Genomic DNA, 57,671 nt, shown 5'->3' with positions numbered 1-57,671 from the left:
ATGACTCTGGGTAAGGTTCGCGCCCCGCCGTGCAGCCTCCGGGTAAGGTTCCCACCAAGCACCCGGAGGACTGATGACTAAGGACTACGGACTAACAACTTCTGCATTGATTTTATCGACTACTCGGCGGAGGACTCCGTTGATGAAGCGATGTCCTTCGTCGCCGCTGTAGCGTTTTGCGAGTTGGACGGCTTCGTTGACGCTGACTTGTTCGGGTAAGCCGAGATATAGGATTTCGGCGGTCGCGATTCTCATGATATCTCGATCGATCCGGGGCAACCGTTCTATTTGCCAGTCTACAAGGGCTTCCGAGAGCAATTCATCAATTTGAACACGGTTGGCGCTGACTTTCGTCAGGATTTGCAAAGCATAGGTGCGGACATCTTGCTGGTTGGCTAGCTGGATCAGTTCTGGAAACTCCATTGCTGAACCGAGACGGTTGATTGCGGTTTGGGTGAGTTCGACTGCTTCCCGCACCATTGCTCTAGCACTTTGTATATCCGCAGCGCGTATTTCGCTAGCAAGCAGTTTGTCGCTACTCCGCTGCACTTCGGATGCTGCTGCTTCTAGGGCTTCTTGAACTTCTGTTGTCAGGGTACGGATGGCGGCGAGGAGAACATCTTGCAGTTTTTTGGCTTCTAAGAGTTCTGGATTCGCCGGCAGTTGGCTGATCCCGAGGAGTGCGAGTTCGCGTGCTGTTTCGCGGGCTTTTTTCATATTTTTTAGATAGGAATTGGGACTTTAGGAATTTCGGAATTTTTGAGATTGCTAGGTGCTGGTTCAGAGCATAGACTTGGACTTTAGCAGAAAAACTCGCAAAAAACCCGCCCTGAGTCACGATTGTTTCTGGGTAGGTTTTGGACAGATATTATCTGTTATTGGGAAAGTAAAGTTTAGAATTTGAAGCCCGCTAAACTTTGCGAGCATCTGAGTTTTGCTTTTACAGGAGTGCGAGCGGGACGCCCGCTACATATATATATAGCGGGCGTCCCGCTCGCACTCCTAAAAAACGCTTTTTACTCTCATTGAGATGCTCTCTAAACCTGACCTACAGATTGATGTCTTCGTTTACTCTTCTTCGACTGGGACAGCCTGGTATCTTGATTCGGATACCAAGGGTTCGAGTGTTTTGCCCTTGATTTTTTCGGGGGTTACTGGAACTGAGTTGCTGGGGTTGACGATGCCGCCAGAGATGATGACTTTAAAGGCATCTTCGATTGACATTGACAAATTGACTAAATCTGCCTCCGGGACTATAGCGTACCATCCGGTAGTGGGGTTCGGAGTGGTGGGGATGAAAATGCCGATCGGGGTTTCACCCGAAAGGTGAGGTGGGATATCGTTACTCTCGATCGTACCGGTCACAAATGCTAACGTCCAGATTCCCCGCCGGGGATATTCCACTAACACCACGCGGCGAAATTTGTCGTTTGAGTTGAGGATGGTTCCCAGCAGTTGTTTGAGGGTTTTGTACACCGAACCGGCTAGGGGAATTGCCTGCAACAGCCGTTCGCCAAAGTCTAGCAGCCACTTGCCGAAAATGTTGCGGGCCATTAAACCGATGACTAAGATGCTCAGCAGGGGTACAGCCAGACCTACTAAAAGATTTAGCAGATTCACCAAAATCGGGTTGAGTCCGTCAAAAGGGTTGATCTGCTTGGGAATTTTGGTGAGAAAATTGATGACCCAATTGGCGACGGTAATTGTCAGCCAGATGGTGGTAGCTAAGGGTATCACTACCAATAGTCCTGCGATCAGGTCGTTTTTTAAGTCTTGTTTGATGCGTTGGAGCACGGCGGGTCAAATCTCCTCGTAACTGGTTGCCAATAACCTGAATAAAGCTGAGACTAAAGCAACTGCACGGGCTTTACTGGAAGTCACCATAGACGATCGTGTTCAATTCTGCTAAACCCTACCCTTTCTGAGGGGGAAGAGTTAGGGATCGCCGGTGCTGTACCTCTATTTTAAAGAATTATTGCAAGTTGGCGCTTGGTTTTAATATATGCAGGCTGTGCAGCAGCTCACCGTATTGTATATTTTAAGACACTTTGGGTCGGTTCAATCAATAAGCCGATCGGTCAGAGGCAGCCTGGGAGTGCAAGTTTAGCGAGCCCAGAGAAAATTTTCTGTTATTTGTATAGGAAATTAATTGGTCGATCGAGCTTTCTCAGATTTTCGGCTGGGTGGCATTTCGTTGTACCGAATTCAGGGGAATCTATCCAGGTTGAGTGCAGTGTCTATCCAAAAATATATCTTTGGAGAGATGCACTATGACATTTATTGGTATAAGTTATTTTATTCTTGAAGACCTACAGCGCTCAACAAGGCAACAGTTGCCTACCCTGCAAGTGTTGCATCTTAGGCAAACCCGACAAAAAGTAAAGCAGACAGACCAGCAACTTTGACTTTTTTTGACACGATCGATCTATATTCAGGAAATAAGGGCAGAATTCAAGCGAATTCGAGTTTGAGAGCAGCGGCAAAGCAATATAGCATTAACTCGGGCATCACTACAAAAAAAAGAATCTGCCAAACGAGGTAGCAGTAGTTAGTAGCAAGCGAGATAAATTACTACATAGCTAGTTGTTTCTAGCCAGAAGCGCGGAACAATTGGTTCAACAGGGTATAGCTAAACTGCTGCATAGAAGCAAAACTCCAGCGGTGCCGATTCCTTGGAAGCAGACGAAACTTAAGGAAAAACAAGCGTACTAGCCAATTAAGTCAGAGCCGGGATTCACCTCGCGGCAAGCAGCAATAGACTTGATTAGAAGTTAGGATTGAGATATGAATGCTCAACTAATGAAACCAATTGATTTTTACATTTTTTTATGCGATTCAAAATGCAATAATTTTTTGGGCTTCACTTAAAGCCGCAGCCTGATAAAATTTTGTATCCGATAATTAATATTTAAGTAAAAGGAATTTTTGTGAAAACGCTTAGTATCCTCTTAGTAGAAGACAGTCCCCTAGATGCCGAACTGATTGAGGCATATCTAAAGGATGGTGGGCTAGAATTTTCTCTGGTGTGTGTGGAAACTCGAGAAGACTTTGCCGCGGCGCTGGAAAAACAACGTTTTGACATTATTTTGGCAGATTATATGCTGCCTGGTTTTAACGGGATAGCTGCACTGGAAATCGCCCACACTAATTGTCCGGGAGTGCCGTTTATTTTTGTTTCGGCTACTTTGGGCGAGGAAGTGGCGATCGAAACTTTGAAAAGCGGCGCTACTGATTATGTTCTCAAACGCCGTTTGATACGCCTAGTGCCGTCGATTCAGCGGGCCCTGCGGGAAGTTCAAGAACGGAACGAGCGCAAGCAAGCCGAAGCACAGCAGCAGGAGAGCGAAGCTCGATTTCGGATTATGGCAGATACGGCGCCGGTGATGATTTGGATGTCGGACACTGACCAACTTGGCGATTACTTTAACAAAGTTTGGCTGGAGTTTACGGGTAGAACTTTGGCGCAAGAAATGGGTACGGGTTGGATGGAAAACTTGCACCCAGATGACTTGCCAGAATCTCTGGATATTTACCAAAAAGCCTTCAAAGCTGGCAGCGAGTACCGACTCGAATGCCGCCTGAGACGCTATGACGGCGAATACCGCTGGGTTTTGGGTACAGGCGTACCCCGGTACAGGCCCGATCGCACTTTTGCAGGTTACATCGGTTCTTACATCGATATTAGCGAACGAAAACAGGCAGAACAAGAACGCGCTGCAGCTTTGTCCAGCGAAAAAGCAGCGAGGTTGCAAGCAGAAGAAACTGCTAAAGCGCTGCAATTGGCAAACGATCAAATTACTAACATTCTCGAAAGCATTACCGATGCTTTTATCGCTGTTGACTTAAATTGGAACTATACCTATGTCAACCACCAAGCTATTGAGCTGTTAGGCAGACCAAAAGCCGAACTGATTGGTAAAAATTTTTGGGATATATTTCCCTGGGCGGTCGATTTACAGTTTTACAAAATGGCTACCAAAGCATTAGCAGAAAAAGTAACAAACGAGTATGAGGGATTCGTACCGTTATGGAATAAGTGGTTGAAGATGCGTTTTTATCCTTCCGATTCTGGTTTGTCGGCTTACATCCAAGACGTTACCGATCGCAAGCAAACAGAAGCTGCACTCCAAGCTAGCGAAGAAAAGCTGAGAATGTTAGCCGAAGCTAATTTGATAGGAATTATCTTCGGGGATGTAAACGGCCGTATCATCGAGGCCAACGATGAATTTTTGCGGATAGTTGGTTACACGCGGGAACACTTGCAGCGCGGGGAATTAAACTCGATTGACATCACGCCGCCGGAGTACCAGTCTCTCGACAAGAAAGGGATGGCAGAAGCACAAGCAACGGGGGCTTGCACTCCCTACGAAAAGGAATTCTGGAGGATAGACGGCAGCCGGATTCCGGTGTTGATCGGATATGTTTTGCTGGCACAAAAGCGGCAAGAATCTGTGGCTTTTATTCTCGACTTGACGGTTGGCAAGCAGTTGGAAAGAGAACTGCAGGATCGAGCTCAGGAATTGGCGCGGGCGAACCGGATTAAAGACGAGTTTCTAGGAACTTTGTCCCACGAATTGCGGACGCCGCTGAATGCGATGCTGGGATGGGCACAACTGTTGCGAAACCGCAAGTTTGACGAAAAAACGACTGTTCGGGCTCTGGAAACGATCGACCGCAATACACGCTCGCTGGCAACTCTGATCGAGGATTTGCTAGACGTGTCCCAGATTATTAGCGGGAAACTGTCGCTGAATTTGCGGTGGGTGGATGTGATTTCGACTGTTGAGGCTGCGATCGATAATCTCGCGCCCGCGATTGCGGCCAAAAATATTGAAATTGTGACGGATTTCGACCCAACTACCGGGCGGATTTTTGCCGATTCAGGCCGGTTGCAGCAGGTAGCCTGGAATTTGCTGTCGAATGCGATTAAGTTTACTCCCGATGGCGGACAGGTGAAGGTGGGGGTGCGAAAGATGCAGGGGACTTTGGCCCCTGATGAATCCGCTTGCTGTAAAAAATTGTCGCCCGCTACTGTGGAAATTGAGGTTAGCGACACGGGAAAAGGGATTTCAGAAGAGTTTTTGCCGCACGTTTTCGAGCGGTTCAGCCAAGCTGACAGCTCTACAAGGCGATCGTACAACGGATTGGGTTTGGGTTTGGCTCTAGTGCGGCATTTTGTGGAAATGCACGGGGGGACGGTGCAAGCCGAATCCGCCGGGAAGGGAAAAGGGTCGAGGTTTTTAGTGAGATTGCCAATTCAACACCTTCCTGGCGACGGCGGATTTTCTGTGGCGGGACTCGGGGAGTTGGCGATTCCTCCCAGCAAGGCGCGAGCCCCTGTAAAGGAGTCTTTTGTCAACAGCAATCTTTCTGGAGTGCGGGTATTGGTGGTCGATATCGACGCGGATTCCCTGGATTTTGCCTCTACCGTGCTCGAAGATTGCGGGGCCCAGGTGGAGACTGCTAGCTCTGGAAAGGGTGCGTTGGAGGCGATTGAAAGGCTGAATCCGGATGTGTTGGCGATCGATATCGGGATACAGGCCCTTGACGGAGAGGCTCTGCTGCAACAAATGCGATCGCGGATGGTGGACAGGGAAATTCCGGCGTTGGCGTTCACGGTGGTTGGTAAGGTAGAGGAACGCATACGGGCACTGCAGCAAGGTTTTCAAATTTACGTGCCCAAGCCGATCGAGCCTGCTGAGTTGGTGGCGGTGGTGGCAAGTTTGGTGGGGCGATCGAACGATTTTAGATTTTAGATTTTAGATTGACTCGGCGAGGACGGAAATCCTAACTACAAACCAATTTTCTTGCATTCGAGCGATCGGATAATAATTCTTAGGACTAAGGCCAACTGGTAGATTAAACAAAAATATGTAGTGGCGCTTGTGGGCTATTAGCTTAGGAAAAAGCGTACAAGCGCCACTACATACTTAAAATTTAAGCTTTATTTGTGACCGTTGCCCTTAGTCCTAATCCTGCCGAAAAACTTTTTTATTATGAATTAGACTTAGAGATAATTTGTCAAGTCCCAAAAGTTATAAATTTAATTGGGATCGCAGTGTGTAGTTTTTGATACTGAGAACAGTTTCTAAAAAGAATGCAAATGTAGAAAAGTTCCAAACCCTGAGACTCATCAGTAGTCCGACTTCTAAAATGTAAAATGTAAAATCTAAAATCTAAAATCTAAAATTGTATGAGATTGAGGGACGATCGCCCTTAACAGTCTCTCCTCAAATATCAAGTTCAGCAATTAGCTGCTTAATTAAGCATGAATTTTAGTTACAGTTAACCTAATTTGTCATACCCCAAAAGTTAGAAATTTAATTTAAGCCAAAGTTTTTAGCTTTCGATCGGAGGCGCAGGGACGATCGCCCCTAACACTATTTCCTTAAATATCAAGTTCAGCAACGAGATGCTTCATTAGAGAAATATTCAGCCGGCATAAATGCTTCTCACACTCCTCTATTGCCCGCCGTGCAAGGATTTTTGGGTTCTTGGATGTGGACTGGTCGCCCGCTTCCCACTACCGACGGCTAGATACCAATTGCACCCGGCCGGCATCCATTTCATCCATTAATAACTCTAAAGCCTCATAATCAATATCCGAGATGTACCCCAACCGGGTAAGCTCGTAGTTGATTTCGTTTTCAATGTCAGGCGTCAACTGCTTAATGTAGAGGGCTTTTTCTACAAGTTGACGGATAGCATGAGTTGCTTGCATAGTAAGTCGGAGAACTCCGTACATTTTAATTTTCCTCTGAAGTGTCGAGCAAGCAGGTGATCCAGATCAGAACTAACAAGTGATTTTAATTACATTGTTCAGTTTTATTGAACAGCTAGGGCAAAGTCGATCGCAATTTTTAGAGTTAGCAAGACTAAAGCGGCTGGCCTAAATAAAAAATAGTATAGTAGCTTACGTTTCCTCCCCAAATCTTACGCAAAATTTCATAAAAAAGAGGCAATAAATAAAGATTCAGTAAAACTACTGACCAAAACTGGTCATTTTGCCTCAGATTAAGTTAGGCTCAGGGTACTCAAGTAGGTTTAGGCTTACATCCGTTTAGCACAGTAGTTGAAAATACGTAGCAATCATAGGTTTGACATATGCAGACACTTCTTGCCCATAAACCAATTACGGTGATTCGACCCCTAGACTACCTGAATGCAGCCACCTGCGGAGAATTCGGACGGCAACTAACGACAGCAATTTCAGCCCCCGGAGTGGTAGCGGTACTCGTAGATTTGGGCGCAGTAACATTTATTGACAGTGCCGGTTTGATGGCATTGGTTTCAGGCCTCAAGCAGGCGAAAAAAATGGGCCGCAGGTTTAGTCTGTGCTCGGTATCCCCCGGGATTAGGATGATTCTGGAACTCAGCCAACTCGATCGAGTTTTTGAAATATTTGAAAATGTCGATAGCTTTGATGCCGAAAACTCCTGCGTAAAACAACACTGATAGAGCCTCCTAGGCCAGGAGAACAGGCAACAAAACACAGCACATTCGGTTAAATGCCCGAAAAGACAGACGACTGTCGTTGGCGTGTTGGCAGATTTTAAGGTAGGCTGCTTAAGAGTCGCAAATATTTAGCGAGTCGAGCCGTGGCAGTAAAAGTCGAAGAATTACTTACAGCAGACATTAATCAGCCTGCTCGTTATCTGGGAAACGAATTGGGGGCTACGCACAAGCCTTGGGACGAAGCGTTGGTGCGCTGGGTTCTCACTTACCCAGAAGTTTATGAAGTTGGTGCTTCCAATCTGGGGCACATCATCCTTTACAACATTTTGAACGCAGGGCCAAGACAGTTGTGCGATCGGGCTTATTTGCCCGCCCCCGACTTGGCAGCCAAACTGCGATCAACCAAAACTCCGCTGTTTGCCGTAGAATCGAGGCGATCGCTCACAGAATTTGATATTCTGGGCTTCAGCCTCAGCTACGAACTCGGAGCCACAAACATTCTGGAAATGCTGGATTTAGCCGGCATTCCCCTAACTTGGCAAGAAAGAGCGACTAATCGCCAAAACGGTCCAATGCCGCTGATTTTTGCTGGCGGGCAAACGGCAACTTCCAATCCTGAACCCTACGCGGACTTTTTTGACTTCATCGCTTTGGGAGATGGAGAAGAATTGCTGCCAGAAATTGGCTTGATTTTGGCAGAAGGCAAAACAAATAATTTGAGCCGAGAAGCATTGCTGCTGGATTTAGCGCAAATTCCCGGCGTCTACGTCCCGCAATTCTACGATATGGCGGCCGACGGTTCTGTTCATCCCAACCGCCCCCAAGTTCCAGAACGAATTCTGCGCCGCGTGGCAACTCCCATACCAGCTTATTCGATCGGCCTGGTTCCCTACGTCCAGACAGTACACGACAGACTGACAGTAGAAATCCGCCGGGGATGCACCCGCGGGTGTCGCTTCTGTCAGCCGGGAATGCTGACTCGCCCCGCGCGCGATGTGGAACCGCAGCAAGTCGTAGAGGCGATCGAACAGGGGATGCAAGCCACCGGGCACAGCGAGTTTTCCCTGCTTTCCCTCAGTTGTTCCGACTATCTGGCACTCCCAGCAGTCGGGATGGAAATCAAAAATCGCCTGAAAGATAAAAATATTTCTCTGTCTCTACCCAGCCAGCGGGTTGACCGATTTGACGATAATATTGCCGACATTCTCGGCGGTACGCGACAAGGCGGTTTGACTTTTGCGCCGGAAGCTGGTACTCAGCGGATGCGCGACATCGTTAACAAAGGTTTGACCAACGAAGAATTGCTTCGGGGTGTCAAAACTGCGGTCGATCGCGGCTGGGATAAAATCAAGCTGTATTTTATGATCGGTTTGCCCGGAGAAACAGATTTTGATGTTCTCGGCATCGCCGAAACAGTCCGCTGGCTGCACAGGGAATGCAGGATCAATGGCAGGCGGGGACTGACTTTTAACTTGACAATTTCTAATTTTACGCCTAAGCCTCACACTCCTTTTCAGTGGCACTCGGTTTCTACTGCTGAGTTTTCCCGCAAGCAAAAACTCCTGAAGGGAGAATTTCGCGGAATGCGGGGCGTCAAGGTGAATTACACTGATGTGCGGATTTCGGCAATGGAGGATTTTGTCGGACGGGGCGATCGACGTTTGGCTGCTGTAGTCCGCCGCGCTTGGGAACTTGGGGCGGGTATGGATGCGTGGTGGGAAAGCTTGGATCAGGCTTACAAAGCTTGGACTCAGGCGATCGATGAATCGGGCCTTACCTGGAAATACCGCCAAGTCGAAAGCGGCGAGTGGAATCTTTTTGAGAAGGAAGAGGAGAAGGAAGAAGGAAGAAGGAAGAAGGAAGAAGGAAGAGAAATCAAGGAAGATTTTCCCAATTCTCCGGATCTCCCCCTCTCCCCCTCCCCAGGGCTGTTTCCTTCTCAGGAAAACCAGGCTTTTGTAGGGGCGGTGCCCCCGTGCCCGCCCCCACCCACAGATGATTTCCTGGGCATTTCAGGCATCGGGGCAACCACGGGGGGTTTGCCCCTACAAGAAAATGAAACCGCCCTGCTCTCCCCCTCCCCCTCTCTCCCCCTCTCTCTCGATCAGGCCCTGCCTTGGGATCACTTAGATACGGGGATCGACAAAAACTGGCTGAAAATTGATTTGCAAAAGGCTTTAGAAGCAGCGACGGTTCCCGACTGTTCCTTTGAAGGGTGTTCGCGCTGCGGGGTTTGCGGCACCGATTTCGGACACAATGTGGTTGTGGAGGCGCTGCCAATTCCTGAGTTTGCTGGGGAGTTCGTGCCGAATACGGAGCGGAAACAGCGTTTGCGGGTTTGGTTCGGGAAGGTGGGCGATATGGCTTTGGTTGGTCATTTGGATTTGATTCGATTGTTGGATCGAGTAGTCCGCAGAGCCGATTTGCCGATTTCGTTTACCGGCGGGTTTCACCCGAACCCTCGGATTTCTCTGGCAAATGCTCTGCCTCTGGGTGTTACCAGCACAGGGGAAATTGCCGACTTTGAGCTCACTGAGCCGATCGATATTGAGAGTTTTCGGGAAAAGTTGGCCGCTAAGCTGCCGGAAAATATTCCGATTTACAAGGTTGAGTCGATCGATCTCAAGGCTCCTTCTGCTAACCAGTTGTTAGAAGCCGCCGAGTACGTAATTACTGTGGCCTCTGCAGGCTCGTTGACAGAAAATGGCGAATTAGACCGGGAAAATGCTGCTCCTGTCTCCGTGGCTCCTGATGCCAACTGGGAAGCTTGGGTCAAGGCGATCGCCGAAACCGAGGCTTTTTGGCGGGTGCATACTACTAAGTCGGGAAAGACGCAGAATGTCAATTTGCGCGAAAGGCTGCACAAACTAGAACTTGTAGAGCAGAAACCAGACAGCAGCACAAGAGCCTCTGGTGCTACATCCGAAGGTAGAGCCGTCTTGCGCTTTACCGGGAGTTGTCGCAGCGATGGCAACTTGCTAAAGCCAGAACATATTGTTTTCATGCTCGAACAAGTCAGCCAGCAGGAAATTCAGCTTCTGCAGGTTGAGCGTAGTCAGCTAATCCTGGGTTATGGTTAAGATAGGGAAGCCGTGGTGGAATATTTCACCTTCGGCTCTCGATCGGGATGTGTCGTTTCACGCTATAATCGCTTGTTATGGAAGCCGCGGCGGCTCGAGCGCTTTAGTCGCTCGCCGCCCTCGTCAACCAGCAACGCGGGCTGGGTGCAAATTGCTTCTGTTCAAGACTTCAAGCCTTTTTGTTGTACATTCACGGGCTAAATCTAGCGCCAAACCCGCAAGAGCGGGGTCTGAACCAAATTTAGCGATTAATTTCGATCGATCGACTGGTTGTCGGTGGTCGGCTTATTCAAAAATCTCACGGTTCAAACCGCAGAGCGGGTATTCAACAATAGATGTTTTTGACGGGTCAAAAAACGGAGATAAGTCCCCGACTTAAGTCGTGGAGAACCAAAAGTTTGAGATTTTAGATTAAAGTTCCAGCTCCCAGATTCATCTGTGGAGTAAATCTAAAATCTCAAACCTAAAATCTAAAATCGACTGACCCGTCAAAAAACGGAGATAAGCCCCCGACTTAAGTCGTGCAGAACCAAAAATTTTAGATTTTATACTTTAGTTCAATCTCCCAGATTCATCTGTGGAGTAAATCTAAAATCTAAAATCTAAAATTTAAAATCTAAAATCGACTAACCCGTCAAAAAACGGAAATAAGCCCCCGACTTAATTCGTGCAGAACCAAAAATTTTAGATTTTAGACTCTAGTTCAATCTCCGAGATTCCTCTGTAGAGTAAATCTAAAATCTAAAATTTAAAATCTAAAATCGACTGACCCGTCAAAAAACGGAGATAAGCCCCCGACTTAATTCGTGGAGAACCAAAATTTTAGATTTTAGACTAAATTTCAATCTCCGAGATTCATCTGTGGAGTAAATCTAAAATCTAAAATCTAAAATCTAAAATCGACTGACGAGGTTTTAGGCTTGGCAGGGGCGGAGGTTGCAGTCGAATGCCAAGCTGGGGTATGTTGAGTGCGATGGCACAAGAATTCAACAAAAGTCTAGGCGCTTTCACTCCTACCTACTTTCGCTCAAAACCAGCCCTCTACCACCACGCAAGCGGAGTTATCAGTTCGTAGTGTTAAGTTGTGTGTTAAGAAATTGGTACGGTGTCAATGAATTTATTCGCTGAGTTCAAAGGAAGAGTTGTAAGTGTTGAATTTTGAGTATTGATTTCGCAATTCTCAACTCAAATCTCAATATTGCTAACTCGATAAAAGCCTCCTTATTTCAATCTCTCAGATTTATCTGCTGAGCATAACTCATAACTCTGTAAGGGCGGGTTTAACTACTTTATCTGTAACAGTTAACAGTGAACAGTCAACAGTTAACAGTGAACGGTCAACAGTTAAATTTTCTTCCACCCTGCACCAACTCACAGCTAATAACTCTTCAAGCCACTACTAATTACAGTGAAAGTCAGAGGCACTATGAGTGCGTAAGTGTCTCTAACTTGCTGCCAGTTTTGTGAGGAAATTGAATGACAAAGCAGATAGTTATAGCAGAGCAGCATCGCATTGCTGCCGTCTTTTCAGAAGATCAAATCCAAGAACTTGTGGTAGCCACAGGCAGCCACCAAGTCAGTGACATTTACTTGGGAATTGTTGAAAATGTACTCCCAGGGATAGATGCGGCATTCGTCAATATTGGCGACCCAGAACGTAACGGGTTTATGCACGTCACAGACCTCGGCCCGCTGCGCCTTAAACGCTCGGCAGGAGCAATTACAGAACTCCTGACCCCCCAGCAGAAAGTGGTGGTACAGGTAATGAAAGAACCGACGGGCAGCAAAGGCCCCCGGCTGACAGGTAACATTACCCTGCCGGGCCGCTATTTGGTACTGATGCCCTACGGCAGGGGAGTCAATCTCTCGCGGCGGATCAAGTCGGAAGCGGAGCGCAACCGCCTCAGAGCCCTGGCTATTTTGGTGAAACCGGCCGGGATGGGGCTGCTGGTACGCACTGAAGCTGAAGGGATGACGGAAGAAGCGATCATGGAAGATTTGGAAGTCCTCCAAAAACAGTGGGAAGCCGTTCAACTCGAAGGCGGTACTTCGCGGGCGCCGGCACTGCTCAACCGGGATGACGATTTTATCCAGCGGGTGCTGCGGGATATGTTCAGCGGTGACGTGAATCGGATTGTGGTGGACTCGCAAAATGGAATTAAGCGGGTGAAGCAGCAGTTGATGAGCTGGAATGGCGGTAAACTTCCTGCGGGAGTTTTGATCGACCACCACCGAGAGCGCGCCTCGATTTTAGAATTTTTCCGAGTTAACGCTGCGATTCGAGAAGCCCTCAGACCAAGGGTGGATTTGCCTTCGGGCGGTTATGTGATTATCGAGCCGACTGAGGCGCTGACGGTGATCGATGTCAACTCCGGCTCGTTTACTCGATCGGCGACGGCTCGGGAAACGGTACTCTGGACAAATTGCGAAGCAGCAACGGAAATTGCTAGACAACTGCGGTTACGCAATATTGCCGGGGTGATTATTGTTGACTTTATTGACATGGAATCCCGCCGCGATCAGTTGCAGGTGCTGGAACATTTCAATAAAGCTCTCAAAGCTGACAAAGCTCGGCCGCAAATCGCTCAACTGTCGGAATTGGGGCTGGTAGAACTGACCCGCAAGCGCCAAGGTCAAAATATTTACGAGTTGTTCGGCCACAGTTGTCCGACTTGCAGCGGATTGGGTCATCTGGTGCAACTCCCCGGAGAAGAAGACTTCGCCGCAGCGGTGCGGGAATCGGCCGATCGCACTGTTGCTACCTCGAACCGCGTTTTGTTGAATTTGCCAGAAGGATTGGAACGCCGCAGCTTGACGCCTGTGGCGGCTGCAACTCCTGCCCCGGTGCGGGAAGAACGCCCCCCCGAACCTGCTCGGGCTGCTTGGGAACCTCAGAGCGAAAGTGTGGATTTTGAGACCGGCAGCAATGCCTCGCCTTTGGACTTGCTCAACCATCCCAGCTATCAGGATTTGGGGAACGGAACCAGACGCCGCCGCCGCCGCCGGATTGGCGAAGAGCCTTTTGCTCTCCCGGCGGAGGAGGAACCGGTACGCAGCAAGTTGCGGCTGCCGAATACTTCGAGCGCGCCCGTCGCGGATACGCGCTCTGAGTATCTGGCACCCCCCGGCATCCGGGCGGCTTCGGAGGGCTTCGGGCTGGTGAATATGGCGACTGTTGGCAGGCGCGAGGATTTCGATCGCGTGCGTCCGGCTAAGTCTGAGTTGATGAAGCCGATGGTGGAGCCTCCAGAGGTGATTTCGGTGGAAATGACGGCGGAGGAGCAGGATGTTTATGCTCTGATGGGGGTTTCTCCTTTGGTGCTTACCGATCGCAGCGTGAAAAATCCTAAGAATGCGATCGTTTCGGTAACTCTCCCGGGAGCGGCCCCGAACAAGCCGCCTTTCGAGCAGCTCGAATTTGAATTTGAAGCGGCGGCGCCTGCTGAGAATGTTGAGGAACGGGATTATTATCCAGAAAGAGCGGTAGTTGAGCCTGTTTTTTCTGAGGATGATGATGATGATGAGGCCCAAATTTATGGCGAGAGTTCGATCGACGAAACTGATGATTTTGATCGGATTGAGGAACCCAGCGATGTGATGGGCCAATCCTATGAGCCGATCGAATCCCATGAGCCGATTGAATCCCATGAGCCGATCGAATCCCATGAGCCGATCGAATCTTATGAGCCGATCGAATCCCATGAGCCGATCGAATCCCATGAGCCGATCGAACCCAGCCAGCCCAGCGAACCCAGCGAACCCGAGGAGCCTGCTATCAACCGCCGCCGCCGCCGCCGCTCGTCAGCCGTTGTGGATGAGTGATATGAAGTCCGAGGGAAGAGGGAAGAAGTCAGAGGGAAGAGGGAAAAAGGAAGAAGTAGAAATTTTTACTCTCTTCCCATCTTTCCATCTTCCCCTTTCCCCCTCTCTCTCGAACACTCTAGTAATTGCAGGTGTGGATGAAGTCGGACGAGGGGCTTTGTTCGGGCCGGTGGTGGCTGCCGCCTGCATTTTGCCCGACGAAGTTCTCGATGAATTAGCAAGTTGCGGGGTGCGCGACAGCAAGCAGTTGAGTGCCGCCGCCCGGAGTCGGTTAGCCGTAAAAATCCGGGCTGTGGCGGTTGACTGTCAAATTGGTGTGGCTTCGGTGCGAGAGATCGATCGCCTCAATATTTTGCAGGCTTCTTTGTTGGCGATGAAACGGGCGATTTTGAAGTTGAAGGTGACGCCGGATTTGTGTTTGGTTGATGGGAATCAAAGAATTCCCAATTTGGCGATCGAGCAAGAGACGATGATTAAGGGTGATGCGCGATCGATTCAGATTGCTGCTGCTAGTATTGTGGCGAAAGTTTGGCGCGATGAATTAATAGTACGTTTGGCTGTTAAGTATCCTGAATATGACTTGACAAATAACAAAGGATATGGTACAGCTAAACATAAATTGGGGTTGGAACGTTGCGGGCGATCGGCTTTTCACCGACAATCTTTTAGTCCCTGTCGAAGATAGCTAGTTGTAGTCAATAATACAAGTCAGGTTAAATAGACATAATTCCGCTCAAAAAAAACGACTGTTCAAGAGGGTGCAGGTTACCATACCTTACATAAAAATTAACATTCTCAAAATCACCCAAAATGTTAAAAATTGAAGGCTACGAGATTCTAGATCGAATTTACGAAAGCCAAAATTCAACGGTTTATCGAGGCATTCGCGAACAGGACAATCAACTTGTTATCTTCAAAATGCTCGAGCAAGATTATCCAGATCCTGCTGAACTTACCCGCTACAAGCAGGAATACGAAATTACTTGCAATCTCCAAAATCTAGAAGGATTCCTCAAAGTTTATAGCCTACATGAGTATAAAAGAACCCTAGTCATTATCTTTGAAGATTATGGCGGCACTTCTTTAGAAATGTTGAAGGATAACCCTGTAGAAACGCCAAATATTTCATCTTTACAGCACTTCCTCCGCATCGCTATTCAAACAGCAGAGATTTTGGCTCAAATTCATGGTGCCAAAATTATCCACAAAGACATTAACCCCGCCAATATCCTGCTCAATCCAGAAACCGGGCAGGTCAAAATTATCGATTTTGGCATTGCTACCGTCTTCACCCGTGAAAATCCTACCCTAAAAAATCCCAATATTTTAGAAGGTACATTAGCCTATATTTCTCCAGAACAAACTGGAAGGATGAACCGTTCTCTCGATTATCGAACCGACTTTTACTCTTTGGGCGTTACCTTCTACGAACTCCTCACCGGACAACTTCCATTTGCCGCTGACGATGCTTTGGAGTTGGTACATTGCCACATCGCAAAACAACCAGTACCGCCGCATCAGGTTAATCCAGAAATTCCCCAAATTCTTTCTGATATCGCACTAAAACTGATGGCAAAAACAGCCGAAGAGCGATACCAAAGTGCCTGCGGAATCAAAGCAGATTTAGAAAAATGTTTGAACCAGTTACAGACAAAGGGCAAAATAGAATCGTTCCCCCTTGGCAGTCAAGATATTTGCGACAAGTTCCAAATTCCCCAGAAACTTTACGGACGCGAGGCAGAAGTTGCAGATTTACTAGCAGCCTTCGATCGAGTTAGCAAAACCGAAAATAATCAGCAATCCCGTAAAGAATTAATGCTGGTTGCTGGTTATTCTGGCATCGGCAAGTCAGCACTGGTATCCGAAGTTTATAAACCGATAACCAAGGCTAGAGGCTATTTTATCGCTGGAAAATTCGACCAATTTCAGCGCAATATTCCTTACTCTGCTCTTGTCAGTGCTTTCTCGGGATTAGTGCGACAATTATTGACCGAAAGCGAAGAACAGCTTAATCAATGGCGAGAAAAATTATTAGATGCTTTTGGTGCTAACGGTCAAATCATTATTGATGTAATTCCTGAAGTTGGATTGATTGTGGGCCAACAGCCGGCATTGCCGGAATTAGGCGCAATTGAATCGCAAAATCGCTTTAATCTTATCTGTAGCAATTTCATTCGGGTATTTTGCTCAAAAAAGCATCCTTTAGTCATTTTTCTGGACGATTTGCAGTGGGCAGATACTGCCACCCTCAAATTAATCCAACTGATGATGGCGGATGCAGATACCCAATATCTATTTTTGATTGGAGCTTATCGAGACAACGAAGTCAATTCCACCCATCCCTTGATGGTGACTCTGGAAGCAATCCGCTCCGATCAAGTATCTGTCGTCAACCAGATTACCCTTGTACCTTTAGCGCAAAAACATATCAATGAATTGATTGCTGATACGTTACAATGCGATGGTGCTTCGGTTCGCTCTTTAGCAGAATTAATCCTGAAAAAAACCCGGGGTAATCCTTTTTTTGTGAGTGAATTGTTGAAAACGTTATATGCTGAAAACCTGCTAAGCTTCGATTTTATCGATCGCACTTGGCACTGGGATATTGTTCAGATTGAGGCGAGGGCAATTACTGACAATGTGGTAGAATTAATGATTGCCAAACTCAACAAATTGCCGTCAACCGCTCAGCAGGTATTGCGTTTTGCAGCTTGTATAGGTGCAGAGTTTGACTTAAGCACTCTATCAATTATTTGCGAGCGATCGCCCGCTGAAATTTTCTCCGCTCTGAAAGAGGCGATTCAGTCTGAGTTGATTTTTACTTTCTCAGAATTAGATACTCAACTGTTAATTCACCACTATAAATTTGGACACGATCGCATCCAACAAGCAACTTATTCTTTGATTGACGAATCAGAAAAACAAGCCATCCATTTACAAATTGGTCGCCTGTTGCTAAAGAATAGTTCGCCCGAAACACGCTCAAAAAAAATATTTGAAATTGTCGATCATCTCAATCTTGGGATAGGGGCAAGCAGGGCAGTACAGCCCCTACTAACCCATCAACAAGAGCGAAACGAAATTGCCCAACTAAATTTGATAGCCGGCCAGAAAGCCAAAGCAGCGACGGCTTACACTGCGGCGGTTCAATATTTGAAGACAGGGTTAAGCCTGTTAACCGAAGAAAGTTGGCAAACGCAGTATGACTTAACCCTAAATCTCTATCAAGAAACTGTAGAGGCTCAATATTTAAACACCCAATTTCACCATGCAGAAACATTAGCTGAAGTTATCTTGGAACGAGCAATAAATCAGCTAGACAGGGTAAAAGCTTACGAACTTAAAGTGCAAATTTCTACCGCTCAAAATCAGCCACTTAAAGCAATAGAAACGGGTTTAGAAGCATTAAAATTACTGGAAATTTCTCTGTCGAGAGCGGAAGATAGTAACGTAGAGCTGCCAACACTGATGGACTTAGAAAGCTTCCCGCAAATGACTGACCCTGCTCAACTAGCAGCCATGCGGATTTTAATGTCTATTTCTCCCTCAGCTTTATTTGCGAAACCCGGAGTTTTAGTGTTAATTATGTTGACAATGGTTAACCTGACTATTCAAAAAGGTTATTCAGCCTTGGCTGCTTATGCTTATGTTGGGTATGCTGTTATCTGTTCGGGAAAAGGCAACATAGAAACTGGATATCACGCCGGACAATTGGCACTGAAGCTAGTAAATATATATCATGCTACAGAACTAAAAGCGAAAGTTTATAACTTATTTTGTTCTTTCGTTAAACACTGGAAAGACCCCGAAAAAAGCAGTCTTTCTCTGCTCCTAGAGGGAAGTAAAAGCGGACTGGACACAGGAGACAATGAGTACGCCTGTTATTGTATTAAAGCTTATTGTATCACCCTATTTTTGACGGGGGAAGGACTAGAATCTGTCGCCTCAAAAATGCAGCAATCCTGCGAACAATTATGGAAGCTTAAACAGGAATATGCTCTCTACCAGACTAATATCTGGCGGCAAGTTACCTTAAATCTTTTGGAAACAACTGCCACCCCATCTCGTTTGCTCGGCGAAAGCTTTAACGAGGAGGAAATAATTCCCCGTTTGCTAGCCACGAATAACCGCACTTTGCTTTGTCTGGTTTACCTCGCCAAACTAAATCTTTCTTACTTATTCAAAGACTCTGCCGGGGCCGTAAAAAATGCGATCGCAGCCGCAGAATACATAGATTCTCTCATGGGATTTATGTATGTTGCTGTGCATAACTTCTACTATTCTCTTGCCCTGCTCGCTCAGTATTCTCCCCAATTCCAGGAAAACTTGGAGCGAGTCGAATTAAACCAGGAGCAAATGAAGCAATGGGCAGAGCTTGCCCCGTTCAATTTCCAGCATAAATACGACCTAGTAGAAGCAGAAACAGCGCGAGTATTGGGAGATAATTGGCAAGCAGCAAAACTTTACGACCGAGCGATTAAAGGAGCAAGAGACAGCGGATATATTCAATATGAAGCTTTAGCCTATGAGCTAGCAGCAGAATTTTATCTGGCAAGCGGTATGGAGGAGATTGCCCAAACCTATCTCAAAGGAGCACACTACGGCTATACTCGCTGGCAAGCTAGGGCAAAAGTTGAGGATTTAGAAGCAAGATATCCACAATTACAGGCTAAATCTGCGGGAACTATTGGTAAAAACACAGGCACGAGCATCGCCACTTCTCAGACTACTACAGGAGCGGGTACAGCTTTAGATTTAGCGACAGTTATCAAAGCCTCTCAAGCCATTGCTGGTGAAATTGTGCTAGAGAAATTACTCCGAAACTTGATGAAAATTATGATTGAGAATGCTGGCGCACAGGTGGGCTACTTGTTGTTGGAATCTCATGGTAAACTACTGATTGAAGCATCGGGTGCAGTTGATTGCGACAGCATCAATTTATTGCAGTCAATCCCATTGGAAAGCAGTAACTTACTGTCACTATCAGTGATTAATTATGTAAGTCGGACTCACAAAGATGTTGTTTTAAATGATGCTACTCGTGAAGGTAAATTTACTAAGGACACTTATATAAAGGCACATAAAACTAAATCAATCCTCTGCGTTCCTCTGCTCAAACAGAATCAGCTTATTTCAATAATTTACTTAGAAAATAACCTGGTAACTGGTGCATTTACTCCCGACAGAGTAGCCCTGTTAAAAGTCTTGTCCTCCCAAGCTGCCATCTCGATCGAAAATGCCCAACTCTATACCAACTTAGAAGCAAAAGTAGAAGAACGCACTCAAGAATTATCACAAGCTTTAAGCAATCTCGAAGCCACCCAAGAAGGATTGATTCAATCAGAAAAAATGGCAGCTTTAGGACAACTTGTCGCCGGAGTGGCCCACGAAGTTAACACTCCCCTGGGTGCAATTCGCTCCTCGGCAGGAAATGTTTCTAAGTTCTTGAATCAAACTTTAGAACAGTTGCCCGCACTTTTTCAATCTCTCTCCCCAGAAGAAGCACAGGATTTCTTGAGTTTACTTCAGCGTTCCCTCCAACAAGAAGCAAGCTTATCAACAAAAGAAGAACGCAAATTAAAGAGAGCTTTGAGAAGCAAACTGGAAGAATTAGAGATTGATAGTGCCGATACCGTAGCCGATCGCCTAGTGATCATGGGGGTTTATAATGAAATAGATGCCTTTGTCCCGTTGTTGCAAAGATCCGATAGTTTACATCTCTTAGAAATCGCCTACAAACTTTCCGAATTAAAAAGAGGCATCGCTACTATCAACACAGCCACAGACAGAGCATCAAAAGTAGTTTTTGCCTTAAAAACTTATGCCCGCTACGAACAGTCTGGCGAAAAAACAGCAGCCAGTATTACAGAAGGTATTGAAACAATCTTAACCCTGTATCAAAATCTCCTCAAACAGGGAGTGGAGGTCATCAAAAACTATGCCGAAATCCCGCCGATACTGTGTTATCCCGACGAACTTAATCAAGTTTGGACGAATTTAATTCACAATGCTTTGCAAGCAATGGATTATCGAGGCACGCTAACAATTGAGTTAACGGCTGAAGATGACCAGGCTAAGATTAGCATTAGCGACAGCGGTCACGGGATACCAGAAGAGATAAAAGCGAAAATATTTAACCCGTTTTTTACTACTAAATTGGCAGGAGAAGGCAGCGGATTGGGACTAGATATTGTCAAGAAAATTGTTGAGAAACATCAGGGAAAAATTGAAGTGGAATCAATTCCGGGCAAAACTACATTTAATGTTTTCCTGCCAATGAGCGCTGTATAAGCAGGTCAAGGAGCTGGCAAACGATATAAGGTAGTAAGCCGATCGGATTTTGCGTGGCTCCGCCTAAGCTGCAATCTACCCCATTGATAGGATGTCAAAAATTAAAGCGTTTTGAGGCCCATAACTCCGATCGAACCGGAAACGGATGTAAAACAGCAGTACGATGGGCTATGCTCAGCTAAGCTACTACCCATATAAGTTTCTTAGTTTCGGCGACTGGGGGGAGGGGGAGAGGATGGGGCGATCCGTTGACTTGTGACCCCGCCCAACAACGGATACAAGCCCCGACAGGATTCGTGGAGAGGCAAAAATTTTAGACCCTTGTTCAAGCTCCCAGATTCATCTGTGGAGTCAATCTAAAATCCTTCGACTGAGCGCTCACGCCGAAGTCTCAAATCTCAAATTAAAATCGACTGATATCATTTCCGGTTACACCGGAATGATGTTGACGGTTGACTGTTGACTGTTGACTGTTGACGCCGTGAACAGTCAACCGTCAACAGTGAACTCGAATTTACTATTCCGATGCTAACGGATTTGATATGACATCTTCAGATAAGATGGGGTCTACTAATATACTTTACTACTTTGACTACTTTGACTACTTTGACTACTTTTGCTACTAATAACAATTAAAAAGGAGAAAAAATAGATGTCGAAACCAGTTATTTTGTGCGTTGACGATGAGAGAATGGTATTAGACAGTCTCAGGACGCAACTAGCAGCAGAATTTGGGAATGCCTACACCTACGAAGGAGCAGAAGATGCTGAGGAGGCTTTAGAGGTAATCAGCGAACTCTATGACGAAAAAATTACCCTTATTCTGATTATTTGTGATTGGTTAATGCCCGGTATTAAGGGAGATGAGTTGCTGATTCGCATTCACCAAAACTACCCCCATGTTATAAAAATTATGCTGACAGGTCAAGCCGATGAAGTAGCAATTAACCGAGCGAAAAAACAGGCTAACCTCCATTCTTGCTTATCTAAACCTTGGTTAGAATCCGAGTTGCTGGAAACTATTAAATCTGGTTTATCTAAACTATGAGTCAACAGGTAATTATCTGTGTCGATGATGAGAAAACTGTACTCAAAAGCCTCAAAGCAGAACTGCAAGAGGCTGTTGGCAATGATTATATAATCGAAATTGCTGAAGGTGGACAAGAAGCCTTAGAGCTAATTGAAGAATTGCTAGAGGATGGGGATGAAATTCCTTTAATTATTTCCGACCACATTATGCCTGACATGAAGGGAGACGAGCTGTTGAAACAGGCTCATATAATTTCGCCTAAAACTATAAAAATTATGCTGACGGGGCAAGCAGATATTGAGGCGATAACCAATGCTATCAACTCTGCAAACCTATATCGTTATATTACCAAACCTTGGCAAGCTGAAGATTTGAAATTGACGGTTAGAGAAGCGCTAAATAGTTATCTTCAAGATAAACAACTGGCACAACAAAACGCCCGACTTCAGCAAATGAATCAGGAGTTAGCCGAGTTAAACAGCCAGCAAACGGCACTGATTGCCAAACTCCATGAAAGCGAAAATCGCTTGACACAGTTTTTGGAAGCAATGCCGATTGGTGTAGGTGTGCTGGATGCGGACGGCCAACCTTACTACGTCAATCGGAAAGCAAAAGAGATATTTGGTAAAGGAGTTGTGCCGGATACGAGTTCCGAGCAATTGTCAGAGGTTTATCAACTCTATCAAGCAGGCACAAATCAAAATTATCCTACGGAAAATTTGCCCAGCGTGCGCGCGTTGAAGGGAGAAAGTGCTACGGCTGACGATGCAGAAGTTCATCAAGGCGACAAGATTATTCCCCTAGAAATCTTCGCTACTCCAATCTACGATCAACAAAGAAATATTGTTTATGCTATCACCACTCTTCAAGATATCACGGAACGCCAAGAAGCTGAGGCAGAACGCCAAAAGTTCATCGAGGATCTCTTTGAGGTCAATTGCAATTTGGAACTTTCACTGGATGCAGAATTAGAAATTGCGGAGGCGACAAGTCGCTTTGTACCCAAAGAGTTGTTAGCTTTTTTGGGATGTGACAGTATTGTTGATATTAAATTGGGAGAAGCGGTGGAGTTGGAAATGTCGGTTTTGTTTTCTGACATCCGCGATTTCACTACTCTCTCGGAACAAATGACACCGACAGAAAATTTCAAATTTATAAATTCTTATCTGAGTCGAATGGAACCGCTGATTTTGGAAAATCAGGGGTTTATTGATAAATATATTGGCGATGCAATTATGGCTTTGTTTAGCGAGGGGGCGGATGATGCTGTGAAAGCGGGAATTGCGATGCTGCATACTCTTGTTGAATACAATCGAGATCGCGCTTCTGTGGGTTATGTGCCCGTTGAGATTGGGGTGGGAATCAATACTGGTTCTTTGATTCTGGGTATAGTGGGCGGAAAAAGCCGGATGGACGGTACTGTGATTAGCGATGCGGTTAATTTGGCTTCTCGGATTGAAAGTTTGACGAAAAATTATGGGGTATCGCTGTTAATTACTCAGCAGACATTCGATCGCTTGAGAAATCCGGGTGATTATGCAATTCGGGTAATTGATAAAGTTCAGGTTAAGGGTAAGTCTGAATGGGTGACTGTTTATGAAGTTTTTGATGCGGATTTGCCGGAAGTTAAAGCAGGGAAGTTAGCGACTTTGCAAGTGTTTATTGAGGCTTTGTCTTTGTACAATATGAATAGTTTTAGGGAAGCTTCGGCACTTTTTGCGGATTGTTTGCGCCAAAATCCGGGGGATAATGTGGCTCGAATTTATTTGGAAAGGTGTAATTAAGGAAGAAGGAAGAAGGAAGAAGGAAGAAGGGAGAAGGAAGAAGGAAGAAGCAATAAAAGCCAGGGTTTCAGCTATACAGAACTTATGCAAAATTTCTATATGTAGGGCTGCAGGCACACCGCACCTTACTCGTTTAGTCCGATCGAGTTTTATGAGAACTTTAGTCCTCACTACAAACCGCGACTCGTTATCGGAAATGCGATCGCCCCGATCGCACTTTAGGATTGTTCGATCGGTTGTTCGATCGGTTGTTCGATCGGCAATTCTATGATAAACTCTGCTCCGTGGCCGAGTGCAGACACGCAGCTAAGTTTGCCACCGTGTTCTTGGACAACTTTGTAGGAAATTGACAGGCCTAAACCGGTGCCTTTGTCGGCGGGTTTGGTAGTAAAAAAAGCCTCGAATAACTGCTGGGAAACTTCTTCGGGCATACCGGGGCCGTTGTCAGAAATCCTAATTACAGCATTGGAGTTTTGGACTTCTGTCCTAATTTTAATCTTGCTGCGGTTAGCTTTGACTTCGCCAACTGAATGCCCTTCGTTGTATTCCTCGATCGCGTCGATCGCATTTCCGATCAAATTCATAAATACCTGATTGATTTTGCCGGCATAACACTCAACCAAAGGCAAATTTCCATAGTCCTTAATTACCGCAATTTCGGGATAGTTGCCTCTGGCTTTCAGGCGGCTTTGCAGAATCAGCAACGTTCCTTCAATCCCTTCGTGCAGGTTAACTTTGCTCATTTGAGAATCGTCTTTGCGGGAGAAATTTCTGAGCGATCGCACGATTTCCCGAATGCGATCGGCCCCAACCTGCATCGAAGACATCGCTTTCGGCAAATCTTCTAGCAGGAACTCTAGCTCGATATCCTTAATTTTATCTTGAATTGCTGCCGGCGGCTGCGGGCAGTGCTGCTGGTACATATCGAGCAAATTCAGCAAATCTTCCGTGTAGTGGCCGACGTGAACGAGATTGCCGCAGACGCTGCTAACGGGATTGTTAATTTCGTGAGCAACACCAGCTACCATTTGACCGAGAGTAGACATTTTTTCAGTATGAATTAATAAGGCTTGAGTTTGCTGCAACTCGTGCAAAGTATTTTCGAGCTGAATTTTTTGTTGGGTTAACTCTGTTTGCGATCGCCGCAAAGCTTCTTCACTGCGTTTCTGCTCGGAAATATCAGTAATTAACCCTTCTAAAGCTATCAATTCTCCGGACTCGGAAAACACTCCCAAACCTTGCTCCCAAACCCATTTTAATTCGCCGTTTTTAGAAGTAATTCGGTAATTTAGCTGATAGGGTCGATTTTCTTGCAAGGCAACTTGCACGGCATTCCACAAATTCTCCCGATCGTCCGGGTGAGTCAATTCCGATATAGAAACTTCCCGAGTGCCGATAAATTCTTCAGGAGAATAGCCTGCTAACTGATAGCAACCTTCGCTGACAAACTCCATACTGCGATCGGCATCGTTGCGAAAACGGTAGGCCATTCCCGGCAAATTGCTCATCAGCGTCGCCAAAGCCCGCTGACTTTCCCGTAGGGCTTCTTCGGCGTGTTTGCGATCGGTAATATCCGTCATCACCGCCAGCATACAGAGTTCGCCATCCAAATTAATCAACTCTGCAGACAGCAAACACACCACCACCGATCCAGACTTCATGCGAAACTCGCATTCCTGATTGCGAACCACACCTTGTTCGTGCAAACGTTGCCTAAAATTAAGTCTGTCTTGAGGCCTTACCCAAATATTTAACCCCGGTACTGTATTGCAATTCGTTTCTTCTAAAGCGTAACCAGTCATCGACAAAAAACTATCATTAACTTCAATAAAACGACCCTCTGCAAAAGTAGTAATAATCATCGGATCTGGACTTGAGCGAAAAGCCTTAGAAAATTTTTCTTCCGACAATCTCAACTTTTTAATAGCCTCTTCCAACTGACTTGTCCGCTCTTTAACCCGGCATTCCAATACCTCGTTAGCCTGCTTCAGGGCCTCCTCAGCCTGCACCCGATAAGTGATATCGCGCACCACGCCTTGCAGCCCCATTTTGCCGCCAATATCCATAGAAGTTAGCAGCACTTCCGCCGGAAACTCAGAACCATCCAAACGGCAGTGCCGCCAGTCAAAACGGCAATTTCCCGATCGCACAGCCGTATTAACTCGCTCTTGATAAAGACTCAGAGAATCTTGTCCGTCCGGTTGCAGCGGCGGGCTGAACTCCGAAGGATGCTTGCCGCAAAACTCCGATTCAGTGCTGCATCCAAATAACTTTAAAGTAGCCGGATTGCAATCCAAAAAACCCTCTTCGTCTAGCAGCATTACCGCATCAGTCGTCGATTCGTACAAAGTGCGAAACTTTTTTTCCGACGCCTGCAAAGAAGCAATCAACTGCATCTTTTCCTCAGCCGCCCGCTTTTGGTCAGTAATATCCTGCATTACTTGAGAAAAGCCCTTCAACTTTCCCCTTTCATCGCGCAAAGGAGTAACAATAATATTCGCCCAAAATCGCGATCCGTCTTTGCGAAGGCGCCAGCCTTCATTTTCGTATCGACCTTCTGCCACTGCCCGGATTAGTTTTTCGTTGTGCTTGCCGATTTCAAGATCTTCTTTAGTGAAAAAACACTCCGAATTATTGCCGACTATCTCATGAGATCTGTATCCAAAAATGCGTTCGGCACCCGAATTCCAGCTAGCTACATACCCCTCAGTATCTAACATGAATATAGCGTAATCCTTAACGCCTTCAATTATTAAGCGCAGGCGTTCTTCGCTTTCTCGAAGTGCAGATTCTGCTTGCTTGCGCTGGGTGATATCTTCTACAAAACCTTCGTAGTAGAGCAATTTACCCGCTTCATCGCAGACAGCCCGGGCATTTTCAGCGATCCAAATTATTGTTCCGTCTCGGCGATAAATCTGCGACTCAAAATCCGATACGATGCCCTGTTCTTGCAAAGCAGAAACAAACTGATCGCGCCGATCGGGATTGACGTAAAGCTGATCGCTGATATCAGTCAGACAGCCCATCAATTCTGCGGCGGAACTATATCCGTAGATGCGAGCCAAAGCTGGGTTAGCGCTGATGTAGCGACCGTCTTGGGTTGTTTGAAAAATGCCCGACACCGCATTTTCAAACATACTATAATATTTTGCTTCCATTTGGTGCAGTGCCTCCGCGACATTCAGGCATTCTATCGCTTTATTTTCTAATTTTTGATTTCCCACTTGTGAATACCCTGCTCTTGTGTGTGACTTGAATATTTTTGGTCTACCGCCTGTTAAATTTGAGCCGTTTGTTAGACTGAAATATGGTGTGTCGCAGCCGGAGACGAGTGTGTTTATTCATCTGTCCTACCGGGCTGTTAGTTGTTAGTGGTTGCTCCAGAAAGTTTAGTTGAGCGGGTATTTATTTGAGGCTTGACTGGCTGTCACGATCGCATTGGCACATCGCTCTGCCTGCGATGCAGGTGTTCTAGCAAAACCCGTTCCTTGAAATCTCCCTGGATATATTAGCAGTTGAATACCCTGAAATAAGTTAGTAGCAAGGATGTTGTTACAATAATAAAAGGCAGCGACTCCTACAACCGCAAGACTCTATTTTTAGGATTTGGGTGAGAGTGCGATCGACTCTTACCCGAGGCAACTAACCCGCCCGCAAGAGCTAAACGCTCGCTGTCCTTGCTGTCAGTCGATTGGAGATTTGAGATTTTAGATTAAAGAATTGACTCCACAGAGGAATGTGGGGCTCTCCTAAAATCTAAAATTTTTTGGTCTCCACAACTCCTGTCGGAAACTTTTATAGGTCTTTGGGTGCTCTGAGTCACTGTTAAGTATTATTGCTGATAGATAATACAGCAGACTGCTGGCAGTTATACGATCTGGGGTTTGTATGTAAAGTTGGCACAACAATAGGGTAATTGTTGTATCAAAAAATTCATATTCTGCTGCTGCGGGCGGAAAAATTCTGTAGCGGTGCTGGCATTTGGGTAAAAATCTGGGCCCGATCGGGCAAAATGTGGTCGGCAAGTCTGGTAAAATCCCGATCGATTCTCGGTTTGGCCGCAAAGCTCGATCGCGCTAAATTTGACTAGAAACTAATAAATGACAGATTCTCCTCTCCTAGCAACGCCAGAGTCATCCCCTGCTTCAACCCAGACGGCGGATTCTCCTGTGTGGCCAGCCCTGCTGCAACAACTATTAGACAGACAATCTCTCTCACGCGCCCAAGCAGCCGACTTGATGCAGGGATGGCTAGCAGAAGCTATTCCCCCCGTCCTTTCAGGAGCAATTTTAGCGGCCATCCAAGCCAAAGGCATCTCTGCCCAAGAATTGGTAGGAATGGCTCAGGTACTGGGTTCTCAGTCGCTTGCAGGTGAGTCGGAGAGCGTTTTCAATTCCCAATCTCCAATCTCCAATCTCAAATTAATTGATACTTGTGGCACCGGCGGCGACGGCGCTTCCACGTTTAACATTTCCACTGCTGTCGCTTTTGTGGCCGCCGCCGGCAAAGTTCGAGTCGCCAAACACGGAAATCGCTCCGCATCAAGCAAAGTGGGTTCTGCTGACGTGTTGGAAGCACTCGGAGTCAACCTCAACGCCGATGCCGCGAAGGTAAAAGCTGCCGTAGACGAAGTAGGCATCACCTTTTTATTTGCCCCTGGGTGGCATCCCGCACTTAAGGCTGTAGCGTCGCTCCGGCGCACTTTGAAGGTGCGGACTGTTTTTAACCTTTTAGGGCCCCTTGTCAATCCTATGCGCCCTACAGGGCAGGTAATTGGGGTGTTCGATCCTAGTTTGGTATCAACTATTGCTCAAGCTTTGGGCGAGTTGGGGACTGAGTTAGCTGTAGTCGTTCACGGCAGAGAAAAATTGGACGAGGCGGGGTTGGGAGATGTGACTGATTTGGCCGTTTTGTCGGATGGCAATGTGGAACTGACTACTTTAGACCCGGAAAAGGTAGGATTGACACCAAGTGCGATCGGCTCGTTAAAAGGCGGAAATGTTGAGGAAAACGCCGAGATTTTGCGGAACGTTTTGCAAGGCAAAGGTACGCCCGCACAAATGGATGTTGTAGCTTTGAATGCGTCTTTGGCTTTTCAGGTGGGAGGCGCAATTCCTATGGGTTCTCACGCAGCAGGAGTTTCTCTGGCTAAGGACATTTTATTGAGCGGCGAATCTTGGTTGAAGTTGCAGCAGTTGATTGAGTTTTTGAAATGAAGGAAGAGGGAAGAAGGAAGAAGGAAGAAGGAAGAGGGAAGAGGGAAGAAGGAAGAGGGAAGAAGTAAAGAAAAATTTAGAATGCCAAAATCTTTCCGATCGAACCGTCTAAAACTCAGCCTTCTGCCTACATACTTTTTCAAGTTGGGAAACTTTTTTCTCTCTTCTCTTCTTGTTGGTTAGTAAAAAAAATCCTTCTTCCTTCTTCCCTCTTCCTTCTTCCTTCTTCCTTCTTCCTTCTGTTTAAGACCGCGAGCGAAATTCAATCACATCTTGCTTAATCGTTATGTCTTTATTACCAAAAAAGTCGTGACCCAACAGTCCGATATCTAGGGATGGCGAGACGGCCACAACTACATTGTTAACCGCCAAACCACCTGCTTCAATAGAAGTCAAACGACCGAGGGGAAAAGTAGCCACTCCGTTCGGAGTTTGTGCTTGCACTGTTCCCTGAAGAACAACGCCCAAGGCTTTAGCCATTGCTGGTGTAATTACTGTGCCACTAGCTCCAGAATCTACCATCATCTCGAACTTTTGTTTGCCGTTAAACGTGACTTCTATGACGGGGATATTGGCCTCTCGGCGTTTAATTTTTGCCTGAAATACTCCAGACTTCGCTGCGGGCGCAGTAGCGGGATTCAATGCTTCGGGGAGAAAACCGCAGACTGATTGGCTGAGGTTGAGGGTTCGGCCTGACGAGCTCCGCATGAAGCATCCCTCACTTTCTTGAGCCACTGCTCGCGAGGAGTTGGCAACAGTCCCTATTAAAATTGAGCTGCTCAGAGAAATAGCTGTTGTTACAACCAGTAACGGTTTGCACCGTTTTTGAGAGTTCAGTAGATGCTTGTATAAGTTTGAGAGTAAAGGCAAGGGAGATTTACTAGCCATAGTTTCGTTAAACGCTGTAGCTCGATCGTAACAGCGACAACTGCCTTTTGGTATAGATTTAGACTTTCGGCCCTCATAAGCTGCTGGCAGATAAATTGCTGCCCCAGAGGGAGATGGAGAGACTAGGAGATGCCGAGGGTGGGGAGTGGGAAAATTGGCACTTGTTGCAGCTTTTTGATTACCTGTTGCTTCGGTCTCGGGCCTAGGTGCCTTGCTTTGCCGAACCCTTGCACAAATTAAAATAATATCTGTATATTGCCGACTAGCATCAAATCCCTGGCAGTGGTAAGAATGAAACCAAACGAAAGTAATTAAGGATGCCATGTCACTTTCAACTGCACAACCCGCTCTCCTAGTCCTGGCTGACGGTACTGCTTACCGCGGCTGGTCGTTTGGCGCTGACGCCACCGTCGTTGGCGAGGTAGTATTTAATACGGGAATGACGGGCTACCAAGAAGTATTGACTGATCCCAGCTATTGCGGTCAAATTGTAACTTTTACTTATCCAGAATTGGGCAATACCGGGGTAAATCTCGAAGACGAAGAATCCTCGCGCCCACAAATTCGGGGTGCGATCGCCCGCAACGTATGCAGCCGCCCCAGCAATTGGCGCTGCTCGCAATCTCTGCAAGACTACCTGAAACAGTACGATATCCCCGGAATTTACGGGATCGACACCCGCGCCCTCACTCGCAAAATTCGCACGGTGGGAGCGATCAACGGTGGCATTTCGACCACGATTCTCGACCAAGCAGAGCTTTTGGAGCAAGTGCAAGATGCCCCCAGCATGGACGGGCTGAATCTGGTCCAGGAAGTCACCACTCGCGAGGTTTACGAGTGGTCTGAAGCCACGGACTCGGTTTGGGAGTTCAGTCCTACAGTCAAACCTGCTAGCGGCGAAATGTGGACAGTGGTAGCGCTAGACTTTGGGATCAAGCGCAACATCCTGCGGCGTCTGGCGAGTTACGGGTGTCGGGTCATCGTTGTCCCGGCTGACACGTCGCCGGAGGAAATCCTCAAATACAACCCGGACGGCATTTTTCTCTCGAACGGCCCCGGAGATCCGGCGGCGGTAACGGAAGGGATCGCGACTGCGAAAGCTTTGTTAAAGTCGGACAAACCCGTATTCGGCATCTGCATGGGACACCAGATTTTGGGACTTTCCTTGGGTGCAGAAACTTTTAAACTTAAGTTCGGCCACCGGGGATTGAATCATCCAGCGGGTTTAACTCAGCAAGTAGAAATTACTAGCCAAAATCACGGTTTTGCCATCAACCCCGATTCCCTAGTCCCCGAAGTAGAAATTACTCATCTCAATTTGAACGATCGCACCGTAGCCGGATTGAAGCACAAAACTCTGCCGCTGTTCTCAGTGCAGTACCACCCGGAAGCCAGTCCGGGCCCGCACGACGCCGATTATTTATTCGATCGATTCGTGCAGTCAATGCGAGACAATCAGAAAGTAGCCAGCAGTAAGTAGTCAGCAGTCAGCAGTCAACCGCTAATGACTGCTGCCTCAAAAAAACTAAAAACCACTGACCAAAAAAAAGTGTAGACAAAAGACCAAAAAACTCCTATAATGAAGCCTCGACTTTAAGCCATATCTAGCTAGGAGGGTGTCATTCCTGAGTCATTGACCCTGACCGTTAGCCTCAGAGGCACTCGCGAAGTCAGGAATAACTGTCAGTTATTTCGCCTGACGGGCCTGCTGGACGCTTTTTCTGAGGCAACTTTTCGGAAGGTAATAAGCAAATGTATTGACGAGGGCCCAAAACACGTAATTTTGGACTTGTCTCAGATAGACTTTGTGGATAGTTCAGGCCTGGGCGCACTTGTGCAACTTGTCAAAAAAGCCCAAACCTTGGAGGGGACATTGCAAATTGTCTCAAATCCCCGCGTAACTCAGACTGTTAAACTGGTTCGCTTAGAGAAATTTTTGTCTTTGCAGCCTTCGGTTGATGAGGCGGTAAAAAACGTCAAGGATGCTTGACGCCAAAGTGGATTAAATTAGCTATCCGGTTCTCAACGCTGGATAGCAAATTTTTATTTTTGTGCTGGTAAAACAATACCGATTTACCCAGAAGCTGTGGCACGCGCCAGCCGCTATTTCCCCGAGGCTTAGAGTTTCGGTGGAGGGGCAGTAAAATATGTGTGGCAAACACGCGGAAAAATGGTATAAAAATTAGAGCATCCCGATTTGGTAAAAAGCCTTATTTTAGGAGTGCGATCGTCGCGCCAAGCTTTGCCTCTATATCTCGCTTCGTGATCTGACAGCGAACACTCCTGGGAAAGCTATAATTGCCTAAGTAGCGAAAGACGCAATAAGTAAGTGACTAGAAAAACCAAGCTGTGCGGAAGTTTTATTTAAAAAAGTATGTCGCCGATCGCAGATGACGGGCTCAAACTGAGTCTGACGGATATCAGTTTAAATCGAGTGCATCCTGCGAGGGCTACACCAGCAGAAATAGAAAGAATTTCGCCCGCAGCCTGGGCATATTTGGGAGATGCAGTGTACGAACTCTACGTTCGCAGTTCGTACTTAGTCCCACCCAAAAAATTGCAAGCTTATCACGAATTGGTGGTGGGGCAAGTACGAGCCGAAACTCAAGCGCGTCACTTGCGATCGCTCTCTCCTTACTTGAACAGTACAGAATTAGCAATTGTCAAGCGCGGCCGCAATGCTGCAGCGGGTCGTTCTAAGCGAGCAGATCCAGAGATATACCAACAAGCCAGCAGTTTAGAAACCTTGGTCGGATATTTGTATCTCACCGATCCCGAAAGATTGACCGAACTTCTGGGACTTTTAGATCTTGAGACTTAAAGGATTAAGCAGTTAAGAGTTGGGAATGGGGAAGGATTAATTAACCATCCTTGCACGGCTAACATAAAACCGCAAAAATCTCGATCGGCAAAACAGGATTTATCAGTTATTAACTAGCAATTTGATCACAGCAAAATCCTTGCTCCCTCCCTAGAATATCTAAAATCTCAACGCCCCAAGATTGCTCCCTCAATCAAGAATCTCAAATCTACAATCTACAATCCATTAGCCTTCAGCTAAAACGTTTTGACCACAACAAACCAATGAGAAAATTTACCAGACCAAACTCCTCGCGATCGAATTCCGACAGCAAGCCATTCAAAAGCGAAGGCCGCCGTCAGGACTCAGAACCATCCTCTGCCCGCTTTGAACGCAAGCCCCGTCCCGACACTCGCGGAGTAGACGCGCCTCAAAAGCGATCGACCTTCGCTCCGCAATCGCGAGAAATGCCCGTGAGAGCAATTTTCAAACGGAGAGTCGATGCCGACGGCCAACCGGAAATTCGCAGAAATAATCATTTCAAAGACAGAGACAGCAGCCCGCAGGAATCCCGGGGCAATTATTACCAAGACAGAGACAGAGATAGCAGCCCGCAGCCGGCCCGCAACAATTTCCGAGATAGAGACAGAGACAGCAGCCCGCAGCCGGCCCGCAACAATTTCCGAGACAGAGACAGAGACAGCAGCCCGCAGCCGGCCCGCAACAATTTCCGAGACAGAGACAGAGACAGCAGACCGCAGGAATCCAGGGGCAATTATTACAAAGACAGAGACAAAGACAATAGCCCGCAGGAATTTCGGGGCAACCATTTCAGAGACAGAGACAAAGACAGAGACACTCGCCCTGTTGACAGTGCCTCAAATACAGTTGTGCAACCAGACGCAGACACAGACGACATGATTTACGGCCGCCATGCGGTGCAAGCGGCTTTAGAAACAAACCAAGTCCTCAACCGCATTTGGGTTGTCCCCCACCTGCGCTACGATCCCCGCTTTCACAGCTTGCTAACCGAAGCCAAGGCCAACGGCAGCATCATTGATGAAGTTGACGATTTGCGCCTCGACTACATCACGCGCAAGGCAAACCACCAAGGCGTAGCGGCTCAAGTATCAGCTTACGAATACCTTGATTTGAGCGAACTGATCGCAAAGGCTAAGTCGGCTTGCGAAGATCCAGTAATTGTGGTAGCAGAAGGACTCAACGACCCGCACAATCTAGGGGCGATTATTCGCACCGCAGAAGCATTGGGCTCTCAGGGCATGGTGATTCCGCAGCGGCGGGCTGTTGGGATTACCTCGGCAGTGAGAAAAGTGGCAGCAGGGGCATTGGAAAGCCTGCCCGTGGCGAGGGTTGTCAATCTTAACCGGGCGCTGGAAGAACTCAAAGAGGCTGGATTCTGGATTTATGGTACTGCAGCAGGCGTCGGTCAATCTGTAGAGACAGTCAAGTTCTCTGGGCCCACTGTTTTAGTGGTAGGTGGTGAAGCTGATGGTTTGAGCCTTTTGATACAGCGCGGATGTGACGGATTAGTTTCAATTCCTTTAAGGGGCAATACTCCTAGCCTGAATGTCTCGGTAGCAACGGGGATGGCTTTATACGAAATTTACCGTCAGCGCGGGCCCAAAAAGTTTCACGTACACGGATCGTAAAGGTGGTTGAAAAAAAGAACACAACAGAGTAGTTTATTGTGAATGCCACTCACAATGGAGTGGCACCACACCCTGAACAAGTAAGGGTAGCCGATCGACTGTCGTTACTTGTTCAGGCGAAAGTAGAAGGGGCTTTGCCCCTAGGTTCAAACAGGAATTCGACACCAATTTATTTAGATATCAGCTTTAAATAGGTTTGGATCAGTTCTTGGCAGCAGTCAGCCACGTGTAAATAACAGAAGCCTAGGCGTGTTCGCAGCACCCTGAAAACACCGTCAAATACATTAGAAAAGCAGGTCAGGAACCTCAGCTATCAGGCATGAGGCTTGAAGGAGAAATCTAACAAGCCATTCTGACCAGCCTAAGTCTTAATTGACTACGTTTTTTGAGTCACGACACCGGAGAATGCGAAGCTAGTTTTCCGCTCTGTCGCTAGTAGTTAAACAACTTTAAGGTCACTGAAGTAGTGCTGCTAGCCTAAAAAGCTCTTAAAACATTGGCGAAGCTAACTTTACTCCGCAAGGAGAACGGGACAACCATATCCCGGCGGGGAGGCAACCATACCTCCCCAACCCCGCAAGGGAATTGTAAAGCCGTCCTAAAAGGACGGGGTTTCAAACCCATAATTCTGATGAAAGAATTCTTGATTAGCTTGCTCAACTTTTTCGGATTGGCTTGGTGGGTTGAAGTTAAAACTTCAGCGCCGCGGTGCATTTACTATTTTGGCCCGTTCTTAACCGATGGAGAGGCGGAAGCTGCAAAAGCAGGATATGTAGAAGATATAGAAAATGAGGGGGCAGAAGGTGTTAGTGTTTCGATTCACCGCTGCAAACCAATTACTTTGACGGTTGCAGAAGATTTGGGAAAGCTTGGTGATGGAGGGCTGTGGCCGGTTTTGAGCGGTCAGTAGAAGCAGGGGAGTTTTGAGTTTTGAGAGGGCTACGCTTCCCTCGCAACGCTGTGCGGTTTTGAGTTGTGAGTTGTAACTTCAAAACTCTTGAGTGTTGGGTGATTAATTGCTTGTGACACACTCAAAACTCAACACTCGCAATTGCCCACTGCTTCGGGGTGACTCTCTATCCAGCGATCAATGTCTGCGAGTACCTGATCGGGAATTTCCCAAGGGAACAAGTGGGCTGTATTGGGATAGCACTGCCACTGACAATCGTGGAGGTGGCGGGCGGTTTCTAAACTGGATGCTGAGGTGATGTGCCGATCTGACTCTCCGGCCAACACCAAGCTGGGACATTGAATGTCGGCCAGGTGCAGCAGTTGATCGTATCCAGCCCTCAGAGCGGTATTTAACGCCTTGGTGGCCGTGTTGGAAGTCTTGAGGTAGGCGGGGGTACCTGCCTGTGCTAAGTAGCGGTAAGGGGTGGCGTTATGCTGCTGTATCAAATAGCGAAAGAGCGATCGCCTAGCAAAAGTATCAATATTCCACTGCCAACCGGGTATCACCCAATTGATAATTCCGGCTAAACCGGTGTAAAGGTTATCTTGCCAAGAGATGGGAGGGTGACTTCCTCGCGGTTTGGCTGCGGATGCAAGTAGAATCAAACCAGTGACTCGCTGGGGATATTTCATGGCTAATTCCAGGGCTAAAATCCCTCCCAAAGACCATCCGATCACCAAACACCGATCGACTCCTAATCTGTCTAATAGTGCTTCTAAATCGACCAGATGATCCGTCATTTCAAAGAAAGTTGAGGTGCGGCTGTTGCCGTAGCCGCGCAAGTCGGGGGCGATCGTTTGGAAGCGTTTTGATAGGTGTTCTGTGAAGACCGACATACAATCGCCGGAACCTGGATGGCCGTGCAAGCAGAGAATAGGAAATCCTTTGCCTTTGACGGAAACGCTGAGTTGTTGATGCGGCATTTTTTAACTGTTTGGGCGGTGCGTTGTCCCCCGCTATAAATTGTATATTCCAGCGATTAAAAGTTGGGGTTTCGGACAATGTAATCGGCAATTTTAGAAATAGACTGGCGCATTTGTAGCTCGCCGCTGCGGCTGTCAATCACAGTAATCACATAGGCCTCGTCGTCAACGCTCATCGCTAAAGTTGTGCCGAGTACCCGGGAATTTTGGCCGGTTTTTTCGCCCAACCACTGAGCTTTAGTTCCTTCCAAGGCGGCAAATCCCAGAGCGTGATCGTACTGGCGATTGAGAGTTTCTATTAACAGTTTAGCACCGGGTGTTTCGCCGTTGTAAATTTGCACCATCATTTCGGTGAGTTCGTTAGCAGTCAGGCGGTTGCGACCAGAACCGGGGTTGGAAGGCATAATTCTTTCCCCCATCAATTTGAAGTTGACGCGGGTGACTTCGTAGCCGCTATTATCTAAATATTGATTGATGTAATCCGCTCCCAAATAATCGATTAGTTGATTGGTGGCGATATTGCTGCTGCGATAGATCATTTCTTCTAACAGTAGCTGTAGCGGGTAATTGCGATTGGATCTAATCTTTGCCGATGCGTCTTCGGTGAAATTACCGCGACTGACTAATACTTCCTGATTCAGACTAATTTTTTCTTTTTCGACTTTTTGCATCAGGGCGACAGCAATCGGCAATTTAATTAAGCTGGCTGGACTGGCTGGAGGTACATCGCCCCGCAGGTTTACGCATTCTCTAGAAAGGTTGCAAACACCGATCGAAGCTTGAGCCGACAAACCGCTTTCCCGAGCAAGCGCACCCAAAAAATCTGATTTTGCTTGCTGCACTTGAAAGGTTGCTGCTGTTAAATTTTCCCGGTATTCTTGAGTTTTTGAGGCAGTGAGCGAAGCTAAAAATGAATTTTGAGGAACTTCCTGCAAGTTGTTGAGCGCCTGATGCCAGAAAAATTGAGTTTGCTGCGAAGATTCGATCGACTTATTTTGCTGCCGTTGAGTTTCTACGGCTCGGTTGGCTAAACGGACTGCTTGCTGTAAGTCGTCCTTAGCCCTCTGTTCTACTATTATTTGAGTTTCCACCGCTTGCAACTGCTGTAGCAGTTGTTCTTGAGGATTGGCGGCAACGGGAACTAAGCGCGATAGCAGGGTTGGTTCTGGGGAGGGAGAGGGGGGTTGTTCTAATTCGGTGACGAGCCGATCGCGAATTTTGTAGAGTTCGTCTAGGGAACGCGGGTTAGATGATTGAGAGAATGAACTTGCGATGGTTAACATCTGAACCAGTCCAATGCCGGCTACTACTGCCGCCATCTTGTTGGCGATCGACAAAAAACACCTGATATCTCGCATACTTAACATCCTCAACACCACCACATTCAATATAAGCAGCTATTGTTACATCAGTCAAACGGTTTGAGATTTTAGATGGGAGATTTTAGATTGAAGAACAAATCTCAAATCTCAAATCTCAAATCTCAAATCTCAAATGGTTTTAATCGTGCCAATGTGGCAAAATAATCAAGATAAAGGGAGCGATCGCACCAAAGCAATCCACCCCCTTTAAATATTGGGAACTATCTACTTTTTGCGCCGCCGTCGCCAGTCAGCACCCAACCGCTTGAGGTAATCCCAACCGCGTTGGGGCCAGACATGATCGCTACCGATTTTTTCGGCAATCCAGCGAGCTACTTTGGGGCCTGTCCAGTCTCCGCCGTCGGGGGCAGGGCCTTGCAGCGCTTGTCGCAGTTCTTCTTGCTGTTCAGGATTCAGCAAGGATTTCGCAGGAGGGGGCTGGCGGTCTCCGCTGCGATTTCTCACAGAGTTAGGCCCTTCTCGGTTGTAGCGCTGGACAATTTCTTTGGCGTAGTCGTAGTTGAGGCCTACGACTTGCGCTGCTTGTTTGATAGTCCAATTTCTGGAAACTAACAGCAGCAAGTGCCAGCGGCGCGACTCTGTGGTGTTTTGTGCCTGCCGGTAGCGAATTTTGAGTTCCTCTGCCGTCAGGTGGGATTCTAAGTGAGCTTTAGGTGGCATTCCTCCAACGGGGCATCGGGAACTTCTTACCATATATCTTTGGTTTTGGGGATAATTCCGGATGAAATTATTTTCCTGGGGATCGTGGCGGCAAATAAGTAGCTTTTTTTACCCCAGATGCACGCAGCTAGACACTGTTGAGGAAGGACTGCTGTTTTTTTGCAGGTGCGCGCAACAAAAGACCTCGGCGTGGCGGTGAGCGTTTCGAGCTTTTTTGTGAACCCCAGATTTCTGACAGCCTTTTTGACCTCTGGCACAAGGGGCGTGTATGGGAAAAGGTCGATCGCTATTTTCTTCGATCGCGCAGCCGCCATTAATTCACTTGGATGAGTGATAACTTTCAGTAATTTTTGACTAAAAAAGTGTTCTTCATAATCGGGTTATAATTATTAGGGAAGGTGCAGCCATAATCTAATATTTTATTTTTCATGCTTTTCTCGTTTCAGTTTATTCTTTTCTAAACAATCAGGAGGCGACTAATATCGTAAAAAATCAGCTTCCGATGCTTCAATGTATGTTTTTGAAACTAACTTATATGTAACAAAGTTGGTAACTTATTTTCAGATAATATTAAAGTAGTATCTGAAAATTTTTCCCGGAATAAAGCAGTAAGAATCTGGGATTAGTTTATTTTTTAGGTCTTTTTAGGTCATTTATTTATACCCTAAATCCTGGGTGGCGTCGAAGAGAAGCTGGATTCTAATATTTGATAATTGAGATGACAGAATTGGGAATGACTGATTTCCTAATGATTGTGATCTTGCATACACATTCTTGGACGCAGAACCTAATTATGTAGGGCCGCACTGCACACCTTACCCCTTACTCATATAAATTTCGCGTCAAACCACTTTTTGCATAAGTCCTGATACAGTTGCATTCATAATTTTTTAAAAGATTAGGTAAAAAACTTGCTCGCTATTTTGTGTCCGGTGGGTTTTTGGAAATTTAATCTATTGTAGATAAAATGACCGATCGCGCGATCGAACTTTCGCCACAAAAATAGCGGACTTTGCCTTCGGGCTGTAAGTGCGTGCAATTGCCAGCTATATTAACTGTATTGTCTCAAAGTAGAAATGATAAAGGTACGAGCATGGCATCCATCCGCGAGTTGCACCGACAACTGGTCAATAAAGAACGCTCTGCTGTGGAAATTACTCAAGAAACATTAGACCGAATTACCCAGCTAGAGCCGAAGTTGAAAAGCTTTCTGTGCGTGACGGCAGACAGCGCATTGGCGCAGGCCCATAAAGTGGATGCCCAAATCGCAGCCGGAGAGCAAATTGGCCTGTTGGCCGGCATCCCGATCGCCGTTAAAGATAATATGTGTACCGAGGGCGTTCCCACAACCTGCGCCTCTCGAATTTTGGAGAATTTTGTTCCTCCCTACGATGCAACCGTCGTCTCCAAACTCCAAGCAGCCGGTGCGGTGATTGTGGGTAAGGCGAATATGGACGAGTTTGCAATGGGGAGCTCGACAGAAACTTCTGCCTATCAAGTTACCGCGAATCCTTGGGACTTGGAGCGCGTACCCGGAGGGTCTTCTGGGGGTTCTGCCGCAGCAGTGGCCGCTGGAGAATGCGTCGTGAGTTTGGGTTCGGATACTGGGGGCTCGATCCGCCAACCTGCTGCTTTTTGCGGGTTGGTGGGGCTGAAACCGACTTATGGGTTGGTTTCTCGCTACGGTTTGGTAGCCTATGCTTCTTCTCTAGATCAAATCGGGCCCTTTGGCCGGACTGTTGAGGATACGGCGATTTTGTTGGGGGCGATCGCCGGTTACGATCCGAGAGATTCCACGAGTCTTAATGTCCCAATTCCTGACTACGCTCAAGCTTTAAGACCCAGTTTGCGACCGAAGGGTCAGATTAGAATTGGTGTAATTAAAGAAACTTTTGGTGTAGGGCTGGACTCGGGGGTTAAAGAAGCGGTTACTAAGGCGATCGAGCAATTTCAACAATTGGGCGCAGAAATTCAAGTCATTTCTTGTCCCCGCTTCCGCTACGGTTTGCCCACTTACTACATCATTGCTCCCTCGGAAGCTTCGGCAAATTTGGCGCGATATGATGGAGTCAAATACGGTTTCCGGTCTCCAGATCCCGATAATCTTTTGGATATGTATGCCAAAACCCGCTCTCAAGGGTTCGGTGCGGAAGTTAAACGCCGGATTGCGATCGGCACTTACGTATTGTCGGCTGGATATTACGATGCCTATTATCTAAAAGCTCAAAAAGTTCGGACTTTGATTAAAGAAGACTTTGAAAAAGCTTTTTCTCAAGTTGATGTTTTAGTCTGTCCCACTGCTCCTACTACCGCATTTAAGGCAGGCGAAAAATTCAACGACCCCCTGAGTATGTATTTGTCAGATTTGATGACTATTCCCGTGAATCTTGCTGGTTTGCCAGCTTTGAATTTGCCCTGCGGATTTGATGATAAAGGACTGCCCGTGGGTATACAACTGATTGGTAATGTTTTGCAAGAATCTCGGTTGTTTCAAGTGGCTCACGCTTACGAACAGTCTACAAATTGGCACTTACACCACCCCGAATTCATTAATTTTTGAAAATCGGCGGAATAGGGCGGCGGAAGTTAGTAATCGATCTTGGCTAATTGTCTGAATTAATCATTGGCCATTAGCTTTTGAGCGATCTCTAATTTCCCGCGTGCTCTATCTATGAACAAGTTGCTAGTATTCCTTTTGTCTAAAGCGCTAATAGCTTTTGGGATAGTTTTGGCCGTTGCTTATTCTGCTGCTTGTGTATTCCTATTTGTAGCACAAGGTAAGTTTATCTTTTTTCCCGCGCGGGCGATCGAAACTACGCCAGATGATTTTCAGTTGAAATATCAAGATGTCTCGCTGCCAATTCCAACTAAAACAGGCGCGGTGGACAGCGTGCACGGGTGGTGGATTCCTGCCTCGGAAAATCCTCCCAGCCCCCCCCTAGCAAGGGGTGGAGCCAGAAAGGGGGAGGCTGTTCCCTCTGTTAACACCGGAGACTCGGATACCCCCCCCAGCCCCCCCTTGCCAAGGGGGGGAGCTAGAGGAGTCGGAACGTCCCCGCAAAGTGAGAGACCGGCAGTCGCTCCGGTTCCCCCCCTTAACAAGGGGGGGTTAGGGGGGGTAGTTTTGTACCTGCACGGCAATGCTTCAAATGTGGGAGCAAATGTCGAACACGCTTATCGATTTCATCGATTAGGTTTTTCGGTATTTGTGATGGATTATCGTGGTTATGGAAAAAGCCAGGGCGATTTTCCGAGTGAATCTCAGGTTTATGAGGATGCTCAACTTGCTTGGGATTATTTGGTGAAACAGCGGGGGATTAACCCGAATCAAATTTATCTCTACGGTCATTCTTTGGGAGGGGCGATCGCGATCGATCTAGCCGTGCGCCACCCGGAGGCGGCGGGGTTAATTGTAGAAGGCTCTTTTACTTCGACGCGGGCGATGGTTAATTTCCAAAAAGGCTTGTTTTGGATGTTTCCGATCGATTTGTTGCTGACACAGCGGTTTGATTCTCTTTCAAAAGTCGATCGCCTGCAAATGCCCGTGCTGTTTATTCACGGGACTGCTGACAATGTAGTTCCAGTGGAAATGAGCAAAAAACTGTTTGATGCAGCACCTGAGCCCAAACAGCTTTACATTGTTCCTGAGGGAGGCCACACTAATGTGGCACAGATCGGGGGCGCAGAATATCTGCAAATACTGAGCCAATTTTTAGGTTCTTCAAAGTAGATAAAAGCTATTGGCGGTAACAGGTTAAGTTTGATATCTGTACCGCCTGCTCGCACTTCTAACACTACATATCTGAAGCGGAGCATTTATGGCGATGATACCGTTTAGTAAAACCTTAATACATTCAGCCACCAGTCATTCAAGGCATAGCAATAATTGCAGTAATTGTTCGTGCTTATCGCTGGTTCTTTCTTAACTTCGCAGCCTCGCCGAGATGTTTTTTGGTCGGGCATCCGGGCGCCGCAGAGATTGGCATCTGTGAGATTAGCTTTGTTCAATCTCGCATCCCTCAAGTCGGCAGATCTAAGGTCGGCACCGCTGAGATTTGCACCGCTTAAATCGGCTTCTTGGAGGTCTGCACCCCTGAGATTTGCACCGCTTAAATCGGCATTTCTCAGGTCGGTTCGACTTAGTTTAGCGGCGCTCAAATTACTGCATTTTAAATTAGCCAACTGGAGGGATGCGTCTCGAAGAAAACTCTCGCTGAGGTTGGCATTTTCTAAGTTTGCTCCCCTGATGTCGGCCCTGCTCAGGTCGGCGTTGCTGAGGTCGGCGTCAGCCAAAAAGGCGTTTCTCATGTTGGCGTTGTTTAAATTAGCTTCCATTAAGTCAGCGGCAGTCAAGTCGGCATCAACTAAGTCGGCCCTGCTGAGAGTGGCGCGGCTCAAGGAAGCGCCAAACAAATCTGCACGGCTCAAGGAAGCGCCAAATAAGTCGCATCCGGGACATCCTCTGGTTTCTAGCAGCCGCTTGACTAGAGAGAGATTTTGAGCTTGCAAGGGAAGTGCGGCGCAAAATGGGAGTAGCATTATCGCTGCAGTCAGAATTTTCAGTTTGATTTTGGTCATAGTCTGGGTAAGTCCTGTAACTGCCTTTCATCACCGATTTGTCTGCTGGACTTACGTGCGGGGGACCAAAAACCCGGCTTCCTCGTTAATTCCTCGCTGTCAAACCCAATATTCTAAGCAGAAACTGGGTTGTTTGCGTAAGTCCTAGTCTAGTGGATGGACGTGACTCGACGGTGTAAGGTTCGATCGCGCTCACGGATATTACTTACGCGTTGGGGATGAAAGCCCGCACATCTAGGCTCCGTGGCAGCGAACGGCGAACAGCCGGAGCCCCTCAATACCAGGGATTCTGGAGCTGGCGACGGCTGCGACAAGTGGCCGACTCGGACAACGGATAAGTATTTGTCATCGATGCAGTTGGATTTTGCTGCCGAGGGCGATCGTTCTCCGTACAGGCGATAGGTAAATAAGCCAATTGGCTTAGACTCTTAAGACATATTGCTGATGCGCTGCCTTCTCTAAAAAAGATAGCATTTTTGTATGATCCCCGAAATAATACCGAGCAAGCAAGTATAAAAAAGATACCTGGTTTCTCGGCGGGTGGGAAAATTGGGTACAGCTAATACTTTCATACGAGGAAAATAGATGTCCAACAGCATAGATCAACTTGCAGAAGGCGGCAGGGGGATCAAACTCATGTGGCAGATTGCAGACGAGCTAAGTTACACCCGGACTCTCGACAATCGAAATTGTTTGTCGCTGACCAAAACTTACGAAGTAGAAAATCGCAATCGCTCCCAAAATATAAAAAAAGCTAGCATTTTAGATGGGTTAATGAATTTATTAAACACCTGGGATTGGCAGACTGACACACAGCAGGAAGAAGAGCTGCATGAAACTTGTGTTCAACATATTAGCCTGCAAGTCAACACAGATGTCAATGCTTTAACCCAAGTTTTGTTGTGGTTTGAACAGTTGAAAGATCTATCGCTCCCCAATGAAGTGTGGTGGAACTTTCAGTTGGCTTTAGCCGAAGGTTTCACTAATGCAGTTCGCCACGCTCACAAAAATCTGCCAGTAGAAACTCCTGTTCAACTGGAAATTAGGGTGTTTAAGGGACGGTTGGAACTCAAAGTTTGGGATTGCGGCCCGTGTTTTGATTTTGATGCTAAGCTGAAGGAAATTCTGGCAGAAGATAGAAATAACGGCTTGGATTTAGAGGTTGTGAACGATACTTGCTTGATGCCTACCAGACAGAAAACTGTGGAACAGTCTCTATTTCTAATTGCTGGATAGCTTTGGAGCGAGGGACAATTAACAGACTGGCACGGTGAAAAATGTGTTATGCTAAAAACGGTGTTAGGGGAAAAGTTACGGGTTTTGTCTCCGCGTGGGTGAGGGGTTTTGAATACTGGCGACCTGCTGCGGCTTGATTTAAGAGCTATGGTCTTGGGTGAGTCTATAGCGGTTCGATAGAAACGGGTGCATCTGTCTAATTAAATATTAAAAACTAAATATCAAAAGTTAAAAATTATTCACACTAATTTTTGAGCTTTTAATTTATCATAGTATCTGGTCGCTCGCCAATTACTAATGATTTCCAAAGAAACTTTATTTGTTCTGTCTCTATTCCCCTACTTGGGATTTCTCTGGTTTTTGACTCGCTCGGGAAAAACACCCCGTTTAGCTTTGATGGGATTTTACGGCACTCTCGTTTTTGTGGCTGTGACTATTCCCGCCGCAATTTACGCAAAAGTTGCCTACAACGAGTCGCTAGCAAATGTCGATTGGCTGCACGGTTCTGCAGAACTATTCTTAACAATTGCCAATATTTTATTAGTTTTAGGCTTTAGAGAAGCGGTGATTAAAGCCAAAGCATCGTCACAGAAGGGCGGCGAGGAGCCAGAGTGTCTTTTAGATGGGGGAGAATAGCCGAGCTCATCTCAGTTTTGTATTTACTCTCCGCATAAATGCTCCAGAATAGCCGTAGTTAACAGTTAACTGTTGACATACCAGTTTGTGAGCCGCCAACCGGCAAAATTTTAGGAAAGGATTAGAATATATGGAAACTCACATCAAGCACTTCTAGTGTCCTCACCTTGGTTTCTTGCCACGGGCTCAACCTGAGAGCCGAGATTTTGGGTTAAGAAAGCAAGTTTCTCAGGTATTATCGAGAATGGTGCTCTGGGCGTGAGTGGAAACAGACTACCATGTTGCTAAGTTTAGCTGTGGTGGGAATCTCCAGGCCGGAAAAAAGATGAGCTATTGCCTCAATCCCCATTGCCAAAAGCCGCAGAATGCTGACTCAACCAATTTTTGTCTGGCGTGCGGCTCTAAATTGCTACTGAAAGAGCGTTACCGCGCCATTCAACCTATCGGTGAAGGAACATTTGGCAGAACTTTTTTAGCTGTCGATGAAGATAGGTTGAAAACTCCCTGCGCCATCAAACAATTTTTCCCCCAAGTTCAAGAAAAAGCTGAATTAGAAAAGGCAACTGCACTGTTCAAACAAGAAGCTCATCGGTTGCACGAACTCGGAGAGCACCCGCAGATTCCAAGTTTGCTGGCTTCTTTTGAACAAGCCAAACGTCTGTATCTTGTGGAAGAGTTAATCGAGGGAAATAATTTGTTTCAGGAGTTGCAGCAGCAGGGAGCTTTTAGCGAGGAACAGATTTGGGAATTGTTAATCAATTTGTTGCCTGTTTTGCAATTTGTTCACGAGCAGCAGGTGATTCATCGAGATATTAAGCCGGAAAATATTGTGCGGAGAACTCCCCAAACCTTGTGGGCTGCGGCGGGATACAGCACCTCAACTCCTGGTAAAGGAAAAGGAGGGGCAAATTTACCTCAATCTTCTGCTGGTATGAAAGGGCTAATTGTCGCTGAATCTCCTGCTGTACAGGGGAAGGCCAGGGGGGGTCAGTTTGTGCTAGTAGATTTTGGAGTTGCTAAGCACATTACCGGCCTTTCTGAGGCGCAAACTGGGACGATAACTGGAACTGCAGGCTATGCGCCGATCGAACAAATTCGCAGTGGCAAGGCTTATCCGGCGAGCGACCTTTACAGTTTGGGCGTTACCTGCATTCACCTGCTAACTGGGGCGGTATTGAAGGATTTGTTCGATGCTTTGGAATGCAAATGGATTTGGCGATCGCACTTGGCGCAAAAAGGCATAAAAGTCAGCCAAAAATTAGCAACTATTTTGAATAAATTGCTCAAAGATTCGGTACGAGAGCGATATCAATCCGCTGCTGAAGTGTTGCAAGACTTGGTAAATTTTGGGCAATATCCCCGCTCTCAAATCAGTTATAATTCGCCCACCAAAATCGCTATTAATTCGCCAGTAACTAACTCGCAGCCAAATACAGCAACCGCCGTCTCTGCCGCGCCGCCCCAGAAGATTCATGTTGTGCCATCCGCTGGCAATCCGAGATTATTGTCGTCTAATAACTGGCGGTGCGATCGCATTCTCCAAGGCCATTCAGCCCCGGTTAATGCTGTGGTTATTAATCCTCAAGGTAATATTCTCGCGAGCGCCAGCGACGATAAAACAATTAAGCTGTGGAACCTGCAAACAGGTGAATTCATCCATACTTTTTTCGGCCATTCCGCAACGGTTGATGCTGTGGCAATCAGCCCAGACGGGAGAATGCTGGTTAGCGGCAGTTTTGACAGAAAAGTCATTGAGTGGAAGCTGGATAAAAAGGCGATGATTCGCGAATTTTATAGCGATTTTGGTTCGCCGTACAGTCACCGCTACGGCTCCGTGTACTCGGTGGCTTTTAGTTGCGACTCTGGGGCGATTGCGAGTGCCAGCGGCGACCAGAGTATTAAATTGTGGAACCAGCGCAATGGAGAATTGGTTCAAAAAATTTCGGGACATTCTGACAAGGTTTTATCTGTTAGTTTTCGCCCTCAAAGTATGATGCTTGCCAGCGGCAGTGCTGACACAACTATCAAGATGTGGCTGGTAGGTGTTGGGGAGAGTGTACGGACTTTTGTCGGGCATTCAGATTGGGTTTATGCGATCGCATTTAGTCAAGACGGCAAAATGATTGTCAGTGGAAGTGCAGACGCTACTGTTAAATTGTGGAATGCCGATACAGGGGAATTGATTAATACTTTGAGGGGGCATTCTGATGCGGTGATTTCGGTGGCGATTAGTCCAGATCGCGAAACTATGGCTAGCGGCAGTCGAGACGGTACGGTTAAACTCTGGAACCTGGAAACAGGAGAATGTTTGTGCTCTCTTGCTGGGTACAATCCGGTGGCTTTTAGTCCTGACGGTCAAACTTTAGTCACCGGTGGGGATGGCGGCGAAGTGTTAATTTGGCGCGCGTCTGTTTAGTTGGGCGAGATAAGTGACATACTTGTGAAGGCGATCGGTGTCAGTGTCAAGTAAACGACTGGCCCAAGAATGTACATTAAGTTGCGATCGCATTTCTCGAAACACCGCAGCATCCCCGGGATTGTCTAGAGGAAAAACCCAAGCATCAAATCCAGCCGACTTAAGACGGCTAACAGTTCCCTCGCCATCTTGCACCCACAATTGAGGGTTAATGCGAACGGGTTGACAAGAATATTCACCGACAACAATTCCCCCCACAGAAACGCTAGCACCTTCTCCACGATTGGAAAGTTCTTGCAAAATAGCTTTGAGGGAATTGAGTTTTTTTCCGTCTTGTATTTGCTGGGGTGTCAGCTTGACAATCACCATTTCTAGAACTTCGACAGGTTTTGTCGATCGTACAATGTTGACCGGTTGCGCCGCCCAAGAATTTTGTGTTTCCGGTTGCGCCGCCCAAGAGTTTTGTGTTTCCGGTTCCGTCGCCCAAGAGTTTTGTGTTTCCGGTTGAACCCTCTCGATTTCCTCTGCAACCTGTACTGTTTCAACCGGCTTTGCAGTGTCTACAATTATCTGAATTTCCTCCCCATCTTTCTCAATTTTTCCACTAATCTGTAAGATAGCATTCTCTACAATGTAAGGCTTCACTTGTTCGTAAGCCTTGGGGAACACAACAGCTTTTATTTGATGTGTCAAATCTTCTAATTGCAAAATTGCCATGGCATCGCCTTTTTTTGTGACTACCATTTTGATAGCGTTGAGCATGACAATAACTGATACTTTACCCTTTTTCTCTGCTAGCTGTTCGAGAGTCACCACATCGGGATCTGGGTTTACTTGCATGAGAAACTTCAGGGGATGTTCTGATACATAAAAGCCAAGCAATTCTTTTTCTAAACGCAATTTTTCCTGTTTGTCATAATCTTGTACCAATTTAGATTTGGGCGCAGACTCATAGGTATTGACAGACTTCCCGAAGCTATTCGTACCTAACAAGTCAAAGAGATTACCTTGCCCGCTTTCTCTATCTCTTTTGCGCTCTTGCGCCCATTTCATCACTCCTTCGAGGTCGTTTACTAATTGCTTGCGGTTGTTTTCAATTTTATCAAAAGCACCGCATTGAATTAATGCTTCTAAAGCGCGGCGGTTGACAGAATGGAGATTTACGCGATCGCACAAATCAGCCAGCGATTTAAACTTACCCCCTTCCTGCCTCGCTGCCAAAATATTTTCAATCGCCGCTTCTCCCACATTTTTAACAGCAGAAATTCCAAACAATATTTTATCTTTTGCCGAGCCAGTCATCAGTTTGGGAAGCGGTGTAAAAGTAAGTTCCGAGCTATTAACATCGGGCGGCTCCACCTCAATACCCAGCTTGAGACAATTGGCAATATATTTCTGTACTTTATCCTGATCGCCCCTGTTAGCAGTCAGCAGTGCAGCCATGTATTCTAGAGGATAATTCGCCTTTAAATAGGCAGTTTGATAAGTGATATAGGCATAGGCCATTGAATGGGATTTATTAAAACAGTATTCAGCGAATTGCAGCATTTGCGCGAACAGTTTCTCAGCAATTCTTTGACTGACTCCATTCTTAGTTGCGCCGTCGATAAACGTTTCTTTTTGCTTCTGCATTTCATCAGCTTTCTTCTTGCCCATTGCACGCCGCAGCAAGTCAGCTTGCCCCAAAGAATAGCCCGCCAAATCTTGAGCCATCCGCATAATTTGCTCCTGAAAGCAAAGCGTTCCGTAAGTCTCTTTTAAAATCGGTTCTAATAGCGGATGATCGTACTCAACTGTTTTACCGTGCTTGCAGTCAATAAACTGAGGAATCAAACCTGCATCCAGCGGCCCAGGTCGGTAAAGTGCCAAAATAGAAGAAATATCATCCAGACAGGAAGGTTTGAGTTTTTTCACTACATCCAGCATTCCAGAGGATTCTAACTGAAAAATACCTTCTAAATCTCCTCTTTCTAAAAGTCTATAAGTTTTATCTACATCATTTGGTAACTTTTTGATTCTGGCAAAAGTCTCTTGAGCTCTGCGCTCTATATCAGAAGGTAGCATTTCTGGATCTACAATTAGATTTTGGGTGTGCTTAATATAATCAACTGTTTTCTGGAGCGTTGTTAAATTTTTCAAGCCCAAAAAGTCCATTTTCAGCAGACCCAAAAATTCCAAATCTTCCATGAAATATTGGGTAATTACAGCACCCTCATTATTTTTTTGCAGCGGTACAAGTTCATCCAACGGCTCTGAAGAAATTACCACACCTGCCGCGTGAACGCCATAGGTTTTGTTGGTTCCTTCAATGCGAATTGCCATGTCAATCCACTGACGAACTGGGACTTCTGTCCCTGTTTCTTCATTGATGCAAATTGTATTTTCATAGTTGTCTTTAAATTCCTGTGCAGGTGTGTCATCGGAAATCATCACTTTAAGTTTTTCCGGTTTTCCCCGGGACACGGGAATTAATTTGGCCATTTCGTCTGCTTTTTTGTAGGGAATACCTAACACTCTGCCAACATCTTTCAAGACAGCTTTTGATGTCATTCTGTTGAAAGTAATAATTTGCGCTACGCGGTCGCTACCATATTTTTCAGTAACGTATTTAATCATGTCATCTCGCCTTTCTATGCAGAAATCGCTATCAATATCTGGCATGGATTTGCGTTCGGGATTGAGAAATCGCTCGAATAGTAGTCCGTGGTGTACGGGGTCTATATTGGTAATTTTGAGGACATAGGCAACTAAAGAACCTGCGGCAGAACCGCGTCCTGGCCCTACTGGAATATGATTGTCTCTAGCATATTTTATGTAGTCCCAAACTACTAAAAAGTATTCCGAAAACCCCATCTGCTGAAGCATTTTCAGTTCGTATTCGAGCCTTTGTTTGTAGACGGGGGGGATTTCATTTCTGGTGCGGGCTTTGAGGCGTTCTAACAGTCCCAGCCAGGATATTTCTTCTACATAAGTATCGGCTGTATGTTCTGGGGGAATTGGAATTGTGGGAATTCGAGCTTCTCCTGTGAGCTCGTATCTCGATACTTTATTTGCGACTTCTAGGGTATTTTCGATCGCCTCTTTGATTGTTTCATCATCCAAATGGTCTCGAAACAGTTGCGCCATCTCGTCTGCGGACTTCAAATACTCTGTGCCGCTGTAGCGCATCCGCTTGTCTTCTTCAATCAGTTTGTTGGTGTTAATGCACAGCAAAGCATCGTGTGCTTCTACGTCGTTGCAGGAAATATAGTGAGAATCATTGGTTGCAATTATTTTAATTTTGAGTTCGCGGGCAATTTTAACGAGTTCAACATTAACAATCCGATCTTCCGGGGAACCGTGGTCTTGAATTTCTAAATAGTAATCTTCTCCAAATACTTCTTTATACCATCTGGCTACTTCGCGGGCAGTATCTAGCTTGTTTTGCAGAATCATTTGGGGAACTTCCCCGCCCAAACAAGCACTGGTGACAATTAAACCTTCGGAGTATTGTTTTAGCAGTTCCTTGTTGATGCAAGGTCTGGCAAAAATACCTCTTTCAGGCATTCCCTTTAAGTGGGAAATTGTGGTTAGTTTGACGAGGTTTTTATAACCTTGGGTATTTTTAGCTAAAACAACTTGATGGTATTTTCTTCTACCTCGAACTTTTACTTCAATGTCGCCGTTGACGACATACATTTCATTGCCAATAATCGGCTTGATATTTTTATTTCGGCAAACTTTGATTAGTTCGATCGCGCCGTACATCACCCCGTGGTCTGTAAGGGCGATCGCGGGCATCCCCAATTCCACCGCCCGTTCTGCGAGCTGCTGTAGCTGAGAAGCCCCATCTAGTAAGCTATAATCGCTGTGAATGTGCAAACCAACGAAAGACATAGGGATTTAAAATATAAGATTTGAGAATTTAGATTTTACACCATTGGCGTGTCAAAGCGTAAAATAAAAAACAAAGCTTTATATCACTCTTGAGCTGGTTTGTGCAGGGGCTTCTAAAAGTGCAAAAGATGAGGTTGTCGCGCTATTGATGATTGAATGGGTAAATTCTTCTCGATCGCGATCGAACTTTTACAAATTTGCTTGTTTCAAATAACCTTCCAAATCTTTAATCCGTTCTTGCGTCACTCTAGCCCTGCAATAACCGTAGGTAGAAGCAGCCAAAGAACCGCCTTCAAACTGCCCTTTTGCATAATCACAATTTTGATCTCGAAATGCGATCCAAGTACCCTGTGCCGCAGTCAATCTCTGCTTTTGTCTACTGCTGATTTTTGCTTGCAGTTGCTGATATACTTGATTGAGCTTTCTGTCTGCGGTCTGAAACTCTTGACTGGAACAGACATTCATCTCTAGCGTGGTTTGAGGACTTTTGCAGTTAGGCTGTTGGGCGACTTGTACGGGAATGTTGCTGGCTTTGCTGGGAAGCAAAAATCCGCCTGTCAACAAAAGCAAACTCGCCGCAAATTTTACCCAAATAGTGCTATTTTTCACTAAGTTTCTCCCTTTTTTAATCTTTAATTTTCTCGGCTGGCTGAAACGATCGCCAAATCCACCAAGCCGCCGCCCACAGAGTAAAATTGCCGATGAGAGTCATCCCCGCTTGCAGGGTAACAATCCATTCTAGGGCGGGAGAGTTGTCAAAATAGTGCCATGTACAGGCACACATCGCGCTCACGAGAGCGGGCAGCATTGCGGCGGAAAGGGCCCACCAAGCTCGGTTTTGAGTGACTTCGCCGTAAGTCCAAATTAACCAGATGGCGGCAATCCACTCGATGACGCTAGAGATGTGAATAATCCAGGTGGGAATTGACAAAGCGTGCATTTTTTGTATTGTGAACGAAGATGAAAAATTTATCGATAACGAAGATGAAAGATTTATCTATCGGGACTTACGCAACTGTCATATAAAGTATGATGCGTCATACAATTTTAGATTAGCGATTTGAGATTTTATTAGATTTGCGATTTGAGCTGACTGATGACGTAAAGCCTTGAAGCTTGCTGAGAGTAGCATTTTTTTGGTAGTAGGATCAAATCTCAAATATCAAAAAAATCTAAAATCTAAAATCTAAAATAGTTAGATTCCCCATCACAAACAAAGAAAAGAGTAGAAATGCGAGCAATTTTGTGCGGCTATTACGGTAAAGGCAACGGCGGCGACGAGGCGCTGTTGGCATCGCTACTGCAAATGTTACCAGATGGCGTGACGCCGATCGTCCTGTCTGGCAATCCTGTCGAGACAAATCAGCGGTACGGGGTAGCTGCGCGCGATCGCATGAATGCGTTCCAAGTTCTCGAAGCACTCCGCACATCCGACGCCCTAATCTGGGGCGGCGGTAGTTTAATCCAAGACGCTACTAGCATTGCGAGCCCTTTCTATTATGGGGGTTTGATGGGATTAGCGCAGCGGATGGGCTTAAAAACCGTTGCCTGGGCCCAGGGAATTGGGCCTTTGAAGCGCGAAATGACTCGCAAGTTATCTCAGCGCTGTTTTGCTGGATGCACCGCCGTCAGCGTGCGCGATAAAGGTTCAGCTACTTTACTTGCAGATTGGCAAATTCCCTTTACTTTAGCGCCAGATCCCGTGTGGGCTTTGGAGAATTCCCCCGTGTCCGGTTTGTGGGATTTACCAGCGCCCAGAGTGGCTGTTTGTTTGCGTTCTCATCCTACACTAACTCCCGCTCGTTTGTCAATCTTAACTCAAGCTTTAGTTGACTTTCAAAAAGCAACTCGCACCTTAATTTTGCTGCTGCCTTTTCAAGCGTCTCACGACTTAGAAATTGCCCAACATTTGCACGAAGCCCTGCCCAAAACGAGCCGCATCCTCAGTTTAGACGATCCGAGAAAATTGAAAGGAGTATTCCGGGGAGTCGAAATGGCGATCGGGATGCGCTACCACAGTTTAATTATGGCAGCATCCGAAGAATGCCGCTGTTTTGCCCTCAGCTACGATCCGAAAGTAAGCCAGTTAATGGAAGAGCTAGAAATGCCAGGATACTTATTATCAGAATTGCCAGACGATCCTTATTTAATTAGCAAAACCTGGATGGAACACTATGCTAACGGCGACGCCTTATCTCCAGACAGGATAAAATTTATAGTAGAGCGATCGCTCTTTCATCGCGAAGTATTGCGAGCCGCGCTCCAGTAATCTCATTGAGAGGTGAAATACAATGACAGTCAGTAAAGCCGACTTAAAAATTACCTGGGAAAAATTACCAGATGATTTCATTTTAGAGGAGCAACCTCTGCAAAATATCGACCAGCCCTTACTCGCTGCCGCCTTGCGAGAAATCTTAGAAATCGCGGGGCTAATTTTGGAGGGAACATTAGTTGCCCCTAATATGGGGATTTGTGCCACCTTAGATAATAAGCTAGTTATCAAAGCTCCCGATTTGTTTTATGTTCGCAACGTACAGCCGCTTTCTAGTCAAGAAATCCGCCGCAGTTACACTCCCAACTTAGAAGGAGAAATTCCGGGTTTCGTCATGGAGTTCTTGTCAGCTCCTGCCTACGATGAATATTCTAACAAGCCAACTTATCCACCGGGGAAATGGTTTTTTTATAGACAAGTATTGGGAGTACCAATCTATGCACTTTTTGAGCCAGCCGCTGGAGTGTTAGAAGTATACCAGTTGGATTCATCAGCAGATTATCAAATACAGCAACCAGATTTAAACGGTCGTTATTGGATTGAAGGAATTGGGTTATTTCTGGGTGTTTGGCAGGGAACCAAGGCCGAAAGAACCGGATATTGGTTGCGCTGGTGGGATGAAAGCGGAGAGATGTTATTGTGGGGAGCAGAAATGGTAGAAAGGGAACGGCAGCAAAGGGATATCGCTCAACAGCAAGCCGAACAAGAACGAGAACGATCGGAAAGATTAGCTGCACAATTAAGAGCAGCAGGCATTGAACCAGAAGCCTAATGCAATAATGAGCCATTTAAAATTGTCCCTCTGCAATTAAAGATTGCTCATTAATTAAAAAGTATTGAACAACATCGCAAAAATCAATATTTATCTGCCTTAGCCCACGTTAATCTGCCTTCATCAGCGGTTAAAAATTACATTCAGGAGACAGCAAAATTGGCAAGAGTAAGAGTGCGGGAACACGTCAATCCCCTATCAATTAGATATCAAGCATCTGCAAGTCCTCCGGATTGGACTAAAATCTATGCCGACTTAAATTTACCGCTGCATTTAGATATCGGCTGCGGCAGAGGACGGTTTTTGTGGCACATGGCGCAAATCCAAACAGACTGGAACTTTCTAGGATTAGAAATTCGGGAACCTCTAGTAGAGGAGGCGAATCTTTGGCGGGACGAAAAAGGCTTGACAAATTTGCACTATTTGTTTTGCAATGCGAATAGTTCTCTCAAACCAATTTTAGAAACTTTACCCGCCGGTATTTTGCAGCGGGTTAGCATTCAGTTTCCCGATCCCTGGTTCAAGAAAAAGCACCACAAACGGCGGGTGGTGCAGCAGGAATTAGTCAACGAATTGGCAACTTATCTGGCAATTGGCGGCGAAGTTTTTATCCAGTCAGATATTGAGGAAGTAGAAAGGGAAATGTGCGATCGCTTTTCATCTCACCCTAGTTTTAAACGTCAAAACGGCGACAACTGGCTAGCAGAAAATCCCCTACCTGTGGCTACAGAAAGAGAAATTGCTACTCTGAAACGGGGCGAACCAGTTTATCGAGCACTCTATCAAAAATAATTCTCGCTTTTGCAAACTCACCTTTGTAATAAACGTTATAACTTACATCTTGCACCTTTGTTAGGAACAGGCAAGATGCCTGTTCCACAAAACTTAATTTTCTTGTGGAACGGCCATCTTGCCCTTTAAGAGAAGAATTATTTCTAACTTAAACCCAAGACGGCAGCCACATCCGAATTTTCCATTCCAGTTGCGACAAAGGCAGTCCCAAATACATAGGTATCCAGAAAATAAAAGCACCCAAAATCAGAAAAATAATTGTTACCCCCATCCCTCGGAGTCGAGTTTGAGGGCTGTGCAGCCACCTGTCAACCCACCACGCAAGTGCTAAAGCTGCAAACACAGAACAGCCCATATAATGGTACAAAAATATGCAGCGAGTCACCTTCACCCAAGGCAGCAAATTAGCGGCCCAATTAACTATTAAATATAACCCCAGCCACATTTCAGCAGTCGGCGGAAACAAAATCGGCCGCTGCTGTTCTATCGTGTCAACAGAAGCCTCGCTGCGCGTTTGCAACCACACCAAAATCCGGTGAACTAAAACTCCTATTACTAGCAGTAAAGCTAAAGTTGACAGCCACCAAAGCAAGGGGTTTCCCATTGCGTGAACGTCAAAAATTGCCTGAGTTGCACCTTCAGGTAAAGGTGGCAAAACCGGATCTGGTTGGGCATTGCTGCTAGCAGTTTTGTAGAAGTAAACTATGGGGCGCAGCATCAAAAGCCAACTGTACCACGTGGAACAGTAAGGATGTACATCTGGGCCGCTTTTAATCCGCTGGTGATAAGTCAAAATCTCCGTTTGCATCTGCCAGAAATTGGGAGTTGGATTAAAGTACAGGTGAGGAATCCAAGAGATGCTGTAAACTAGAATAGGAATAATAGCTAGACTCAAGCAGAGTTCTATAAAATTGAGTTTAGTCAGTTTTTGTACTGGACTTTCGGCTGGAATTAGAGGTGAATCTACCTCGCGGCTTTGTTCTTCATTTCCTCTGTTACCCTGGATAAAACGAACTGCCCAAGCACAGATTAAAATTAGATAAGTACCGAAAAGAAACCACAATCCGTTCCATTTGATAGCCGCAGATGCGCCGAAACCTATTCCGGCGAGTACCAGCCAACGCCAGCGCTTTTTGCCTTCTGCTTCTACGGCTTTTAAAATAAATAACTGACCTAAAATTCCAAATAAAACCAGATAAATGTTGTTCAGCGCGTAGCGAGACTCAACTAAAAACAGACCGTCGCAGGCGGCAAAAAAAGCAGCAAGAAAAGCGTAACTGTGGCGCCGAACTAGCTGATAAGCTAGCGCTCCCACAACTAGGGGAATAAAGGAACCTGTGAGAGCATTCAGCCAGCGGTAATCCCAAGGGGAAAGCAGGGAACCTGCCATACTGTTGACGGCAGTTTTTCCGAAGGGAAGATGAGTGCCGATCCAAATGCCGATCGCAATTATGTACTGGCTCAGAGGCGGGTGAGCGTTGAAAAAGGGAGTTTTGGTGAGATAATTGTTGGCAAATTTAGCGTAGTAAACCTCGTCAAATACTAAGGTGTTAAATCGCTCCAGTTCCCAAAAGCGTAGGGTTAAGGATAGGAGGAACACAGCGAACATTCCTAAGCAAAAAACTAAAGTAGATCTGTTGAATTGTTTTTTGTTGATTTTCATAAAACAGCAGTAAATAGTAAATGCTAGATTTGAGGGCGATCGCTAATTTAAAAATACTGAGTTGAGAATAGCGTAAAAATTACAATTATGACTTTTAACCTTCGCGGAGGCAAATCCGATGCGGGCGCTCGCGCTTGGAGAATGCGGCACTAGGTGCAGCGGCGCGATCGCACAATAGGCCCCCGACGCAATCGGCACGCAGTCTGGGAAAGCGCACCTGACAAGCTGCGATCGACTATGATACCGGTTAACAAGGTCTTCTTTGAGCAGGTATTTATGAATATCACGCTTTGGGTTTGGGGGCGTTACGGACTCGCTGTAAGTGTTCTGATTTTGCTAGGAGTCCCGGCGGTAGCTGCACCCAGTGTTATAAAAGTTAGTCAAGGGGTATCGCAGCAGGGAGGGGGAAATCCTGCGGCTGCTGCTGAAAGAGCCTTTAAAGAAGGGATGCAACTGTACCAGCAGGGGACGGCGGAATCTTTAAGAAAAGCGATCGCCAAATTGGAAGAAGCATTAAAGCTGATTCGGGCAGTAGGCAATCGTCGTGGGGAAGCTGCCATCCTCAACAACATCGGCAAAGTCTATTCAGAATTGGGAGAAAAACAGAAAGCGCTAGAGTATTACAGCCACTCCCTGACCCTGACACGGGCAGTAGGCGATCGCCGTGGGGAAGCTACCATCCTCACCAACATCGGCAAAGTCTATTCAGAATTGGGAGAAAAACAGAAAGCGCTAGAGTATTACAGCCAATCCCTGCCCCTGTTTCGGGCAGTAGGCGATCGGCTGCAAGAAGCTACCACCCTCAACAACATCGGCTTAGTCTACTCACAATTGGGAGAGAAACAGAAAGCGCTAGAGTATTACACCCACTCCCTGACCCTGAAACGGGCAGTGGGCGATCGCGGTGGAGAAGCCACCACCCTCACCAACATCGGCAAAGTCTACGATGATTTGGGAGAAAAACAAAAAGGGCTAGACTATTACAGCAAGTCCTTGACCCTGAGTCGGGCAGTAGGCGATCGGCAGCAAGAAGCCACCACCCTCAACAATATCGGCGCTGTCTACGATCATTTGGGAGAAAAACAGAAAGCCCTAGATTCTTACAACCAGTCCCTGACCCTGAGACGGGCAGTGGGCGATCGCCGTGGGGAAGCTACCACCCTCAACAACATCGGCTTAGTCTACTCAGCATTGGGAGAAAAACAGAAAGCCCTAGAGTATTACAGCCAGTCCCTGCCGCTGTTTGGGGGAGTAGGCGATCGCCGTGGGGAAGCTACCACCCTCAACAACATCGGCTTAGTCTACTCAGATTTGGGAGAGAAACAGAAAGCGCTAGAGTATTACACCCAGTCCCTTCCCCTGATTCGGGCAGTGGGCGATGTTGGTGGGGAAGCTACCATCCTCAACAACATCGGCTTAGTCTACTCAGATTTGGGAGAGAAACAGAAAGCGCTAGAGTATTACACCCAGTCCCTTC

At 46.5% G+C, this 57,671-nt stretch carries 39 protein-coding genes; 26 read left to right on the top strand and 13 right to left on the bottom strand.

Annotated features, from left to right (window positions below; genetic code table 11):
• Nucleotides 1–84 precede the first annotated feature (84 nt).
• Complete coding sequence (gene nusB / locus QUB14_RS14410) at nucleotides 85–717, bottom strand: transcription antitermination factor NusB (RefSeq protein ID WP_333217616.1); 633 nt, start codon at nucleotides 715–717, stop codon at nucleotides 85–87.
• 351 nt (nucleotides 718–1,068) lie between these two features.
• Nucleotides 1,069–1,794: a DUF502 domain-containing protein gene (locus QUB14_RS14405; protein WP_333217617.1), complete on the bottom strand. Its 726-nt coding sequence runs from the start codon at nucleotides 1,792–1,794 to the stop codon at nucleotides 1,069–1,071.
• 1,133 nt (nucleotides 1,795–2,927) lie between these two features.
• Here QUB14_RS14405 and QUB14_RS14400 point away from each other — a divergent pair.
• Entirely contained in the window at nucleotides 2,928–5,756 is a 2,829-nt protein-coding gene (locus QUB14_RS14400; RefSeq protein ID WP_333217618.1) for a PAS domain S-box protein, read from the top strand.
• 767 nt (nucleotides 5,757–6,523) lie between these two features.
• Here QUB14_RS14400 and QUB14_RS14395 read toward each other — a convergent pair.
• The gene (locus tag QUB14_RS14395) at nucleotides 6,524–6,721 is read right to left on the bottom strand and encodes a hypothetical protein (protein WP_015176637.1); all 198 of its coding nucleotides are present in this window, start codon (nucleotides 6,719–6,721) and stop codon (nucleotides 6,524–6,526) included.
• 383 nt (nucleotides 6,722–7,104) lie between these two features.
• On the opposite strand from QUB14_RS14395, the gene QUB14_RS14390 reads away from it, so the two are divergent.
• The 8 genes from QUB14_RS14390 to QUB14_RS14355 all read left to right on the top strand — a co-directional run bounded on the left by QUB14_RS14390 (nucleotide 7,105) and on the right by QUB14_RS14355 (nucleotide 23,733).
• Nucleotides 7,105–7,455, top strand: a complete 351-nt coding sequence (locus QUB14_RS14390; RefSeq protein ID WP_333217619.1) for an STAS domain-containing protein — start codon at nucleotides 7,105–7,107, stop codon at nucleotides 7,453–7,455.
• 143 nt (nucleotides 7,456–7,598) lie between these two features.
• The gene (locus QUB14_RS14385; protein WP_333217620.1) at nucleotides 7,599–10,535 is read left to right on the top strand and encodes a TIGR03960 family B12-binding radical SAM protein; all 2,937 of its coding nucleotides are present in this window, start codon (nucleotides 7,599–7,601) and stop codon (nucleotides 10,533–10,535) included.
• A 1,476-nt stretch (nucleotides 10,536–12,011) separates the two neighbouring features.
• Nucleotides 12,012–14,357, top strand: a complete 2,346-nt coding sequence (locus QUB14_RS14380; protein ID WP_333217621.1) for an Rne/Rng family ribonuclease — start codon at nucleotides 12,012–12,014, stop codon at nucleotides 14,355–14,357.
• Nucleotide 14,358: 1 nt separating this feature from the next.
• Nucleotides 14,359–15,042, top strand: a complete 684-nt coding sequence (locus QUB14_RS14375) for a ribonuclease HII (protein WP_333217622.1) — start codon at nucleotides 14,359–14,361, stop codon at nucleotides 15,040–15,042.
• A gap of 125 nt (nucleotides 15,043–15,167) precedes the next feature.
• Complete coding sequence (locus QUB14_RS14370; RefSeq protein WP_333217623.1) at nucleotides 15,168–20,648, top strand: AAA family ATPase; 5,481 nt, start codon at nucleotides 15,168–15,170, stop codon at nucleotides 20,646–20,648.
• Between the two features lie 652 nt (nucleotides 20,649–21,300).
• Nucleotides 21,301–21,696, top strand: coding sequence for a response regulator (locus QUB14_RS14365; protein ID WP_333217624.1), 396 nt, complete (start codon nucleotides 21,301–21,303; stop codon nucleotides 21,694–21,696).
• Complete coding sequence (locus QUB14_RS14360) at nucleotides 21,693–23,462, top strand: adenylate/guanylate cyclase domain-containing protein (protein ID WP_333217625.1); 1,770 nt, start codon at nucleotides 21,693–21,695, stop codon at nucleotides 23,460–23,462. Before QUB14_RS14365 ends, QUB14_RS14360 begins: the two co-directional genes overlap by 4 nt.
• On the top strand, nucleotides 23,428–23,733 hold the full coding sequence (locus QUB14_RS14355; protein ID WP_333217626.1) for a hypothetical protein: 306 nt from the start codon (nucleotides 23,428–23,430) through the stop codon (nucleotides 23,731–23,733). Before QUB14_RS14360 ends, QUB14_RS14355 begins: the two co-directional genes overlap by 35 nt.
• On the opposite strand, the gene QUB14_RS14350 is transcribed toward QUB14_RS14355, so the two are convergent.
• Nucleotides 23,681–26,686, bottom strand: a complete 3,006-nt coding sequence (locus QUB14_RS14350) for a PAS domain S-box protein (RefSeq protein ID WP_333217627.1) — start codon at nucleotides 26,684–26,686, stop codon at nucleotides 23,681–23,683. The two genes, QUB14_RS14355 and QUB14_RS14350, sit on opposite strands and share 53 nt — an antisense overlap.
• A gap of 692 nt (nucleotides 26,687–27,378) precedes the next feature.
• Between QUB14_RS14350 and QUB14_RS14345 the strand changes: the two genes are divergently transcribed.
• Nucleotides 27,379–27,552, top strand: coding sequence for a hypothetical protein (locus QUB14_RS14345; protein WP_333217628.1), 174 nt, complete (start codon nucleotides 27,379–27,381; stop codon nucleotides 27,550–27,552).
• 10 nt (nucleotides 27,553–27,562) lie between these two features.
• Nucleotides 27,563–28,678, top strand: a complete 1,116-nt coding sequence (gene trpD, locus QUB14_RS14340) for an anthranilate phosphoribosyltransferase (protein WP_333217629.1) — start codon at nucleotides 27,563–27,565, stop codon at nucleotides 28,676–28,678.
• Nucleotides 28,679–28,921: 243 nt separating this feature from the next.
• Here trpD and QUB14_RS14335 read toward each other — a convergent pair whose 3' ends face one another.
• Nucleotides 28,922–29,890, bottom strand: coding sequence for a retropepsin-like aspartic protease (locus tag QUB14_RS14335; protein WP_333217630.1), 969 nt, complete (start codon nucleotides 29,888–29,890; stop codon nucleotides 28,922–28,924).
• Between QUB14_RS14335 and carA the strand changes: the two genes are divergently transcribed.
• The 5 genes from carA to QUB14_RS14310 all read left to right on the top strand — a co-directional run bounded on the left by carA (nucleotide 29,889) and on the right by QUB14_RS14310 (nucleotide 34,946).
• Nucleotides 29,889–31,046, top strand: a complete 1,158-nt coding sequence (carA, locus tag QUB14_RS14330; protein ID WP_190662119.1) for a glutamine-hydrolyzing carbamoyl-phosphate synthase small subunit — start codon at nucleotides 29,889–29,891, stop codon at nucleotides 31,044–31,046. The two genes, QUB14_RS14335 and carA, sit on opposite strands and share 2 nt — an antisense overlap.
• Nucleotides 31,047–31,199: 153 nt before the next feature.
• On the top strand, nucleotides 31,200–31,556 hold the full coding sequence (locus QUB14_RS14325; RefSeq protein ID WP_015176627.1) for an STAS domain-containing protein: 357 nt from the start codon (nucleotides 31,200–31,202) through the stop codon (nucleotides 31,554–31,556).
• Between the two features lie 384 nt (nucleotides 31,557–31,940).
• Nucleotides 31,941–32,387: a Mini-ribonuclease 3 gene (locus QUB14_RS14320; RefSeq protein WP_006632383.1), complete on the top strand. Its 447-nt coding sequence runs from the start codon at nucleotides 31,941–31,943 to the stop codon at nucleotides 32,385–32,387.
• A gap of 263 nt (nucleotides 32,388–32,650) precedes the next feature.
• Nucleotides 32,651–34,036 carry a 23S rRNA (guanosine(2251)-2'-O)-methyltransferase RlmB gene (rlmB, locus tag QUB14_RS14315; protein ID WP_333217631.1) on the top strand — a complete coding sequence of 462 codons (1,386 nt, stop codon included), beginning with the start codon at nucleotides 32,651–32,653 and terminating at the stop codon, nucleotides 34,034–34,036.
• Nucleotides 34,037–34,667: 631 nt separating this feature from the next.
• A complete protein-coding gene (locus QUB14_RS14310; RefSeq protein WP_333037226.1) occupies nucleotides 34,668–34,946 on the top strand; it encodes a DUF1816 domain-containing protein in 279 nt (92 codons plus the stop codon).
• A gap of 128 nt (nucleotides 34,947–35,074) precedes the next feature.
• Here QUB14_RS14310 and QUB14_RS14305 read toward each other — a convergent pair whose 3' ends face one another.
• The 3 genes from QUB14_RS14305 to QUB14_RS14295 all read right to left on the bottom strand — a co-directional run bounded on the left by QUB14_RS14305 (nucleotide 35,075) and on the right by QUB14_RS14295 (nucleotide 37,953).
• Complete coding sequence (locus QUB14_RS14305; RefSeq protein WP_333217632.1) at nucleotides 35,075–35,911, bottom strand: alpha/beta hydrolase; 837 nt, start codon at nucleotides 35,909–35,911, stop codon at nucleotides 35,075–35,077.
• A gap of 56 nt (nucleotides 35,912–35,967) precedes the next feature.
• Nucleotides 35,968–37,269, bottom strand: a complete 1,302-nt coding sequence (locus QUB14_RS14300) for a serine hydrolase (RefSeq protein ID WP_333217633.1) — start codon at nucleotides 37,267–37,269, stop codon at nucleotides 35,968–35,970.
• Nucleotides 37,270–37,497: 228 nt separating this feature from the next.
• Nucleotides 37,498–37,953, bottom strand: coding sequence for a helix-turn-helix domain-containing protein (locus QUB14_RS14295; protein ID WP_039886916.1), 456 nt, complete (start codon nucleotides 37,951–37,953; stop codon nucleotides 37,498–37,500).
• Between the two features lie 1,093 nt (nucleotides 37,954–39,046).
• Between QUB14_RS14295 and gatA the strand changes: the two genes are divergently transcribed.
• Nucleotides 39,047–40,513 (top strand): Asp-tRNA(Asn)/Glu-tRNA(Gln) amidotransferase subunit GatA, encoded by a 1,467-nt coding sequence (gatA, locus tag QUB14_RS14290; protein ID WP_190656598.1) that lies wholly within the window; start codon nucleotides 39,047–39,049, stop codon nucleotides 40,511–40,513.
• Nucleotides 40,514–40,624: 111 nt separating this feature from the next.
• Nucleotides 40,625–41,683: an alpha/beta fold hydrolase gene (locus QUB14_RS14285; protein WP_333217634.1), complete on the top strand. Its 1,059-nt coding sequence runs from the start codon at nucleotides 40,625–40,627 to the stop codon at nucleotides 41,681–41,683.
• A 104-nt stretch (nucleotides 41,684–41,787) separates the two neighbouring features.
• Here QUB14_RS14285 and QUB14_RS14280 read toward each other — a convergent pair whose 3' ends face one another.
• The gene (locus QUB14_RS14280) at nucleotides 41,788–42,492 is read right to left on the bottom strand and encodes a pentapeptide repeat-containing protein (protein WP_333217635.1); all 705 of its coding nucleotides are present in this window, start codon (nucleotides 42,490–42,492) and stop codon (nucleotides 41,788–41,790) included.
• A 282-nt stretch (nucleotides 42,493–42,774) separates the two neighbouring features.
• On the opposite strand from QUB14_RS14280, the gene QUB14_RS14275 reads away from it, so the two are divergent.
• The 4 genes from QUB14_RS14275 (at nucleotide 42,775) to QUB14_RS14260 (ending at nucleotide 46,819) form a co-directional block, all read left to right on the top strand.
• Nucleotides 42,775–42,933 carry a hypothetical protein gene (locus QUB14_RS14275; protein WP_333217636.1) on the top strand — a complete coding sequence of 53 codons (159 nt, stop codon included), beginning with the start codon at nucleotides 42,775–42,777 and terminating at the stop codon, nucleotides 42,931–42,933.
• Between the two features lie 183 nt (nucleotides 42,934–43,116).
• Nucleotides 43,117–43,767: an ATP-binding protein gene (locus QUB14_RS14270; protein ID WP_333217637.1), complete on the top strand. Its 651-nt coding sequence runs from the start codon at nucleotides 43,117–43,119 to the stop codon at nucleotides 43,765–43,767.
• A 297-nt stretch (nucleotides 43,768–44,064) separates the two neighbouring features.
• Nucleotides 44,065–44,403 (top strand): DUF3593 domain-containing protein, encoded by a 339-nt coding sequence (locus tag QUB14_RS14265; protein WP_190656609.1) that lies wholly within the window; start codon nucleotides 44,065–44,067, stop codon nucleotides 44,401–44,403.
• 325 nt (nucleotides 44,404–44,728) lie between these two features.
• Nucleotides 44,729–46,819: a protein kinase domain-containing protein gene (locus QUB14_RS14260; protein ID WP_333217638.1), complete on the top strand. Its 2,091-nt coding sequence runs from the start codon at nucleotides 44,729–44,731 to the stop codon at nucleotides 46,817–46,819.
• On the opposite strand, the gene QUB14_RS14255 is transcribed toward QUB14_RS14260, so the two are convergent.
• From QUB14_RS14255 to QUB14_RS14245, 3 genes are all read right to left on the bottom strand, one after another.
• A complete protein-coding gene (locus tag QUB14_RS14255; RefSeq protein WP_333217639.1) occupies nucleotides 46,796–50,695 on the bottom strand; it encodes a DNA polymerase III subunit alpha in 3,900 nt (1,299 codons plus the stop codon). The two genes, QUB14_RS14260 and QUB14_RS14255, sit on opposite strands and share 24 nt — an antisense overlap.
• A gap of 189 nt (nucleotides 50,696–50,884) precedes the next feature.
• A complete protein-coding gene (locus tag QUB14_RS14250) occupies nucleotides 50,885–51,304 on the bottom strand; it encodes a lysozyme inhibitor LprI family protein (protein ID WP_190656615.1) in 420 nt (139 codons plus the stop codon).
• 16 nt (nucleotides 51,305–51,320) lie between these two features.
• The gene (locus tag QUB14_RS14245) at nucleotides 51,321–51,635 is read right to left on the bottom strand and encodes a DUF2499 domain-containing protein (RefSeq protein ID WP_190656617.1); all 315 of its coding nucleotides are present in this window, start codon (nucleotides 51,633–51,635) and stop codon (nucleotides 51,321–51,323) included.
• 291 nt (nucleotides 51,636–51,926) lie between these two features.
• On the opposite strand from QUB14_RS14245, the gene csaB reads away from it, so the two are divergent.
• From csaB to trmB, 3 genes are all read left to right on the top strand, one after another.
• Nucleotides 51,927–52,964: a polysaccharide pyruvyl transferase CsaB gene (gene csaB, locus QUB14_RS14240; protein ID WP_333217640.1), complete on the top strand. Its 1,038-nt coding sequence runs from the start codon at nucleotides 51,927–51,929 to the stop codon at nucleotides 52,962–52,964.
• A gap of 22 nt (nucleotides 52,965–52,986) precedes the next feature.
• Nucleotides 52,987–53,739: a Uma2 family endonuclease gene (locus tag QUB14_RS14235; RefSeq protein ID WP_333217641.1), complete on the top strand. Its 753-nt coding sequence runs from the start codon at nucleotides 52,987–52,989 to the stop codon at nucleotides 53,737–53,739.
• A gap of 159 nt (nucleotides 53,740–53,898) precedes the next feature.
• Nucleotides 53,899–54,531 (top strand): tRNA (guanosine(46)-N7)-methyltransferase TrmB, encoded by a 633-nt coding sequence (trmB, locus tag QUB14_RS14230; protein ID WP_333058842.1) that lies wholly within the window; start codon nucleotides 53,899–53,901, stop codon nucleotides 54,529–54,531.
• A 148-nt stretch (nucleotides 54,532–54,679) separates the two neighbouring features.
• On the opposite strand, the gene QUB14_RS14225 is transcribed toward trmB, so the two are convergent.
• Nucleotides 54,680–56,194 (bottom strand): phospholipid carrier-dependent glycosyltransferase, encoded by a 1,515-nt coding sequence (locus QUB14_RS14225; protein WP_333217642.1) that lies wholly within the window; start codon nucleotides 56,192–56,194, stop codon nucleotides 54,680–54,682.
• 276 nt (nucleotides 56,195–56,470) lie between these two features.
• Between QUB14_RS14225 and QUB14_RS14220 the strand changes: the two genes are divergently transcribed.
• On the top strand, nucleotides 56,471–57,671 hold a 1,201-nt coding region (locus QUB14_RS14220), incomplete at its 3' end, for a tetratricopeptide repeat protein (protein ID WP_333297221.1).

The sequence above is a fragment of the Microcoleus sp. B3-D2 genome (assembly GCF_036705345.1).
Taxonomy (GTDB): Bacteria; Cyanobacteriota; Cyanobacteriia; order Cyanobacteriales; family Microcoleaceae; genus Microcoleus.
The sequence above is the reverse complement of the archived record's forward strand: the minus strand, read 5'-3'. Positions and strand labels throughout refer to the sequence as shown.

Bases quoted from the DNA above. Each gene is read 5' to 3' on its own strand.
- QUB14_RS14355 (WP_333217626.1), top strand. From the start codon at position 23,428: ATGTGGCTCGAATTTATTTGGAAAGGTGTAATTAAGGAAGAAGGAAGA.
- QUB14_RS14390 (WP_333217619.1), top strand. From the start codon at position 7,105: ATGCAGACACTTCTTGCCCATAAACCAATTACGGTGATTCGACCCCTA.
- QUB14_RS14295 (WP_039886916.1), bottom strand. From the start codon at position 37,953: ATGCCACCTAAAGCTCACTTAGAATCCCACCTGACGGCAGAGGAACTC.
- QUB14_RS14225 (WP_333217642.1), bottom strand. From the start codon at position 56,194: ATGAAAATCAACAAAAAACAATTCAACAGATCTACTTTAGTTTTTTGC.
- QUB14_RS14235 (WP_333217641.1), top strand. From the start codon at position 52,987: ATGACAGTCAGTAAAGCCGACTTAAAAATTACCTGGGAAAAATTACCA.
- QUB14_RS14255 (WP_333217639.1), bottom strand. From the start codon at position 50,695: ATGTCTTTCGTTGGTTTGCACATTCACAGCGATTATAGCTTACTAGAT.
- rlmB (WP_333217631.1), top strand. From the start codon at position 32,651: ATGAGAAAATTTACCAGACCAAACTCCTCGCGATCGAATTCCGACAGC.
- csaB (WP_333217640.1), top strand. From the start codon at position 51,927: ATGCGAGCAATTTTGTGCGGCTATTACGGTAAAGGCAACGGCGGCGAC.
- QUB14_RS14265 (WP_190656609.1), top strand. From the start codon at position 44,065: ATGATTTCCAAAGAAACTTTATTTGTTCTGTCTCTATTCCCCTACTTG.
- QUB14_RS14310 (WP_333037226.1), top strand. From the start codon at position 34,668: ATGAAAGAATTCTTGATTAGCTTGCTCAACTTTTTCGGATTGGCTTGG.
- QUB14_RS14300 (WP_333217633.1), bottom strand. From the start codon at position 37,269: ATGCGAGATATCAGGTGTTTTTTGTCGATCGCCAACAAGATGGCGGCA.
- QUB14_RS14320 (WP_006632383.1), top strand. From the start codon at position 31,941: ATGTCGCCGATCGCAGATGACGGGCTCAAACTGAGTCTGACGGATATC.
- QUB14_RS14285 (WP_333217634.1), top strand. From the start codon at position 40,625: ATGAACAAGTTGCTAGTATTCCTTTTGTCTAAAGCGCTAATAGCTTTT.
- trpD (WP_333217629.1), top strand. From the start codon at position 27,563: ATGACAGATTCTCCTCTCCTAGCAACGCCAGAGTCATCCCCTGCTTCA.
- QUB14_RS14245 (WP_190656617.1), bottom strand. From the start codon at position 51,635: ATGCACGCTTTGTCAATTCCCACCTGGATTATTCACATCTCTAGCGTC.
- QUB14_RS14280 (WP_333217635.1), bottom strand. From the start codon at position 42,492: ATGCTACTCCCATTTTGCGCCGCACTTCCCTTGCAAGCTCAAAATCTC.
- QUB14_RS14335 (WP_333217630.1), bottom strand. From the start codon at position 29,890: ATGGCATCCTTAATTACTTTCGTTTGGTTTCATTCTTACCACTGCCAG.
- QUB14_RS14360 (WP_333217625.1), top strand. From the start codon at position 21,693: ATGAGTCAACAGGTAATTATCTGTGTCGATGATGAGAAAACTGTACTC.
- QUB14_RS14270 (WP_333217637.1), top strand. From the start codon at position 43,117: ATGTCCAACAGCATAGATCAACTTGCAGAAGGCGGCAGGGGGATCAAA.
- QUB14_RS14380 (WP_333217621.1), top strand. From the start codon at position 12,012: ATGACAAAGCAGATAGTTATAGCAGAGCAGCATCGCATTGCTGCCGTC.
- nusB (WP_333217616.1), bottom strand. From the start codon at position 717: ATGAAAAAAGCCCGCGAAACAGCACGCGAACTCGCACTCCTCGGGATC.
- QUB14_RS14370 (WP_333217623.1), top strand. From the start codon at position 15,168: ATGTTAAAAATTGAAGGCTACGAGATTCTAGATCGAATTTACGAAAGC.
- QUB14_RS14365 (WP_333217624.1), top strand. From the start codon at position 21,301: ATGTCGAAACCAGTTATTTTGTGCGTTGACGATGAGAGAATGGTATTA.
- carA (WP_190662119.1), top strand. From the start codon at position 29,889: ATGTCACTTTCAACTGCACAACCCGCTCTCCTAGTCCTGGCTGACGGT.
- QUB14_RS14375 (WP_333217622.1), top strand. From the start codon at position 14,359: ATGAAGTCCGAGGGAAGAGGGAAGAAGTCAGAGGGAAGAGGGAAAAAG.
- QUB14_RS14395 (WP_015176637.1), bottom strand. From the start codon at position 6,721: ATGCAAGCAACTCATGCTATCCGTCAACTTGTAGAAAAAGCCCTCTAC.
- QUB14_RS14305 (WP_333217632.1), bottom strand. From the start codon at position 35,911: ATGCCGCATCAACAACTCAGCGTTTCCGTCAAAGGCAAAGGATTTCCT.
- gatA (WP_190656598.1), top strand. From the start codon at position 39,047: ATGGCATCCATCCGCGAGTTGCACCGACAACTGGTCAATAAAGAACGC.
- QUB14_RS14260 (WP_333217638.1), top strand. From the start codon at position 44,729: ATGAGCTATTGCCTCAATCCCCATTGCCAAAAGCCGCAGAATGCTGAC.